General features: G+C 45.5%; 64 protein-coding genes and 1 riboswitch (1 of these 65 running past the window's edge). Of the genes, 8 read left to right on the top strand and 56 right to left on the bottom strand.

Going from position 1 to position 56171, the window contains the following annotated elements:
• The 16 genes from plsY to ACRRU2_RS16140 form a co-directional block, all read right to left on the bottom strand.
• On the bottom strand, positions 1–164 hold the start of the coding sequence (plsY, locus tag ACRRU2_RS16215; protein WP_432503257.1) for a glycerol-3-phosphate 1-O-acyltransferase PlsY. The gene continues 436 nt to the left of window position 1, outside the view; only the first 164 of its 600 coding nucleotides appear in the window; its start codon is at positions 162–164; the stop codon falls past the left edge of the window.
• A 12-nt stretch (positions 165–176) separates the two neighbouring features.
• Positions 177–1499 (bottom strand): ribosome biogenesis GTPase Der, encoded by a 1323-nt coding sequence (gene der, locus ACRRU2_RS16210; protein ID WP_432503255.1) that lies wholly within the window; start codon positions 1497–1499, stop codon positions 177–179.
• Between the two features lie 73 nt (positions 1500–1572).
• Positions 1573–1752 carry a capping complex subunit for YIEGIA gene (locus tag ACRRU2_RS16205; protein ID WP_331698655.1) on the bottom strand — a complete coding sequence of 60 codons (180 nt, stop codon included), beginning with the start codon at positions 1750–1752 and terminating at the stop codon, positions 1573–1575.
• Positions 1745–2662 (bottom strand): YIEGIA family protein, encoded by a 918-nt coding sequence (locus ACRRU2_RS16200; protein WP_432503252.1) that lies wholly within the window; start codon positions 2660–2662, stop codon positions 1745–1747. Before ACRRU2_RS16200 ends, ACRRU2_RS16205 begins: the two co-directional genes overlap by 8 nt.
• Positions 2662–3306 (bottom strand): YphA family membrane protein, encoded by a 645-nt coding sequence (locus ACRRU2_RS16195; RefSeq protein WP_432503250.1) that lies wholly within the window; start codon positions 3304–3306, stop codon positions 2662–2664. Before ACRRU2_RS16195 ends, ACRRU2_RS16200 begins: the two co-directional genes overlap by 1 nt.
• 177 nt (positions 3307–3483) lie before the next feature.
• Positions 3484–4719 carry a 30S ribosomal protein S1 gene (gene rpsA, locus ACRRU2_RS16190; protein WP_432503248.1) on the bottom strand — a complete coding sequence of 412 codons (1236 nt, stop codon included), beginning with the start codon at positions 4717–4719 and terminating at the stop codon, positions 3484–3486.
• A 75-nt stretch (positions 4720–4794) separates the two neighbouring features.
• Positions 4795–5373 (bottom strand): lysophospholipid acyltransferase family protein, encoded by a 579-nt coding sequence (locus ACRRU2_RS16185; RefSeq protein WP_432503246.1) that lies wholly within the window; start codon positions 5371–5373, stop codon positions 4795–4797.
• Positions 5374–5395: 22 nt separating this feature from the next.
• Complete coding sequence (gene cmk, locus ACRRU2_RS16180) at positions 5396–6088, bottom strand: (d)CMP kinase (protein WP_432503244.1); 693 nt, start codon at positions 6086–6088, stop codon at positions 5396–5398.
• A 500-nt stretch (positions 6089–6588) separates the two neighbouring features.
• Entirely contained in the window at positions 6589–7242 is a 654-nt protein-coding gene (locus ACRRU2_RS16175; protein ID WP_331698649.1) for a flagellar brake protein, read from the bottom strand.
• A gap of 81 nt (positions 7243–7323) precedes the next feature.
• The gene (ypeB, locus tag ACRRU2_RS16170) at positions 7324–8691 is read right to left on the bottom strand and encodes a germination protein YpeB (RefSeq protein ID WP_331698648.1); all 1368 of its coding nucleotides are present in this window, start codon (positions 8689–8691) and stop codon (positions 7324–7326) included.
• A gap of 140 nt (positions 8692–8831) precedes the next feature.
• Complete coding sequence (locus ACRRU2_RS16165; protein ID WP_331698647.1) at positions 8832–8987, bottom strand: hypothetical protein; 156 nt, start codon at positions 8985–8987, stop codon at positions 8832–8834.
• Positions 8988–9041: 54 nt separating this feature from the next.
• Positions 9042–9731, bottom strand: a complete 690-nt coding sequence (prsW, locus tag ACRRU2_RS16160; protein WP_432503241.1) for a glutamic-type intramembrane protease PrsW — start codon at positions 9729–9731, stop codon at positions 9042–9044.
• A 132-nt stretch (positions 9732–9863) separates the two neighbouring features.
• Positions 9864–10466, bottom strand: a complete 603-nt coding sequence (locus ACRRU2_RS16155) for a genetic competence negative regulator (protein ID WP_331698645.1) — start codon at positions 10464–10466, stop codon at positions 9864–9866.
• A 220-nt stretch (positions 10467–10686) separates the two neighbouring features.
• Positions 10687–11052 carry a hypothetical protein gene (locus ACRRU2_RS16150; RefSeq protein WP_432503239.1) on the bottom strand — a complete coding sequence of 122 codons (366 nt, stop codon included), beginning with the start codon at positions 11050–11052 and terminating at the stop codon, positions 10687–10689.
• Between the two features lie 99 nt (positions 11053–11151).
• Positions 11152–11388, bottom strand: coding sequence for a hypothetical protein (locus tag ACRRU2_RS16145; RefSeq protein WP_331698643.1), 237 nt, complete (start codon positions 11386–11388; stop codon positions 11152–11154).
• Positions 11385–11978, bottom strand: coding sequence for a CPBP family intramembrane glutamic endopeptidase (locus tag ACRRU2_RS16140; protein WP_331698642.1), 594 nt, complete (start codon positions 11976–11978; stop codon positions 11385–11387). Before ACRRU2_RS16140 ends, ACRRU2_RS16145 begins: the two co-directional genes overlap by 4 nt.
• Before the next feature lie 75 nt (positions 11979–12053).
• On the opposite strand from ACRRU2_RS16140, the gene ACRRU2_RS16135 reads away from it, so the two are divergent.
• Positions 12054–12965, top strand: a complete 912-nt coding sequence (locus ACRRU2_RS16135; RefSeq protein WP_331698641.1) for a hypothetical protein — start codon at positions 12054–12056, stop codon at positions 12963–12965.
• 281 nt (positions 12966–13246) lie between these two features.
• Positions 13247–14836, top strand: coding sequence for a phosphoglycerate dehydrogenase (gene serA / locus ACRRU2_RS16130; RefSeq protein ID WP_432503236.1), 1590 nt, complete (start codon positions 13247–13249; stop codon positions 14834–14836).
• Positions 14837–14964: 128 nt separating this feature from the next.
• Here the strand turns inward: serA and ACRRU2_RS16125 are convergent, their stop codons facing one another.
• The 17 genes from ACRRU2_RS16125 to ribD form a co-directional block, all read right to left on the bottom strand.
• Positions 14965–16431, bottom strand: a complete 1467-nt coding sequence (locus tag ACRRU2_RS16125; RefSeq protein ID WP_432503234.1) for an ATP-binding protein — start codon at positions 16429–16431, stop codon at positions 14965–14967.
• Complete coding sequence (locus tag ACRRU2_RS16120; RefSeq protein ID WP_331698638.1) at positions 16432–17148, bottom strand: response regulator transcription factor; 717 nt, start codon at positions 17146–17148, stop codon at positions 16432–16434. It abuts the gene before it with no gap.
• Between the two features lie 41 nt (positions 17149–17189).
• Positions 17190–18449, bottom strand: a complete 1260-nt coding sequence (gene ccsA / locus ACRRU2_RS16115; RefSeq protein ID WP_331698637.1) for a cytochrome c biogenesis protein CcsA — start codon at positions 18447–18449, stop codon at positions 17190–17192.
• On the bottom strand, positions 18446–20110 hold the full coding sequence (resB, locus tag ACRRU2_RS16110) for a cytochrome c biogenesis protein ResB (RefSeq protein WP_432503231.1): 1665 nt from the start codon (positions 20108–20110) through the stop codon (positions 18446–18448). Before resB ends, ccsA begins: the two co-directional genes overlap by 4 nt.
• Positions 20111–20122: 12 nt before the next feature.
• The gene (gene resA / locus ACRRU2_RS16105) at positions 20123–20650 is read right to left on the bottom strand and encodes a thiol-disulfide oxidoreductase ResA (protein WP_432503229.1); all 528 of its coding nucleotides are present in this window, start codon (positions 20648–20650) and stop codon (positions 20123–20125) included.
• Positions 20651–20734: 84 nt separating this feature from the next.
• Complete coding sequence (locus ACRRU2_RS16100; protein WP_331698634.1) at positions 20735–21478, bottom strand: pseudouridine synthase; 744 nt, start codon at positions 21476–21478, stop codon at positions 20735–20737.
• 54 nt (positions 21479–21532) lie between these two features.
• A complete protein-coding gene (locus tag ACRRU2_RS16095) occupies positions 21533–22069 on the bottom strand; it encodes a spore maturation protein (RefSeq protein ID WP_331698633.1) in 537 nt (178 codons plus the stop codon).
• The gene (locus ACRRU2_RS16090; RefSeq protein ID WP_331698632.1) at positions 22062–22745 is read right to left on the bottom strand and encodes a nucleoside recognition domain-containing protein; all 684 of its coding nucleotides are present in this window, start codon (positions 22743–22745) and stop codon (positions 22062–22064) included. The genes ACRRU2_RS16095 and ACRRU2_RS16090 overlap by 8 nt, the downstream gene beginning before the upstream one ends.
• 46 nt (positions 22746–22791) lie before the next feature.
• Entirely contained in the window at positions 22792–23892 is a 1101-nt protein-coding gene (locus tag ACRRU2_RS16085; RefSeq protein WP_432503226.1) for a D-alanyl-D-alanine carboxypeptidase family protein, read from the bottom strand.
• A gap of 179 nt (positions 23893–24071) precedes the next feature.
• Positions 24072–24503 (bottom strand): GerW family sporulation protein, encoded by a 432-nt coding sequence (ytfJ, locus tag ACRRU2_RS16080; RefSeq protein WP_331698630.1) that lies wholly within the window; start codon positions 24501–24503, stop codon positions 24072–24074.
• Positions 24476–25165, bottom strand: coding sequence for a DUF2953 domain-containing protein (locus ACRRU2_RS16075; RefSeq protein WP_432503223.1), 690 nt, complete (start codon positions 25163–25165; stop codon positions 24476–24478). The genes ytfJ and ACRRU2_RS16075 overlap by 28 nt, the downstream gene beginning before the upstream one ends.
• Positions 25166–25224: 59 nt before the next feature.
• Positions 25225–25824, bottom strand: a complete 600-nt coding sequence (scpB, locus tag ACRRU2_RS16070; RefSeq protein ID WP_331698628.1) for an SMC-Scp complex subunit ScpB — start codon at positions 25822–25824, stop codon at positions 25225–25227.
• A complete protein-coding gene (locus ACRRU2_RS16065; RefSeq protein WP_331698627.1) occupies positions 25793–26575 on the bottom strand; it encodes a segregation and condensation protein A in 783 nt (260 codons plus the stop codon). Before ACRRU2_RS16065 ends, scpB begins: the two co-directional genes overlap by 32 nt.
• A 33-nt stretch (positions 26576–26608) precedes the next feature.
• Positions 26609–27082, bottom strand: coding sequence for a 6,7-dimethyl-8-ribityllumazine synthase (ribH, locus tag ACRRU2_RS16060; protein WP_331698626.1), 474 nt, complete (start codon positions 27080–27082; stop codon positions 26609–26611).
• Between the two features lie 203 nt (positions 27083–27285).
• Positions 27286–28494 carry a bifunctional 3,4-dihydroxy-2-butanone-4-phosphate synthase/GTP cyclohydrolase II gene (locus ACRRU2_RS16055; RefSeq protein WP_331698625.1) on the bottom strand — a complete coding sequence of 403 codons (1209 nt, stop codon included), beginning with the start codon at positions 28492–28494 and terminating at the stop codon, positions 27286–27288.
• Positions 28495–28514: 20 nt separating this feature from the next.
• Entirely contained in the window at positions 28515–29174 is a 660-nt protein-coding gene (ribE, locus tag ACRRU2_RS16050; protein ID WP_432503219.1) for a riboflavin synthase, read from the bottom strand.
• A 6-nt stretch (positions 29175–29180) separates the two neighbouring features.
• Complete coding sequence (ribD, locus tag ACRRU2_RS16045) at positions 29181–30293, bottom strand: bifunctional diaminohydroxyphosphoribosylaminopyrimidine deaminase/5-amino-6-(5-phosphoribosylamino)uracil reductase RibD (protein WP_432503324.1); 1113 nt, start codon at positions 30291–30293, stop codon at positions 29181–29183.
• A gap of 47 nt (positions 30294–30340) precedes the next feature.
• Between ribD and ACRRU2_RS16040 the strand changes: the two genes are divergently transcribed.
• On the top strand, positions 30341–30526 hold the full coding sequence (locus ACRRU2_RS16040) for a hypothetical protein (RefSeq protein ID WP_331698622.1): 186 nt from the start codon (positions 30341–30343) through the stop codon (positions 30524–30526).
• Positions 30527–30573: 47 nt separating this feature from the next.
• Positions 30574–30774, bottom strand: a riboswitch (FMN riboswitch).
• Positions 30775–31154: 380 nt separating this feature from the next.
• On the opposite strand, the gene ACRRU2_RS16035 is transcribed toward ACRRU2_RS16040, so the two are convergent.
• The 16 genes from ACRRU2_RS16035 to ACRRU2_RS15960 form a co-directional block, all read right to left on the bottom strand.
• Positions 31155–31586, bottom strand: coding sequence for a peptidylprolyl isomerase (locus tag ACRRU2_RS16035; RefSeq protein WP_331698621.1), 432 nt, complete (start codon positions 31584–31586; stop codon positions 31155–31157).
• Positions 31587–31638: 52 nt separating this feature from the next.
• Entirely contained in the window at positions 31639–32970 is a 1332-nt protein-coding gene (gene lysA, locus ACRRU2_RS16030; protein WP_432503217.1) for a diaminopimelate decarboxylase, read from the bottom strand.
• Positions 32971–33048: 78 nt separating this feature from the next.
• Complete coding sequence (locus tag ACRRU2_RS16025; protein ID WP_432503215.1) at positions 33049–34770, bottom strand: spore germination protein; 1722 nt, start codon at positions 34768–34770, stop codon at positions 33049–33051.
• 29 nt (positions 34771–34799) lie between these two features.
• Positions 34800–35240, bottom strand: a complete 441-nt coding sequence (locus tag ACRRU2_RS16020) for a stage V sporulation protein AB (RefSeq protein ID WP_331698618.1) — start codon at positions 35238–35240, stop codon at positions 34800–34802.
• Between the two features lies 1 nt (position 35241).
• Complete coding sequence (locus ACRRU2_RS16015) at positions 35242–35880, bottom strand: stage V sporulation protein AA (protein WP_331698617.1); 639 nt, start codon at positions 35878–35880, stop codon at positions 35242–35244.
• A gap of 209 nt (positions 35881–36089) precedes the next feature.
• Positions 36090–36845, bottom strand: a complete 756-nt coding sequence (gene sigF, locus ACRRU2_RS16010; protein ID WP_432503212.1) for an RNA polymerase sporulation sigma factor SigF — start codon at positions 36843–36845, stop codon at positions 36090–36092.
• Positions 36846–36864: 19 nt separating this feature from the next.
• Positions 36865–37311, bottom strand: coding sequence for an anti-sigma F factor (gene spoIIAB, locus ACRRU2_RS16005; RefSeq protein ID WP_331698615.1), 447 nt, complete (start codon positions 37309–37311; stop codon positions 36865–36867).
• Positions 37308–37661 (bottom strand): anti-sigma F factor antagonist, encoded by a 354-nt coding sequence (gene spoIIAA / locus ACRRU2_RS16000; protein WP_331698614.1) that lies wholly within the window; start codon positions 37659–37661, stop codon positions 37308–37310. Before spoIIAA ends, spoIIAB begins: the two co-directional genes overlap by 4 nt.
• Before the next feature lie 146 nt (positions 37662–37807).
• The gene (locus ACRRU2_RS15995; RefSeq protein WP_432503209.1) at positions 37808–39001 is read right to left on the bottom strand and encodes a D-alanyl-D-alanine carboxypeptidase family protein; all 1194 of its coding nucleotides are present in this window, start codon (positions 38999–39001) and stop codon (positions 37808–37810) included.
• A gap of 197 nt (positions 39002–39198) precedes the next feature.
• Positions 39199–39372, bottom strand: a complete 174-nt coding sequence (locus tag ACRRU2_RS15990; protein ID WP_331698612.1) for an aspartyl-phosphate phosphatase Spo0E family protein — start codon at positions 39370–39372, stop codon at positions 39199–39201.
• A 113-nt stretch (positions 39373–39485) separates the two neighbouring features.
• Entirely contained in the window at positions 39486–40310 is an 825-nt protein-coding gene (locus ACRRU2_RS15985) for a purine-nucleoside phosphorylase (protein WP_432503207.1), read from the bottom strand.
• A 35-nt stretch (positions 40311–40345) separates the two neighbouring features.
• Positions 40346–41236: a site-specific tyrosine recombinase XerD gene (gene xerD / locus ACRRU2_RS15980; protein WP_432503205.1), complete on the bottom strand. Its 891-nt coding sequence runs from the start codon at positions 41234–41236 to the stop codon at positions 40346–40348.
• A gap of 44 nt (positions 41237–41280) precedes the next feature.
• Positions 41281–41517 (bottom strand): DUF4227 family protein, encoded by a 237-nt coding sequence (locus tag ACRRU2_RS15975; RefSeq protein ID WP_432503203.1) that lies wholly within the window; start codon positions 41515–41517, stop codon positions 41281–41283.
• A 177-nt stretch (positions 41518–41694) separates the two neighbouring features.
• Positions 41695–42150: a Fur family transcriptional regulator gene (locus ACRRU2_RS15970; RefSeq protein WP_331698608.1), complete on the bottom strand. Its 456-nt coding sequence runs from the start codon at positions 42148–42150 to the stop codon at positions 41695–41697.
• 86 nt (positions 42151–42236) lie between these two features.
• Positions 42237–42845, bottom strand: a complete 609-nt coding sequence (gene spoIIM, locus ACRRU2_RS15965; protein WP_432503201.1) for a stage II sporulation protein M — start codon at positions 42843–42845, stop codon at positions 42237–42239.
• 83 nt (positions 42846–42928) lie between these two features.
• Positions 42929–43510 carry an NUDIX hydrolase gene (locus tag ACRRU2_RS15960; protein ID WP_432503199.1) on the bottom strand — a complete coding sequence of 194 codons (582 nt, stop codon included), beginning with the start codon at positions 43508–43510 and terminating at the stop codon, positions 42929–42931.
• Positions 43511–43611: 101 nt separating this feature from the next.
• Between ACRRU2_RS15960 and mciZ the strand changes: the two genes are divergently transcribed.
• Positions 43612–43773, top strand: coding sequence for a Z-ring formation inhibitor MciZ (gene mciZ, locus ACRRU2_RS15955; RefSeq protein WP_432503197.1), 162 nt, complete (start codon positions 43612–43614; stop codon positions 43771–43773).
• Positions 43774–43782: 9 nt separating this feature from the next.
• Here mciZ and ACRRU2_RS15950 read toward each other — a convergent pair whose 3' ends face one another.
• From ACRRU2_RS15950 to lpdA, 6 genes are all read right to left on the bottom strand, one after another.
• Complete coding sequence (locus ACRRU2_RS15950; RefSeq protein ID WP_331698604.1) at positions 43783–44910, bottom strand: M20/M25/M40 family metallo-hydrolase; 1128 nt, start codon at positions 44908–44910, stop codon at positions 43783–43785.
• 152 nt (positions 44911–45062) lie between these two features.
• Complete coding sequence (gene lipB, locus ACRRU2_RS15945; RefSeq protein WP_331698603.1) at positions 45063–45785, bottom strand: lipoyl(octanoyl) transferase LipB; 723 nt, start codon at positions 45783–45785, stop codon at positions 45063–45065.
• A gap of 16 nt (positions 45786–45801) precedes the next feature.
• Positions 45802–47103: a dihydrolipoamide acetyltransferase family protein gene (locus ACRRU2_RS15940; protein WP_432503194.1), complete on the bottom strand. Its 1302-nt coding sequence runs from the start codon at positions 47101–47103 to the stop codon at positions 45802–45804.
• A 36-nt stretch (positions 47104–47139) separates the two neighbouring features.
• Positions 47140–48123: an alpha-ketoacid dehydrogenase subunit beta gene (locus tag ACRRU2_RS15935; RefSeq protein WP_331698601.1), complete on the bottom strand. Its 984-nt coding sequence runs from the start codon at positions 48121–48123 to the stop codon at positions 47140–47142.
• Complete coding sequence (locus ACRRU2_RS15930) at positions 48123–49157, bottom strand: thiamine pyrophosphate-dependent dehydrogenase E1 component subunit alpha (protein WP_432503192.1); 1035 nt, start codon at positions 49155–49157, stop codon at positions 48123–48125. The genes ACRRU2_RS15935 and ACRRU2_RS15930 overlap by 1 nt, the downstream gene beginning before the upstream one ends.
• A gap of 134 nt (positions 49158–49291) precedes the next feature.
• Positions 49292–50719, bottom strand: a complete 1428-nt coding sequence (gene lpdA / locus ACRRU2_RS15925; RefSeq protein WP_432503190.1) for a dihydrolipoyl dehydrogenase — start codon at positions 50717–50719, stop codon at positions 49292–49294.
• 221 nt (positions 50720–50940) lie between these two features.
• Here lpdA and ACRRU2_RS15920 point away from each other — a divergent pair, with 221 nt between their 5' ends.
• Positions 50941–51243 (top strand): DUF2627 domain-containing protein, encoded by a 303-nt coding sequence (locus ACRRU2_RS15920; RefSeq protein ID WP_432503188.1) that lies wholly within the window; start codon positions 50941–50943, stop codon positions 51241–51243.
• 89 nt (positions 51244–51332) lie between these two features.
• Here the strand turns inward: ACRRU2_RS15920 and mgtE are convergent, their stop codons facing one another.
• Complete coding sequence (mgtE, locus tag ACRRU2_RS15915; RefSeq protein WP_432503186.1) at positions 51333–52667, bottom strand: magnesium transporter; 1335 nt, start codon at positions 52665–52667, stop codon at positions 51333–51335.
• A 281-nt stretch (positions 52668–52948) separates the two neighbouring features.
• Here mgtE and ACRRU2_RS15910 point away from each other — a divergent pair, with 281 nt between their 5' ends.
• From ACRRU2_RS15910 to ACRRU2_RS15900, 3 genes are all read left to right on the top strand, one after another.
• Positions 52949–53545 carry an ECF transporter S component gene (locus ACRRU2_RS15910; RefSeq protein ID WP_432503184.1) on the top strand — a complete coding sequence of 199 codons (597 nt, stop codon included), beginning with the start codon at positions 52949–52951 and terminating at the stop codon, positions 53543–53545.
• 112 nt (positions 53546–53657) lie between these two features.
• Entirely contained in the window at positions 53658–55196 is a 1539-nt protein-coding gene (locus ACRRU2_RS15905) for an ABC transporter ATP-binding protein (protein WP_432503182.1), read from the top strand.
• A complete protein-coding gene (locus ACRRU2_RS15900) occupies positions 55174–55953 on the top strand; it encodes an energy-coupling factor transporter transmembrane component T family protein (RefSeq protein WP_432503179.1) in 780 nt (259 codons plus the stop codon). The genes ACRRU2_RS15905 and ACRRU2_RS15900 overlap by 23 nt, the downstream gene beginning before the upstream one ends.
• The last annotated feature ends 218 nt before the right edge of the window (positions 55954–56171 follow it).

The raw sequence follows: 56171 nt of genomic DNA, 5'->3' as shown, positions 1-56171 counted from the left end.
AAACCGGGTCCTTTGCCAAGTACCCTCAGCGTATTGGTGGCGCCTGCATTGCCGCTTCCATGCTGTCTGATATCTATTCCCTTCACAAATTTTGCTATGACTATACTAAACGAAACAGAGCCAAGCAAATAGCTTAAAACAACCGCAATTACATCGTATAACAAAAGGCCTCTCCCCTAATCCTCTTCGGACTTCCGTCGCGTATAGATGCGAACCGGCGTACCTTCAAAGTTAAATGCTGCGCGAATTTTGTTTTCCAAATATCGCTCATAAGAAAAATGCATTAGCTGCGGATCGTTTACAAAGCAAACAATCGTCGGCGGCTTGGTTGAAACCTGCGTCACATAATTGATGCGCAGTCTTTTTCCTTTGTCTGATGGCGGCGGCGTCATGGCAACTGCATCAGAAACAATATCATTAAGCAAATGCGTCTGAATGCGCATTGCATGCTGTTCCGAAACATAATTCACGACAGGCAGCAGCTTATGTAATCTTGATTTGGTCAGGGCTGATAAAAACACAATCGGCGCATAGGTCATAAACAGAAACTGCTCACGAACATTACGGGTAAATTCCTGCATCGTACGATCATCTTTTTCAACAACGTCCCACTTATTCACTACAAATATAGAAGCTTTTCCAGCTTCATGCGCATAGCCTGCAATATGCTTGTCCTGCTCGATAATGCCTTCTTCTCCGTTAATAAGCACAAGCACGACGTCAGCTCGTTCGATGGCCTTCATTGCGCGCATAACACTGTATTTCTCAGTGGATTCATACACCTTGCCTCGTTTGCGCATACCTGCTGTATCTATAAGCACATAACGTTGTCCTTCATGCTCAAACGGCGTATCTATCGCATCTCTAGTCGTGCCGGCAACGTTGCTCACAATTACGCGATCTTCGCCGAGAAGTGCATTAACAAGAGAGGATTTGCCTACATTTGGACGGCCGATCAACGCAACACGAATAACATCCTCATCATAATCATCATCTTCAATAACCGGCAAAAGCTCTGTAGCCGCATCGAGCAAGTCGCCGATGCCAATGCCGTGCGAGCCGGAAAGTGCGATTGGCTCTCCGAATCCTAAAGAGTAAAATTCATATACATCGTTCATGCGGTTGTCATTATCGACTTTATTCACGCCAAGCACGACAGGCTTTCTGGAACGAAACAGCATCTGTGCAACCTCATCATCGGAATGCGTGATGCCGGCCTTCACATCTACCATAAAAATAATAACGTCCGCTTCCTCGATTGCAAGCTCCGCTTGCACACGAACAGAACGCATGATTTCATCATCGTCGTCAATTTCTATACCGCCTGTATCAATTATGCTGAAAGCTTTGCCATTCCATTCGCCCGTACCATATAAACGATCACGAGTAATGCCAGGCTTATCCTCAACAATTGCCAATCGATCACCTATGATTCGATTAAATACTGTTGATTTACCTACGTTAGGTCTACCAACGATAGCAATAACGGGTCTAGCCATAGTAGTCAGTTCACTCCTTCAATCATTCTCACGTTACTCATCATAGCAAAAAAGAACGCTCTTGGCTAACTTTTCATTTGTGATCGACTAGAATAAATACCCCATTTTTCAAATCATGTGCGCTGGCGTCCAATATTTTTTCCAGCAGAAACGCCATTTCCTGCAGCTGATGTTCGTCAGGCACAATAAAAATCGGCGCCCCGCCATCTACCATTTTATCATTTGTTGATACAATTGCTGTGATTTTAGCCATGCTCCACATTCTCCTTCTGATTGACAGATGCTTCAGTAGGCATTCGCACAGCGGATTCAAGAATCGGCACTTGCTCAATTACCTGTTTTGCCTTTCTCGCATCCTTCTCCTGCGGCAAAATAAATACGCCCAGCGTACCGCTTCCAAGCTCAAGCTTGGCCATAGGAACAAGCGCCGGCTCGCCTGAATCTCTATACACTCCCAAAATAGTTGCAAGGTCGTACAATATAGCCTGCCTCTGTCCTAAGTTGCTAATGGTCACCTTGCCATTCGGATTACGCGGTTTTACAATAAAGCCGATTGCGCGCTCCTTCATTATTTTTTGGTTCGACTTCAGCCCTACATTCATAATGTATACGTCGCCTACAAACAAATCCGGTCCATTAACGCTCACCTTTGCCTCCTCAACCGTCGCGATATGCGAAAGCTGCTTGCCAGATTTAAGCTTACTGACGATGATCAAGGCAATTCCGCCTGCAAGCAGGCCCCACCATATATTTAGCCATAAACCGAATAAACTGGTCACTAACGAGGTCATAATGACCAAATAATTGCGGCCTTCAAAAACCATTGCGATCCCTTCAATGTAGGTAGGCCCTCTGCTTACAAGCTCTTGACTGTCGATTTTGGTCAGTGTTTCTCTCTCCATCTTGCGCACATCTCTGAACTGCTGGGCTGCCAGCGTTAAAAAAGTAATGGCTGTATAATCCTTATTCATAAGCGCAGGTACCGAGACAGAGCCTAACGCAGCAGCTATAATGCCTAGCGAGATATGAATTATTCTTCCATGCGGATATGTAGGATATTGCCTGTAGTCTGTTTGCAGCATAAGGAGTCTTGCGCAAACCCCGATAACGATCGCCAGCAATATAACTATCAAATGATGATTTTGCTGTATATACGAAAGCATCAAGCCGTCCCCCCTCTTCGATTGTTAAACCAAAATGCGCTGATTTTATTTTTAATGCCAGCAGCCGCCGCCAGAACAATTCTTATAACTGCCGCAAACAGCAGCGCAAGGGCTAGCTCATCCCACCAGCTCCAAGCCCCGATCAGCACTTGCTGGCTGGCTCCGGCAAGCATGCAATATATCAAGCTTCCTATAAAGGAACCCCATGCAATCAAGGTAAACTGCCCAACAGAGCTTTTGGAAAACATACAGCTGAGCAACGCCGCCAGAAGCGGAGCATCCCACATCGGCCCGAGCCAATGGTAGATTGGATCAAAGCTGTACATTTTTCGCATCAGTCCCCATGCTGCGCCGATAATAACAGCAGCTGTTATTAAATAGCTGCGAGTGCTCCATTTCTCTGCCTGAAAATAGAGCGAAAGCGCTGCAGCTGCCAACAATACGACGACAGAGGCATGGATTTGCCATTTTGCTGCAGAAATATTCGGCCACCACAAAGGAAGAGGCAAACAAACTGCAATAATTGCTATTACAAGCAAGGACAGCTTTTTATTGAAATCGGGAGCCAGTAACGACTTCCACCCGGTAAAAAGTAAAATCATTATAATAAGTGCGATCCAAATAGATAAAAAGCCGGGATTCATGCTGTCACCACCTCTCGCACCATATTATGCGCTAATAAAAAAAAGGCTATTCCTGAAATGGCAGGAATAGCCTCTTGATTAAAATATATAAGTTATTACCTTATACCTGTTCTTATATTTCACTGGTAAACGCGCTCGTCCAAAGGACGACGTAGCCGTTTATCCTTGATTGTTATATTATTTCAGCTTGCTTAGCTTATCGCCAAACTTCTCAGCCAGGGAATAGCTCATGCTGGAGCTGTTCAAGCTTACATTCGGATTATTAATTTCTTCAACCTTTGGAGCTTTCGGAGCGCGCTCTTGTCTAGGAGCTTGCTCAGTTTGCTCAGGAGCTTCTTCTGTTTCCTTGATGCTTAGGCTTACACGCTTCTCTGCAACGTTAAGATCAAGAATTTTTGCTTTAACTTCTTGACCTTCCTTAAGCACTTCATGCGGAGTCGCAATGTGGCGGTGTGCAATTTGAGAAATATGCACCAAGCCCTCAACGCCAGGAGCAATTTCAACAAACGCGCCAAATGTAACGATACGGCGAACAGTGCCCGTTACGATATCGCCGATTTTGAATTGAGCAGCTGCTGTGTCCCAAGGACCTGGCTGAGCTGCTTTCACGCTCAGGCTGATTTTGCCGGCTGCAGCATCAACTTTTAGCACCTTAACGCGGATTTTTTGACCCTCGCTTACGACATCCTTAGGATGAGCTACATGCTCCCAGGATAGCTCGGATACGTGTACAAGTCCGTCTACGCCGCCGATATCAACGAAAGCGCCGAATGGCGTCAAGCGTTGAACAGTGCCTTCAAGCTCTTGATCTGCTTGCAGTGAAGCTAGAACCTTTTGTTTGTTCTCTTCAAATTCAGCATCAAGCACATCCTTTTGAGAAAGGATCACTTTGTTGTTTTCGCGGTCAAGCTCTTTTACAACAACGCGCAGAGTGCGTCCTTTGTAATCGCTGAAATCTTCAACGAAATGACGCTCAACCATCGATGCAGGAATAAATGCGCGAACGCCAAGATCAACTACCAAGCCGCCTTTGACAACATCAGCAACAACTGCTTCAAACACTTCTTTGCTGTCAAACTGTTGCTGCAGCTGATCCCATGCTTTTTCTCCGTCTACAAGACGCTTGGAAAGAAGCAATACTTCTTTGTTGTCATCGATGCTGACTACCTTCAACTCTACCTCTTGGCCGATTTGAACAGCATCAGCAGCGTTTTCCACTTGCACTGCGGACAGCTCACGAATTGGAATGATACCGTCATATTTATATCCAAGGCTTACATAAGCTTGGTTATCCTCGATTTTGACGATCGTTCCTTTTACGGAATCGCCTTTCTTCAAAGACACAAAATTGTCCATTGCCTCTTGATTTACTTCCTCAGCAACAGTTTCTTGCACATTGATTTCTTCTGACATTGAAATAACCTCCTCGATTCATACCCCTACTTTATTTAAATCCGCTGTTCAAAATTTGAAAACGGCATTTAAAACTTATTTATGCTGCTTGATCAGGTCGCGAATGCGGCTCATCATCACTTCCGTTACAGCTTCGAGCATATCCTCTGCGTTTTCATCTATCGCTTCCTGCAGATTGATTGGCTCTCCATAATAAATATATGTTTTCCTAAACAATTTGTAGCTGCCTACAATTGCTGCCGGAACAATAACCGCATCGCTTCTCATAGCGATCATAGCTGCGCCTTTCTTTGCCATGCCGGCTGAACTGTTACGTGTTCCTTCGGGAAAAATCCCCATCACCTTGCCTGATTTGACCAGGGCGATGGCCGTCTTGATCGCATCCTTGCTTACACCGCCGCGCTTTACGGGAAATGCGCCAAACGAATGGATAAGCTGACCTAACACCGGCACTTTGAACAGTTCTTCCTTCGCCATAAAATGTACCTTGCGCTTTACAAATACGCCTACAGTCGGGGGATCCAAATTACTTATATGATTAGATGCGATAATAACTGGTCCTGCTTCTGGAATATGTTCTATCCCTCTGGCTTCTAGGCGAAATAAAACGCGATACATAAATCGAAGGAGAGCCCGAAAAAATAAGTACGACATAATTTGCTACGCTCCCGCCAAGTTACAATGTAGATACCCTGTTTTTCAAACGTACAATTTCTTCAACTACCTCTTCAATCGACTTGCCTGTGCTATCAAGCAGCAAGGCATCAGCCGCTCGAGTTAGCGGTGAAATAGCGCGTTTCTCATCCAGCGCATCACGCTCGGCAATTTCCTGCTCAAGCTGAGACAAACTGATGGGCTGGCTTTCCTTAATCTCATTATACCGGCGAAGCGCACGCTCCTGCACGGAGGCAGTCAGAAATACCTTCAGCTCGGCATCTGGAAGCACATGTGTGCCAATATCCCTGCCGTCCATGACGACACCCTTGGAGGCGGCCATCTCGCGCTGCAGCTTGCCAAGCATGCTGCGTACGGATTCCTGGGCTGCATAATGCGATACCTGAAGGGTAACCTCTCTGGAACGAATTTGATTCGTTACATCCTCGCCATTTACAAAAACCGCCTGCGCCTTCTCACCTGGCATAAGCACAATGCGAAGCTGTTCTACAAGCTTGGCTAAAGCATCAGTGTCATTAGCCTCGATGCCAGAGCGCTGCGCCATTAAAGTAACTGCGCGATACATAGCTCCTGTATCGATATAAACATAATTCAATTGGCCAGCGACCATTCTTGCAACCGTGCTTTTGCCTGCGCCTGCAGGCCCATCAATCGCAATGTTGATCCGGTCACGGTCACCCTCTTGCTGTGACACTCTCAGTCAACCCCCTTTTAACTCAAGACGGCTGCTTTTTCTTTTATTAAATTATAAGGATTTATAAGTGTTTTATAAACTTCTTCTTATAATTCATCGGTAAACGCGCCTATCCAAAGGACGGCGGAGCAGTTTATCCTTGTACCTTCCAAAGAAAAAGCAGGCTTTGCCTGCGAACGTCAAAATTATACCATAGAATGCGTACGCATGCAAAAACCGGACCCGCCTATGGACTTTCTCTCGTTTGCTTCAGCAGCATTCCTTCGCTGTTCTCCACACTCGTTATTGTTCTGCGAATGTGATCGTTTTGAAGGGCTGCTTGAATGATTAACACGAGGATTAGCAAAATTATTATACAGCTGTGAAGCACTTTACTTATCCGATCTGACTTTGCAACGAGCGCCTTCTTATGAAAGGAGCGTTTTGTTTTATCGATTGACAGACCAATCACCTCTAACCATATCGTTAGAGGTATCGTTCCAATAATTGCCTGCCGTTATTCATCGATTGCGAAATTCAAGCTGGCGCTCGAAGCAATAACGGATAATTTTTTGCCGGTCGCTGTCATTGATCGCAATGAACTTGCTCATTACTTGCTTTCTGCCTGTTTCAAGCACATTAATCCGCACTACCTCTGCAGTAAAGGGAACATGCTCGATGGAGCCGTTTTTGTAATGCAGCAATAGCCAGCTCTCCAGCTGCTGCTCTGCTTCCACATTGGATTTTTTATCGCAAATAAAAGATATTCCGCCGCCGCCGACATCGTATGTCATAAAAACATGACGCTCTTGGTTAGGCAGCTTTACGGCAATTTCCAAATCCGCAGATACTCTAAGGAAATTTCGTCGCTGAATTTTGGTCATTTTGTCAGGGTCTGGCTTCATGATCTTTATAAGACGCAGCTTGTCCTCTACAAATCCCAAAACATGCGAGTCAAAATAATGCTTGACTCCTTCATTGTTTACAAAATAGACAGAAAGCTCGTCCCCCAGAAACAATCTCTTAAACTTTCCCGTTTTTTCGTTGATAGGATACTCTATTAGCAGCGTCCCATCCTCTTCGTCAGCTATTCGGGATTTATACTGCACTGCAGCTTCTTCCTCATCCGAGGAAGCGATGTTGTAAAATAGCATTTGATTAACCTTAGGAAACAAACGGCTCCCCTCCTGTATACGGACATTATATCATGCCGCCAGAAGGGGAGCTATCTGAAATTCAAATTTTAAATCGGTAACCTAATGCTTGGCTTCTGCCGTTTCAACCTGTTCATCCATCGTGCTCATTTGCTCAATCGACTCTTCGATGCCCGATTCGGCGTTAATATAGATACGGTACAAGCCGCCGTTAATTTGGCCAGTAAATTCGTAGCATAGCACTTCCTCGCCCATCTCGCCATCGATAATCGCTAGCCGCTCATGCTTGATGCTCATATTCGGATTAAGTGCCTCTCTTGCTTCAGCTGAGCTAAGCGTTGGGCTGGCAAGCTCGCGCTCCACATGCTTCTGAACATAATCACCCGCTTGCAGGCCGATAGCTTCGCCATTATCCATAGCAACTTTAACTGTTAGTTTATCCGGATAAATCAGCACGCCATTTTGAGATCCCACATAGGTAAAGGTTCCAGTCTGCTCAAAATTGTCGAAGCTTACAGCTTTCATATTTTTATAGCCATACTGCTCCAGGAAAGCGTCAGCAGATGCTTTTGCCTGATCCATTGAAATGGCAGCCTTGCCAAGATTCCTGTTCTTCATATACATCATCAGTTTGCCGCCTTGGCGGGTAAAGTTCATGTGCACGGATTTAGCCGGGTCATTTTTGTTTTGTACTGCGGAATACGAGGCATAGTCAGTCCCGTTGCCGTTCTCGACTACCTCTATCGTTGAAGGATCCGCTTTGAGCAGCTTGGCGGCCTTTTCTTTAATTTGCTCTGCCGATACCGCCTCACCGCCAAGCGCTTTAAATGACCGCTTTTCATACATGCTTGCAACAGAAGGCCCCCAGTTCAACTCGGGATATTCGCCAATTCGCTTGTCTACATCACGCAAGCCGTCCACGATAATATTGCCGCCCTTGGCGCTGTCCTTTGCGATTGCAATTTCAATGTCCATCCAGCGCATATTATTGGAAAGCACTTGCTGCTGCATATGATTTAAATCTTTAGAAATTTCCTTGGACTTTTCATAAAGCGTATTTAAAGTTTTGAACTCATCCTCTGTTAACGGCTGCTTCGTTAAATCGCGCACAGAGGTTTTGTAAGCAAAATTGGAGATTCGTGATAGAAAATCCTCTGCATCCGTAAATGGCAAGTAGCTGAGCGGAAGCTGGCTGATCTCGTTTTGCGCCTGGCTTGACAATCTCCAAGCATTCACCAGTCCCTTGCGATGATAGCCTTGAGAGGTTGAATTGACAGCCAGTGTATTGCCTAACTGCTGATGAAGCTTATCGACATGATAGGTCAAATCATGGAAAGCACGCTGATATTGATTTTCCGCTTTGATCAGAATCGAATTTTTTTCTTGATGCTCCTGATAGCCCCAATAAACTGAGCCAATAAGCAGCACAAGCGCTATCGGAAACATAATCGCACTTAATCGTTTATACATATGCAAAAGCTCCTTTCATATACAAAACCTTCCGTTAGTTTGGTTTGCATAAAGGAGCTTTATACATTTTTTATTAAATGAAATTTGTAAAACAAGGATAACCGGCTCCGCCGTGCTTCATTTAAAAGAAGACGGCGAGTTTAATGATGCTCTTCCACTTCCAAGTCCTCGCTATTGCTGCAGATACACTGCTTAAATCCGGTTTCGATACCTGATTTGGAGCGTCTGCCCCGTAAAATAAATTTTTCGCCGCATACATTGCAGCGTATCGTCACTTTCGTTCTTGCCGCTTCCATAAGTTCCTCCTTACTGACATCAAATTTTCCTAAATGGCAGTATGGACGAATTTTTTATAAATTAACCTCATCCTCGCGAGTAAGTAAGCGATAAGGCGACCTGGCATGCGCCCGATCCATTTTTTTTACACCCCATATCCACAGCATAATCATAAATGGTATGGCAAACCAAAACCAATTAGCTTTAACACTGATTAAAATCATATCGTAAGTGCCGTGCAAAAAAACGGGCAGCAAAAATGAGATAAGCAAATAATATCTTGTTTTGGACGTAAATTTGGCCTTGCCCATATAATAGCCCATCATAATGCCGAATATGGCATGGCCAGAAACGGGAAGCAAGGCTCGTCCGATCATAACTGTAAAGGATGAGCTGGAAAATACAGCGTACATAATATTTTCCATCGTGGCAAAGCCAAGCGAAATAGCTGCTGCATATAAAATGCTGTCATAAGGCTCATCGAATTCTGCATGATGATAAATAAAATGATACAGCACGAACCATTTGAAAAATTCCTCAACGCCGGCCGATTCTACATAGGCAAATAATAAAGAGGCATCGCCGAGCAATAATTGCAGCCCTCTTTGAATAACCATAATAGGAATAACAATCACTAAGCCTAATATAAACATGCGGACTACAATATGAATCGGCTCCGAATCATAGCGGTCGCGCAAATATAAATAAGTAAGCAGCGATATACCGGGAGCAACCGCTGCGCTTAACAGTGCAAACAACAGCATATCGAACCTGCTTTCTGCTAATGGAATTAAGCGAAATTAACTTTAAAATAGTATGCTGCATATTTTCAAAAAAAGAGCAAGCAGCTTAAGAAAGCCCGCAGTTGCTCTTCGACTTTACAAGGGATCTCGATTTTAGAAGGAAAAATGACGATTGATTTGCTCGATGGCGTTTTCTGCAATGATGAGCTTGCCATACTCTTCAAGCACCGCATAGGTGACTGAAGTTGCTTCACCATATTCAGCCAGCAGGGCAATGACTGCATTTTGCTTGGCTGAATCGATTAAAGCCGGCTCCAAAGCAAGAATCCATTTGGAGTTGTAGGAATACAATCTGCCGCTTTCTGTCAGATTGGAAGCATCCAGCTGCTTAGAAACTGAGATCACATCCTCGAAATCACGGAAAGCATACATCATGATATCGCTTTGCTCCAAGGTGACTTCCATTTCGTACAGCTCATCGTCCAAATCATCCTCAGTCTGATCGTGACTGCCTGGCTTGCCTCTAGTCACAATCACAACCATGCCCTGAGCCGGCATTGCAAATACTTCTACTGCAAGCGGTCCGCTCGCTTCGAAACCAAGCTCGTTATATGCTTGTTCCATCATTTCACTGAATAGATCATGCAATTTGGGCGGCTCACGCCACATATCATCCTTCTGGATCCCCCGTTCCAACAAATCGTCAAATGTCAGAAATATCCTTATTCTATCCTGACTCAGGCGTTCAATTTTCATGACAGGATCCTCCTTTGCCACAGCATTCTTAACCATAAAAATTGCATGATATATCTCACTTGATCTTATCATACTATGTAAATACTTTATCATGTATGATCAGCGTTTGCACTATTATTGAAAAAAAAGAATCGCATATGGGCCTTTCCCCTTATTTTCTGGGGAAAATTCAGCCATATACGATCCTTTTTCATGCCATTATTGTGTTAAAAAGGATAATCTAGTGCGTAACTTGCGATGAGGCGTCAACTGCTTTATTTTTAACTCTTTCCGTCATGTGCGAGGCGTCGTCAATAGCAGCCTCCATTTTATCTATTCCTTTTTCGATTGCGCTGCCGTTCGGCTCACGCTCAGAAAACTTTGGGACGTATTTCTTTCCCTCACTTCTCCAATTCATTTTTTTCATGGCGTCAAAAGCTTCCATCGACTTGTGGCTAATGGCAGAAGCTGTATCGCATACTGCATCGTTTACAGCCGCAATCGCGGCCGGCCGCTTGCGGGCCAATACCATAACAGCTGCTGCACCCATAATTGAACCTACCAATAAACTGCTCATCCTCATGCTGTCTGCACCCCATTTCATCATTAACTGCATTTCTTATTGTGTCTCGCAATGAAATTTGAATGCGCAATAATTAAAGGAAAAACAATTAAACCTGTTGGATAATTCGACAAGATGTTACAATTAAGGCTCACTCACACTAAAACGATTGCCATACCAAAAAAGAAAGGCTACCAAGCAAACAAATAAAAAAAATAAAAAATTATAATACCATTTCGTCAATTTGTGCTTACTTGAAGGGAATTTTTTACTGCGCGGCGGAAGCTTGGTCAATCCGTTGCTGCTTGCTTCCGGCGTCGATTGATCTAATTTGGATTGCATTTTTTTAGCGGAGCGGCTGAACTTTTCCTTTCTGCTCATGGCTCCCTCCTGAAACGAATAATTAACCCCATCACAAAATCGATTACAAAATGGGCGATGATGGGCGCCCAAATCGTGCCGCTTTGAATATAGATCCAGCCAAGCCCGTAGCTGATGGAAAAAACAAGACCGGTCGGAATCCAGTGCCGCAAATAGCGGACATGGATAGCGGCAAATACGATGCTTGTCCAATATGGACCAATTGCATGCTGAATGGCTCCGCGGAATAACGTTTCTTCACAAATAGCTACAATGAAGGAAAGAAGCGCGATATGCCATACTGGCCTGGTGCGAAATATCCGCTCGTTAATACCCCCGTCATCAGCAACCTCATCGGGAACAAATCTGGAAATGACTAGATCGACTATGATTACGGCGCCGGCCAATCCGAGCCCCCACCAAAGCGGATGAAGCGAATAGGGATAAGAAAATAAAGATATTATGTTTTGCCGCTGAAATAACAGCCAAATAAAACCGATAATAAAAGTAAGTGCTTGCGTAGTATATAAATTGACAAGCAGCATGCGGTCATCCAATTCATCAATCGATACTTTACGAACTCTAATTTTTTTAAAATCAAACTTTTTCATGCTTACCCGCCTGTCTGCAATTGTATTTAATATTGCTGTTATTAATTTACTTATGTATAAAAGGAGTTATATTTTATGGAAAAACGTTTAACAACCTCAGCTATGTTATTTAGTGTCGGCTTTATATTTATGCTTGTCTGCGCTGTGGGAGCCTTTTTTTATGGCATGCATATCGGCTCCTCCAAGGTAGAAGCCAAATATGCGTCCGAGAATGAAAAAAGCAGCACGGATCCAAGCCATTATCAGCAGCAGGATCTTGTCTCCTTTTATCATACCGTATTTTCACCGTATAGAGAATTTCAGGACGAATGGCTGGACGCAATGAACAAGCTGGCGCAAGGTCAAACGATCGATGAATCAGCACTGTTTAAAGGCCTCTCCAAGCTTGCCGGCAGCAAAGCCAAAGAAGCCAGCTCCTTTGATATGCAGAAGTCACCCCTGCTGGGAAAAGCCCAAAACAGTTACATACGCAGCTTGAAGCTGTTCAAAGATGCTTCCGACAAGGCAGCAAGCCTTGGCAAATCAGCAAAAGCAGGTAATCTAAAGGATCAAATTGAAAAGGAAAAAATATATGTCCAGGCCGTACAAGAAGCCTATGCCGCGCAGCAAGCTTATTTTGAAGCGATGGAGAAATGGGCATCTTCCATTGATCCTAATATTGTGAAAGACTACAAAGCATCCAAACCGCTCAAGCTGTCCGATTGGAGCACATTGCCAATCGCAATTAAAAATCGCTTGAATGCGGAGCAGCTGAAAGAGCAAAAGCTGCTGCTGCCTTTTTATCCGCAGGATCTTTCCAGCCGCATAGATGATTTTATCAAATCTGGACAAGCAGATAAAATGATGCTGGAAACCTACGAGCAGATCGTACAGCTTCTCATTGATACGGAAGCCGTTCGCGCTGGTGATTTTATTAGAAACAAAAACAAATACTATCAAAATGAATTAATGCCGCAGGTGCCTTATTTCTTCCCTGGCGCCAAGTAAGGTGCTATAAAGTGGAAACTTATGTTTTCCTAAATATTTTAAAAAACTTGTCGAAATTTGCTTCTTATGCTTGAATCATAACGAAATTTTCACATTTGAGCAAGTTTAAGCATTGCAATTGTGACCGATCTTACTATAAAATAGTAAAGTCTAACATTTCGATGATGAAACTCTCGACCCGCTGCATCACATCGGTGCCGGGGAGAGGGTTTTTCTGTTCATAATTATTGGGCGTTGTGTACGTTTGTACAAGTACTGCCCGCTTTAGGAGGCTTTATTCGATGTTTAAAGTATTGGTTTCTGATCCGATTAGCGACCATGGTATTCAGCAATTAACAGAAGCAAACGATGTTGTAGTGGACAAAAAAACAGGGCTGAGCGAAGAAGAGCTAATCGCTATTATCGGCGAGTACGATGCACTTCTTGTGCGCAGCCAGACTAAGGTTACTCCGGCTATTATGGAGGCAGGCAAAAAGCTTAAAGTGGTTGGGCGAGCAGGTGTTGGTGTAGATAATATCGACCTCGACGCAGCTACTAAGCGCGGCATTATCGTCATCAATGCGCCGGACGGCAATACGATTACGACATGCGAGCACACCTTCGCAATGATTATGGCGCTTGCCCGCCATATTCCGCAAGCCTATGCCAAAACGATCAGCGGCACTTGGGACCGCAAATCCTTCCTGGGCGTAGAGCTGCGCAACAAAACATTGGGCGTTCTTGGCATGGGACGCATCGGCAGCGAGGTAGCAAAGCGCGCAAAAGCATTCGGCATGACCATTCTAGGCTATGATCCGTTCTTGACAGAAGAACGCGCTGAGAAAATCGGCATTAAACTGGCATCGGTAGATGAGATCGTGCAGCAGGCAGATTTTATGACTGTCCATACACCGCTGACTGCCGAGACACGCCACATGATCAACAAGGCGAAATTTTCTATTATGAAAAAAGGCATGCGCATCGTCAACTGCGCGCGCGGCGGCATCATTGATGAACTGGCGCTCGTTGAAGCGATAGATGAAGGCATTGTAGCGGGCGCGGCATTCGATGTTTTCGAAGCTGAGCCGCCTGCAGCGGATCATCCGTTCCTGTCGCATCCAAAAATTATCGTTACACCGCATCTTGGCGCTTCAACAGTCGAAGCACAAGAAAATGTAGCGATTGACGTTTCTGAGCAGGTGCTTCATATTTTACGCAATGAACCGTTTATGAATGCAGTAAATATGCCGCCAATTCCAGCAAATCTTCAAAGCAAGCTCCAGCCTTACTACGAGCTTGGAGAAAAACTTGGCAGCTTTATAGCTCAGGCAACTGAAGGTGCTGTACAGGAAATTGTCGTCAGCTATGCCGGCGATCTGGCGGAAGTTGATACTCAGCCAATCACTCGCTATATTGCAAGAGGCGTACTCGCTCATCATCTTGGTGCAGATCAGGTTAACATCGTCAACTCCATGCATCTGGCCAAAAACCGCGACGTCAACATTGTGATTCAAAAATCGCACGCTGCAAAAGACTTTACAAATTTGTTGACAGTTACACTGAAAACTAATAAAGAAGAACGCAGCGTTGCAGGCACGCTTCTTACAGGCTACGGCCCAAGAATTGTGCAAATCGACAAATTCCCAGTCGATGTTGCGCCTTACGGCAATCTGCTGCTTATCTCGCACAATGATAAACCGGGCATTATCGGCCATGTGGGAACTTTGCTGGGCAGCAATGAAATTAATATTGCAACGATGCAGGTGGGACGCAAGCTTGTAGGCGGCCTTGCCATCATGGTGCTTGGTGTAGATAAAGTGACGCCAAAAGCAGTTCTTGCGCAGCTTACAAAAATTTCCGAGCTCAATACAGCTAAAGAAATTACTTTATAAATAGCCGATTCACTTCCCTTGATTGTTTCACGAGCAACAAGATTTATCGGCTTCATTCAACAAAAGAAGCGTTCCTTCAGCAGGAACGCTTCTTTTGTTCTAAATTATGCATAGCTGCCAGCTGGCCGCTATTTTGTTTTGGGTTCAACGGGAAGAAGCATCGTAAAGGTTGTGCCCCTTCCTTTAGCACTCTTAACCGTAATCTCCCCTTGATGCAAATCAATAAAGCTCTTCACGATGGCAAGACCGAGGCCTGTCCCGCCGCTGGCACCCCGTTTGCGGGCTTTATCTGCCTTGTAGAAGCGTTCGAACACATAAGGAAGGTCCTCCTGAGGTATCCCTTGTCCTTCGTCTTCTACGATCAGCTGAATGTAGTAGCTTCCGTTCAGACACTGCTGGTCAGCTTTGATCGTAATTGCCTTGCCGCTTGGCGTATGCCTTAGCGCGTTATCAAGCAAATTGGTCAGCACCTGCTCCAGCTTGTCTTCATCCGCTTGCTTAAGAATAAGCGGATACTCTGCCGCTTCAACATGCATGTGCACCTCGTGCTCCTTGGATAGCACTAAAAATTTACGATGAACACGGGCAATTAAATAATGCAAATCAATTTCCTGCATATTCGTCTCAATATGGCCTGCTTCAACTCTGGCAATATCCAGAAAGCCATTTACTAGCCGTCCCATTCTGAGCGATTCATCATGAATGACCTGCACCAGCTCGCGGCGATCCTCAGGATCGACTACGATTTCATCCAGCAGCGCTTCGCTATAGCCTTGCAGCATAGACAGCGGCGTACGTATTTCATGCGAAATATTTGCTACAAAATCGCGTCTCAGCTTATCCAACTTATGCTCTTCCGTAACATTCCGTATGACCGCTACAGCGCCCTGAACTTCTTGATTCGTATGCAGCGGCGCCATTACGACCGACCATACAAAGCTGTGTACATGAACCGTATCGGTCATATCACGGCCTTCACTCATCACATTTTGGAACAAATCACGCAGCGGCATCGGAACACCCAAGTAAGTCGAGTCTGCAACTAAGGATTGCTCCTGTCTGGCAATTTCGAGATCAGACCAGTTATTAATCAACAAATCGGCGCTGGGATTCGTTAATATAATTTGACCCTTAGCATCAAACGTAATAACGGAATCCCCCATACTTCTGAGTATGCTTGCCAAGTGCTTTTTCTCATGATTCAAATCATGAATCAGCTTGTCCAGCTGCTCGGTCATATGGTTGAACATATTCGCAAGCTGGCCAATCTCGTCCGAGGAACGAATATCGACTCTCGTCGTATAATTTCCCTGCGATATAGAGTCAGCAGCATTTTTCAGCTGCAGCAGCGGCTGCTGCAATTTGGTAGATAAGAAAAAAGCAAAAAAGGTGGAAAGCAAAAAGCCAATTATTGCTGTAATTACGAACAATACCTTAATATCATGAGAATTTTCAACGAACCAAATATCAATATATTGAAGCAGGAATACTCCTAGTATGAGCAGAACCACTGCAACCAACAGCATAATTGTAGCCCAAAGCTTACCGACTACGCTATGCCAAAGCAAGCGGGACAAATAGTTCCATAGCTTCATTTATTTCGGCACCTCGAGCTTATAGCCAACGCCCCATACCGTAGTAATCATGGCTGCTGCCTCGACCGATACCTTGTTCAGCTTCTCGCGGAGACGTTTCACATGTGTATCGACTGTGCGCAAATCGCCAAAAAACTCATAGTTCCAAACATCCTTCAGCAGCTCTTCCCGGGAAAACACTTTGTCCGGCGTAACCGCCAAATAATGCAGCAGCTCATATTCCTTCGGAGTTAGGCTGACCTCCTGGCCGCCTGCCGTAACACGGTGCGCATCATGCTCAATAACCAAATGCGGAAATACAATATTATTGCTTGTATTCAGCTCTTTAGTTAAAAATGCCGTAGCGGAGGAGCGGCGCAAAATTGCCTTCACCCGGTAAATAACTTCACGCGGGCTGAACGGTTTTACGACATAATCATCCGCACCAACCTCGAAGCCTTGCACGCGGTTCATTTCCTCTCCCTTTGCCGTAAGCATAATAACAGGCGTCGCTTTCACCTGCCGCAGCTTGGAACAAACTTCAATACCGTCGATACCCGGCAGCATGACATCAAGCAGGATAAGCGCATAGTCTGCGCCTGTGGCCATGCGCAGCGCAGTTTCTCCGTCCTCCGCTTCATCAATAACATAGCCTTCCTTTTCCAAGTACATTTTGAGAAGGCGCCGTATGCGTTCTTCGTCATCTACTACTAAAATACGATTAATGAAATCAGCCATTACTGATGCTCCTTTCCATTAGCATACGTCTATAGCTCCTCTTATACGCCAGCATAAGAGTGCAAACCTGCTATAATTAAGTTTACGCCTACTAGGGTAAATAATACAATAACAAATCCAATTACAGCTAGCCATGAAGATTTAAAGCCTTGCCAGCCGCGCGATAGTCTGAAATGCAAATATGCGCTGTAGAACAGCCATGTAATAAGCGCCCATACCTCTTTTGGATCCCAGCCCCAAAATCTGCCCCAGGCAATGTCTGCCCATATCATTGCAAATATTAATCCGCCTAATGTAAAGATCGGAAAGCCTATTGCAATCGCGCGATAGCTGATTTCATCCAGATCATCCGGATCTATGCCTTCAAGCGCCGGACTGATAGCTGCCCCTAATTTTTTACGGAATACTAATCTTAGCAAGCCATATAATAGAGAACCGGCAATAATCGACCAAACTACTGTATTCAGCTTTCGGCCGGCGTTTACGCCATTCATCCAGTAAGGCGCTTCCATAAGCGGCTTATCCATGCCAAGGAAAGAATCTACGGAAACCGTCTGACTGTTATAAGGCTTTACGATCGGCGGCAATGTATAATGCACATTTTCAGTGATCGTGCTATCTTGTCCACGGCTGTCTATCATTACTTTTTCTTCTAAAAACTCAGCTGAATATCCCATGCCTCTAAAGGCAAACACAACAATAATAAAACCGACAACTAATACGATAGAATAAAGTGTGAATTCGAGCCAATTTTGTGCTTTGCGCGACTTCTTGGATTTATCTTTAAAATCGACAACGCGCAGCAAATACATTAGTCCGGCTGCAAAGCCGATTGCAAAAAATGCCTCGCCGAGCGCTGCAGTCGTAACATGCACCTTCAGCCAAATCGAATTAAGCGCCGGGATAAGCGGCTGTACCTCCTGCGGAAATACAGATGCGTATGCAATAATAATAATTGTCAGCGGCAGGGCAAACATGCCAAGCAGCGGCTTGCGGTATATAAAATAAACAATCGTATAGGCAATCATAATAGCCATGCCAAGAAACGTAATAAATTCATACATATTACTGGTTGGAATCTGGCCGCTGCCTATCCATCTCAAGAAGAAGAAGGCCAGGTGGGCAGCCAGCCCTGCAGAGGATACTATAAATGCGATGCGTCCCCAGCGTTTTTCATGCTGCTCCACATTACGATTGCTCCACCTTTTACCCATAATTGCAATCCCGTAAAACATAAACGCAAAGCAATACAAGAAAAATGCGGCTAAAAACGCATTATTGCTTAGTTCAACCAAACTCATCCTTTGTTCCCTCCATTATCAAGCAGCTTAGGATCTATTTCAGTACCCATTTGCTTCAAAGCGGCTGCAACATCCGCCCTCATGCCATACCAATTTTTATTCGTATACGCTCCAAGTGCCAGCTCGCCGTCATCAACGCGCAGCCAAATTCTGCGATGCTGCCAGTAAGAGCCCATTAAAAGGCCAAGCATGGAGAAAAATGCGCCTATCCATAAATAAGGAACAGCCTTGTCAATTCTTACATTCAAGAAGGTTGTCGCCTCAGAAAAATTAACATTTTCCATGCCATCCACTCTAATTTCCAGCTTTTCAGCCAGCTTGCCATTGATTACATCCTGAGCAAAGCGCACTTTATCCTTTTGCATCGGGAAGTAAATATAAGGCTCGCCCTCCGGATCAAGGCCTGGCCCTTTGATGCTGAATACGAATGCAGGAGCAATCGGATCCCTCGACAGCGTCGTCGGCTTACCGTTGCTATCCAGCGCAAACTCCATATAGTTTGCAACCAAATCCAGCGTATACGGTCCAACCTCATGATGCAGGGCTGCTTCTTTCATAGGAAGATCAAATGATCCGTAAGCCTCTCCCGTCTCCTTATTGAACAGCGTCGGATGAACAGCGTTCAATCTGGGCGTCAGGTCAAAATCAAACTGATAAAGCTTAAGCCCCTTGTATACTAGAGGCTCGTTAACGATAATCTCATGCCGCTTCAATTCTTCCAGTACAGGCTCCTGAAGCGGATCTCCGCAATTGCTGGTGCAAGTGTACAATACAGCGCTTGTCTTAAAGAGCTTGGCGCGATTTTGTCCTTTCAAGCTGTCTGGAAGCTCATCATCCTCATAGAACTCTACCGTAAACTTCTCGCTTTTCAAATAATACGGGGTGCCAGTAATATGAACCGTGTCGCCGTCCGGAACAGTCACATAGCTGTCCATCTGCCAGCCTGGAATGCTTCGCGCCAGTATAGCAAGCAAAAACAGAATAAGCCCGATATGATTAATATACGGCCCCCAACGGCTGAAACGGTTCTTTTCGGCTAAGAGCGCTGTGCCGTCACGATGCACTTTGTAGCCTTTGCGCTTCAATTGCTTGCCGTATGCCTCGACCCATTCCTCCGCATCAGCATCAAGCTTTGCCTTATACACCGTTTTTTGACGTAAAATAAAATCAAGGTGCTTGCGTATTTGCTGCTTGTTCAAGGCTCGATACAGCGGCAGCACGCGATCCAGACTGCAAATAACTAGAGAGGTGCCGATCATGACCAGCAAAGTGATAAACCACCAGCTCTCATATGTATGAGACAAGCCTAGCAAATAGTAAATCTTTCCTGGCAAACCATACGATTCCTCATAATAAACCGCTGGATTAAAATTGTTAATAAAAGAGCTTTCCTGAGGATAGATCGTACCCAGCATCGAGGTAACCAGTGTAATCACAATTAAATAAATAGCAATTTTGACTGATGAAAAGAAATTCCACACGCGATCAATCGGATTTGGATTTTTTTTCTGTGACCGCCTTGCTACCCCGTCATAGCGCATTTCAAGAGGCTCGTTCGATTTTTCCGTCTCGTTAAGCGGCTTACCGCATGATTCGCACAGTACGGTGCCCACTGCATTTTGGTGCCCGCACTCGCACTTTGTGTTTTTGATGTTAAGCAAAACAACTACCTCCTATTGCTCAAGCAGTAGAGTAACTCGCTGCTCGATAGCTGCTTCAGTCATGCCGCCTACTATGATATCCATTATATTGCCGTCAGGCTTCACAAAGAAAGTAGTAGGATATGATCGAAGGCCATACAATCTTTCTGTTTTTCGATTGACATCGCGTAGGATCGGATAAGAAAGATTGAATCTTTTGACAAAGTTGTTCACTGTCAGCGTGTCTTCGCTCAAATTAATAGCTGCAATAACTAGTCCCTTATCCTTCCACTTTTCATATTGTCGCTCAAATTCAGGCATTTCAGTCACACAAGGCTCACAAAAGGTGCCCCAAAAATTAATAACGAGCGCCTTGCCGCTGTAATCGGCCAGCTGAACAGGACTGCCGCTAAGATCTGCTAAGTGAAAATCTGGAGGCGGTGCTCCTATCTTTACCTTTGTCTTATCATTCTCAAACAACGTTGAACCGATGGCATAACCGCCAATTATTAAAACTGCAATTAATATAACAATCTGCATCGGCCTGCGCGACTTCTTCATTATTGCTTTCACCACCAATTCTGCATTCACAACAATCCAGTATCATTATAACGAAAAGTCGACGGCAATTACTGCCGCCGTCGATTACTTTTTATGAACTTTATGTGTCTTGTCAGCTTGACCTAGCAAGTCCTTTACCTCTTGCTCCGTTAAATGGCGGTATTTGCCCCGGCCAAGCTTTTCCAGCGTTAACTCCCCATATTTTACGCGCTTAAGCCGAATGACCTTATGGTTAATCGCATCAAACATGCGGCGCACCTGTCTATTGCGGCCTTCGTAAATTGTAATGGAAATAGTCGCAACATTATTGTCTGTATCAACATCATAATACTCCACTTCAGCCGGAGCTGTCATGCCATCCTCAAGCTCGATCCCGGAAGCAAGCTTTTCCAGCAGCGTGCCATGCGGAACGCCCCGAACGGTAGCCAAATACGTTTTTGGAACCTTATAGCTCGGGTGTGTCAGCTTATTGGCAAATTCCCCATCATTCGTAAGCAGCAGCAAGCCCTCCGTATCATAATCCAGCCTGCCTACCGGATACACTCTTTCTTTAATGCCGGGCAAAAAGTCGGATACTACCTTCCGTCCCTGCGGATCCTGAGCGCTCGTTATAACACCCTTCGATTTATTAAGCATCAAATAAAGCTTCTTTTCGCTACGAATCGGCTTTCCGTTCACTGTAATTGTATCTGTCGCAGGATCTGCCTTCACGCCAAGCTCGGTTACCTTTTCTCCATTGACTTCAACCATTCCTGCTTTTATCATTTCTTCGCATTTGCGTCTGGAGGCTACGCCTGCCTGCGCAAGTATTTTTTGTAAACGTTCCAATTCATTCACCTCATTCTCCATCATAGCGATATGGAGAATAAATCACAAGCTCTACTATCCAAATATGTATAAACAAATAAAAATAGCGGCAAAAAATCCTACAATATCTGAGAATAATCCAACTTTTAGTGCATAGCGCGAACGCCGGATGCCTATTGCTCCAAAATACACCGTCAGCACATATAAGGTGGTATCCGTGCTGCCTTGAATGGTTGAAGCAATTCTGCCAATCATGGAATCAGGACCGTAGGTTTGAATCAAATCAGCCGTAAACGCAAGCGAGCCCGCTCCTGTGAGGGGCCTCAGCAAGCCTAGGGGCAGCACCTCGCTAGGAATGCCTAGCGAATCAAACAGCGGCCTGACGCCAGAAAGAATGAGTTCCATAGCTCCGGATGCCCGAAACATGCTGATTGCTACCATCATGCCTACCAAATGAGGAATAATATTTATCGCTGTGCCAAAGCCGTCCTTTGCGCCCTCTACAAAGGTTTCATAAACGGGAACTTTGCGGCGCATAGCCGCGTACAGCGGAATAAAAACGATCAAACAAGGAATCAGCCAAATCGAAAGCTGAGAAAATAGTTCATACAAGCTTTCCACCCCCACCCGGCGCCGGCATCTGGCTGTCGTCTGACTTTTTCAGAGCCCGCCCTTTAATTCCTTTGATGTCCGGACCGTGCGGCGGGGAGGAAGATGCTTTGCGGCGATACCAGCGATCCGCTAATATGGCCGCAGCCGTTGCTATAAAGGTCGCTGCTAAAGTGGTGCCTATTATTTCGGCGGGGTTGGCCGACTCATAATTCATTCGTATGGCGATTAATGTTGTAGGCACGATCGTTATGCTTGATGTATTCAAAGCCAGCAGCGTACACATTGCCGGCGTTGCCGTCGTTTCATCCTTATTAAGCTTTTGCAGCTCCTGCATCGCTTTAATGCCCATTGGCGTTGCCGCATTGCCAAGGCCAAATATATTTGCACTCAAATTGCTCATAATGTAGCCAAGCGCAGGATGTCCCTTTGGTACATCAGGAAATAAACGCGTAACTATAGGACTCATTAAACGAGCCAGCTTGCTGAGCAATCCAGCGTCCTCCGCAATCCGCATCATGCCGAGCCAAAAAACCATAATACTAATCAAACCAAAGCTGACTGTTACTCCCGACTTTGCGCCATCAAACGCAGCTTGGGTAACAGCCTCCATCTTTCCAGTCGCCGCAGCAACAATAACGCTGCTCGCAATAAAAAATAACCAGATCCAGTTTACCACGCGCTCTCCTCCCCCGTTTGAGCGTAATATTAAGTAATAGTTAAGGCTAATAGCCGGCTATGCCCTTCGCATCATAAATTGGTATAGAGCCGATTGCCTCGTTGTTCAGGTACCACTCCATCTTGCCGCGCATTCCAAAGCGAAATGGCTTCACGTCCTTAAAAGGAATTACCTTTACTTCAATTTGTTCAGCTTCAACTTGCTTAAGCGGATAATAAAAAGTTTGTCCCGCCTGATAAGGATAACCGCGCAGCTGCTTGTTTTTTTGCGCCAGCTTCTCCAGCTTGAAATGCTCGAATCCCCAGTCAAGCATTAATCGGTGGTCATTCCAGTCATCGCCGGCAGCTATCGTTACTGCTACAAGCTGATGCTTATTACGGGTCGCAGAGCTTACGAGACAACGCAATGCTTTTTTCGTGTAGCCTGTTTTCACCCCGTCCGCTCCTTCATACAAAGTAAGCATTTTATTTTTATTTTTCCAGCGATAGTCCCAATCCTCATGCGGGTTTGGGGCTGTTTTCTCCTTGGACTTCACAATTTCAGCAAACGCCTTATTTTTAAGCGCATAAGCCGTTAGCACTGCCAAATCGTTGGCCGTGGAATAGTGCCCGTCCTGGTCCAGACCATGAGGATTTTTAAATGAAGTGTTAGCAAGACCGATATAGCTGGCTTTTTCATTCATCAGATGAACAAAGCCCTCCTCTGAACCGCCAACATGCTCAGCTATTGCGACCGCCGCATCATTGCCGGAACGGAGCATAAGCCCATACAACAAATTGGATAAGCTCATTTCCTCGTTCAGCTGAATATAAATTGATGAGCCTTCCTTGCCGACAGCCGACTTGTTAACCTTGACCATATCCTGCAAATTACCGTGCTCAATTGCAACAATAGCTGTCATAATTTTAGTAAGACTGGCAATTCTCATCGGCTTGTCGCCATTTTCACTATGCAGCAGCCTGCCTGAAGTAACGTCAATCAATGCGGAGGCTTTTGCGCTTGTATCTACTTCATTGAGATCATCAGCGCTTGATTTGGCTGATCGGTCCGCTAGCACCGTATCACTAACCGTCAAAGAGCTGCCTAAACCAATCATGATGCATAACAATAAATGAATAAGCCGCTGTCTGGATGCAAAATAACTCAAAATGTAAGCCGCTCCTTTCAAATGCTTGTAGCTAAAGCTTGTTTATTCCACCAGCATATATAGAAGTATATGCTTGTACATTAGCGAGTATACTCGTCCAATGGCGATGGGAGGGAAAAAGAGCCGTCAGCACCCAGGTTCAGTGCTGACAGCTCTTTTATTTTTCAGCTTATTATTTTCTAATCAATGACGGTCGTCTTGACAACTTCCGTACTGCTGGATGATTTTATCCAAGATTGGAATTTGTCCAGCATTTGCGGTGCATAGTCAATGACACGCTCAATCAGATGGGTCTGATTATCAAGCGGTACAACCTTTACGCCTTGCTCGCCTACAACTAAGAAAGCGATAGGCGTAATCGATACACCACCGCCGCTCCCGCCTCCAAACGGAAGTGCAACAGAAGCGTTATTTGCATCGGAATGCTCATGATACTCATAGCTCATATCGCTTCCGCCTGCTACAAAACCAAACCCCACCTTGCTTATCGGCATAATAATCGAACCGTCCGGAGTTTGTACAGGGTCGCCGACAATTGTATTCACATCGACCATTTGTTTAATATTTTCCATTGCTGTTTGCATCAAGCCTTGAATAGGATGCTCTGCCATGCTTTAACTCCTCCTTTCTCCTTCAGCATACGGACAATAAGTGCAAGTCCTGCAACAATAGCATTGCCGAAGCGAATTTCAGCTATGCATGACCATTGAGTTGAAAAAGAAGGATGTGAATATACAGGCTCCACTTTCATTGTAGGCAATGCTTTGAATCGCATATGCTGCGACAAAAAGCCTACCAGCGTCGTTTTAACCGTCCAAAAACCTCCAGTAATCATCGCAGTCCACATTGCATCTCCTGTTCCAACAGAGGTATGCCATCGCCAATCCTTCAGCTCCAGACGCCGAATCGCCCGCTTCATCCATTGGGTCAAGTCCTTTGTAGCGTGCATAATTCGTTTAGCCGTATCCAAGTAATTGGAAATATCATTTGGGGAAATCGCCTCATCGGACCGGTTTTTATTGGTAGATATCGGCTGCTGAACCGTTGACATTTTTTTCACAAATAATTTTAGCCCTTTAACGCGCATTTCAGGAATAGACAGCTTATAATGAGCTAAACCGTATAATCCGCTTATTTTTATGAAGGCTTCGTCTTTGTTCTCATGTCTGCGATAGCTTCCTTCAATAATAATGGGGGAAAACCAGACAACAATCGCTATAATCAAAAAAAAGAGACTGCCGGCCACAATCCAAGCATATGGGTTCATCAGCATAAGCATGCTTCCTTTCATCCCAAATTACATTGGATATAGTATGACCTAACAGTCTTATCTCATTCTTTCATTTCGTCAATTGTCATTTGCGTGCCTTCAAGACGTTCGAATAATAGCTGAGTTTCTTCTTCCAAGCCTTCCTCCAAATCACCCTTCGGCTCAGGCAATTCCTTCAAGGACGGCAAACCGAAGTAATCAAGAAATGATTTTGTTGTGCCATATAAAATCGGTCTGCCAATCGCTTCCGCACGTCCTACCTCTTCAATTAAATCCTTCGATACTAAAGTATGTATGGCACGTTCACTCTTGACACCGCGAATTTCTTCAATATCAATTCTTGTAATGGGTTGCCGATAGGCAACAATGGAAAGCGTCTCAAGCGCAGCTTGTGACAGCTGGGCACGCGTCGGCGTATAGGCCATCCGCTCGAAATAAGCAGCGTGATCCTTATGCGTAGTTAGCCGGAAAGATGAAGCAACCTCGCTTATTTGTATGCCCCGTTCTTCACGCTCCAAATCACGCTGTAAATCATATACTAAATCGACCGCGAAATCAGCATCAATTTCCATAATATCTGCTAATTGGCGCTTAGTCAGCCCTTCATCGCCAGCCATAAACAGAAGACCCTCAATAATCGACTTCAACTTCTGATATTCCATCCAGCAAAGCTTCTCCTCTCCAGTGAATCACGATATCCTCGAACAGCTCATGCTGAAAACAACGAATATGCTTCATCTTCATAAGCTCTAAAATTGCCAAAAAAGTAACAACGATCTCATGGCGATTCATATTCGTTCTAATGAGCTTGGAAAAACGCACCGTTTCGAATTTTCGCAGCACTTGAACGATATCGTTAATCCGATCCTTTACAGATATTTCATCCCGATGCACGGTCGCAATAATATTGCGTCTGGCCGCTCTGCGCAGCGCCTTCTGGAAAGCCCTGATCAAATCAGAAACGTGGAGGCCTTCCACGGGATTAACTTCCTTATTCTTCAAATAAGGAGTCATATCCTCAGGCTCTCTGGAATACACAAGACTGCGTTCAAGCTCCTTATCGCGCAATTGCTCTGCTATTTGCTTGTATTTGCGGTACTCAATCAGCTTTTGAATAAGCTCGTCTCTAGGATCAAGCTCATAATCCTCCCAATCCGAGTAATCCTCCTCCTCGAATACAGGCGGCTTAGGCAGCAGCTGCTTGCTCTTCATCGCAAGCAGCGTCGCCGCCATTACAAGAAACTCACTAGTTACCTCAAGCTCTAGCTCCTGCATCGCGTGCAAATAATCCATATATTGTATCGTTATCTCACTAATTGAAACCTCGTGGATGTCAATCTCTGCCTTGTCGATCAAATGGAGCAACAAATCTAGAGGACCCTCGAACGTTTCCAGCTTGTATAGCACTGACACGAGTGCAACCTCCTGCTAGAAGCAGCTCAGGTATTAGGATTGCTGAAACTGCTTCGTTAAGTTAGCCATTTCAATAGCGGTAACCGCTGCTTCATAGCCTTTATTTCCTGCTTTTGTGCCTGCACGCTCAATTGCTTGTTCAATTGAATCTACAGTTAACACACCAAATATAGTGGGTACTCCGGTTTTAAGAGCAATTGCTGCAACTCCTTTTGCAGCTTCGTTGCAAACATAATCAAAATGCGGTGTAGAGCCGCGAATAACAGCGCCTAATGTAATAACAGCGTCATACTTGCCGCTTTCAGCCATCTTTTGTGCCATTAGCGGAATTTCAAAAGCGCCAGGAACCCAAGCTACTTCAACTTCACTTTCCTCTGCGCCATGGCGTTTAAAAGCATCAAGCGCGCCGCCAAGCAGCTTGCTTGAAATAAATTCATTGAAACGACCTACAACAACACCGAATTTCAAACCGTCAGAAACTAATTTTCCCTCATAATAACGTACCATCTTCTTAACTTCCTCTCAATGTTTTTTTTGAAATAATAGAAAGTATAAGTTTTTAACTTATCCTGATTCTATATTTCATCGGTAAACGCGCCGCCTTTCAAAAGGACGGCGGAGCCGTTTATCCTTGTATATTTGCATAATTGTTTGTTAAACAGCTAAATTTTCAAGGATTAAACAGCGAAGCTCTTCTGGGAACTAAGCTATTAAAGCATATGACCAAGCTTTGCTTTTTTAGTTTGCAAATAGCCGCGGTTGCTTTCATTAGGCTCCATTTTGATCGGCACGCGCTCAACCACTTCAAGGCCATAGCCTTCAAGCCCTCTAATTTTGCGCGGATTGTTTGTCAGCAGCTTCATCTTCGACACGCCAAGATCCTTTAAAATTTGCGCTCCGATGCCATACTCGCGTAAATCTGCCGCAAAGCCCAGCTTCAAATTTGCTTCAACTGTATCGAGTCCCTGCTCCTGCAAAGCATAGGCTTTAAGCTTGTTAATTAAGCCGATGCCTCTGCCCTCCTGCCGCATATAAAGAAGCACGCCAGTGCCCTCTTCTTCAATTTGCTGCAAGGCAGCAGCAAGCTGCGGACCGCAATCGCAGCGATGCGAATGAAAGATATCGCCGGTAAGACACTCGGAATGAACTCTGACAAGCGTAGGTCTATCAGGATCAATTTCGCCTTTAACTAAGGCTACATGCTCTTTGTCGTCGGCCTGGTTCGTATAGGCAACCATTCGAAAATCGCCAAAATCTGTAGGCAACTTAATATCTACGACGCGGTCAACCAGCTTTTCCTTCTCATTGCGATAACGGATCAGTTCTTCAATCGTAATCAGCTTCAAGCCATGCTTCTTTTTAAATTCAATCAAATCAGGCAAGCGGGCCATATTGCCGTCATCGTTAATGATCTCGCATATCGTAGCGCTTGGCGCTGAACCGCATAAAGTAGCTAAATCAACAGCCGCTTCGGTATGTCCGGCACGGCGCAATACACCGCCGGCTTTCGCTATTAGCGGAAATATATGTCCCGGCCTGCGGAAATCCCCCGCCTTGGTCGTATTATCAATTAACGCCTTGATGGATTGCGAACGCTCATAGGCAGATATGCCAGTCGATGTGCTAATATGGTCAACCGATACGGTAAATGCAGTACCGTGGTAATCTGTATTATGCGCTACCATCGGCGTAAGGTCGAGCTGCTCGGCACGCTCTGGCGTAATAGGCACACATACCAAGCCTCTTGCCTCAGTTATCATGAAATTAATAATTTCAGGAGTAGACTTCTCAGCCAGCGCTACCAGATCTCCTTCATTTTCCCGATCCTCGTCATCTACGACAATAACAGGACGGCCCTGCTTCAAATCCTCGATTGCCGCTTCAATCGTATCAAACATATTTTCATCTTCTTGTCTCATTTCTTTCCCCTCCTATAGGATCAAATAAAGCCATGCTCAGCTAAATAACTTTCAGTAATACTTGAGCCTTTCTCTTTTTTAGCCGGCTTATTATAATGCAGAAGATGATCTACATATTTGCCAATTACATCGCACTCCAGATTGACCTCGGCGCCAGCCTTGCGGTCATTAAGCGCAGTTTCAGCCAAAGTGTGCGGAATAATCGATACTGAAAAAATATCGCCATCCGCTTCTACGACTGTCAAGCTAATACCATCAATTGTAATAGAGCCTTTCGGGATAATATATCGAAATACGTCTGGATCACTCGGACGAATCGTAAAAACAACCGCATTGGCATCTATTACTCTGGATACGACCTTACCGACGCCATCTACATGGCCTTGAACGATATGTCCGCCAAATCTGCTTGAAGCGCTCATTGCGCGCTCCACGTTAATCGAATCACCCGGCTTTAAATGCTGCAATGTCGTTCGACGAAAGGTTTCCGGCATAACATCGGCTATAAAGGAGACTGAATCATAGGATGTTACGGTAAGACAGACGCCGTTGACTGCAATACTGTCGCCCACTTGCACATCTTGCAATATTTTGCTTGCTGAGATCGTCAACAGAAGCGCCTCGCCTTGCGACTTTATATACTTAAGCTTCCCTAATTCCTCTACAAGACCCGTAAACATCGCAAATTACCTCCTCTCAGCTTGATACACGGGATAGCCGACAACACAAATATCATTTCCAGCCATAGACACAGCAACATTGTCCAGTTCAATCGCATCGCTCATGCGCTCTATCCCTTCAAAAGCAAAGCAGCTGGGCGAATGAAAGCCGCCTATAATTTTCGTACCGTAATACATTATAATTTTATTGACAAGCGCTGCGCGAAGCATGGCCCCATTCAGCTTGCCGCCGCCTTCAAGCAAAATAGAGCTGATTTTAAGCTCTCCAAGCTTTTTCATTGCCACGGCCAAATCAACCTTGGGACCTTCGCCGCAGCTAATCACTTGCACGCCTTTTTCTGTCAGTCCAGCTAGTTTTTCCTGATTTGCCCGAGAAGTTGTAAGCACAATAACCGGTGCCAGCTGATCAGACAGCAGCTTCGCCTCAAGCGGTATTCTTAAGCTGGAGTCGACCACAATTCTAACTGGGTGCAGCGCAGGAACAACAGCTCGGGTCGTAAGTGAAGGATCATCCGCAATTACGGTATCAACCCCCACCATAATCGCTTCATGCTGATGTCTGAGCGTATGCACCTCCGCCCTTGCCTTTTCTCCCGTAATCCAGCGGCTGTCGCCCGATTGGCTGGCAATTTTGCCGTCTAGCGTGCTGGCTGTCTTTATCGTAACGAATGGCAAGCCCGTTGTAATATAATGATTGAACTTTTCATTAAGCAGCTGAGCTTCACGCTGCATAACCCCCTCAACAACTTCGATGCCACGCGCTCTAAGCTTGGCAGCCCCGCTTCCTGCAACGAGCGGATTAGGATCAAGCGAGGCAATCACAACCTTGGCTGCGCCTGCGTCAATAATTCTATCGCTGCACGGCGGCGTACTTCCGTAATGGCTGCATGGTTCCAAAGTAACGTATACGGTGGCATTGCGGGCAAGCTCGCCGGCCATTTGGAGCGCATGTACTTCCGCATGGGCCTCCCCTTGCTTCAAATGCGCGCCCATGCCTACAACTCTGCCTTCATTGACGACTACACAGCCGACGACTGGATTCGTTCCGGTTTGTCCTGAAGCTGCTGCTGCAAGCTCAAGCGCAATTCGCATATAATGTTCATCGCTTAGAACATCCATCAATAAAAAAACCCCCATCGGCAGCTTACCGAAAGGGGTGATTGGTTATGAGAAAGTCAACATATGCAGATCAAATAACAAAGAGCGGCCCTGCCGTCCATGTATTAAGGCATACGATTGTCTACTGCAGCTCTTATATAGTGATATCGGCTTTGAGCCGTTCACAAAGAAACCGCAGCAGCGGTGCCCAATTGATCTCTATGAAAGAAAAGCTCTGCTCAAGCTGCATGTGAAAAAATGCACATGTAGTAGAGTGAAATTCTAATCATAGCTGTCGACGCTTCTCCTTCTCCCATCCAGACTATACTGTCGGTCCCGGATTTGCACCAGGTCCACCGTAAAAATGTACTGCATTACTTCTCTCGCAAGAAATAATCATTAATACGGGTCACGGACTGACGGCAAGCTTGCAGCCCATTGGCTCCATGAATACTTGCCGATCACCGCCGGTTGGGAATTGCACCCCACCCCGAAGGAAAGCTGATCTAATAAAATTGTTATTTGCATCTTACCACTAAACGTCGTAAAATTCAACCGTATTGGTTGGATTTAATTTCTTTATTGCTTTTTTAAAGGAACTTATTGATTGATTCATTGTGGATAGTTGCAACAAGCAATAGAAAGGGGTATCACTGCGATCAAGATTGGGATTCCGACCGCTGTTGTAGTCTAATTTTTATGAATAAATAACCCGGTGTAAAGGATAAAATTGGCCTACAAAGGCGGACGCTGCCGCTTCTCCATTTCCAATCTTGCTCTCCGTTTCCCCTTTCTCATTGCTTATCAATAGTTGCCCACAATGAATCGACAGTCTCTTATATTTTAAACAAAGCCCCGCCAGCAAAGGCGGGGCTTCCAATTTTAAACTTCGTAAACTTCTACCTTAGTCATTTTATCTCCGCCTTTTAACGCGTCAACAAACTCCATGCCTTTAGCTACTTTGCCGAAAACAGTATGTCCGCCGTCAAGATGCGGCTGCGGCTGATAGCAAATGTAGAACTGGCTTCCGCCTGTATTACGTCCAGCATGCGCCATTGCAAGCGTACCGCGCTCATGCTTGTTCGGGTTGATTTCGCAGTTGATTTGGTAGCCGGGACCGCCTGTTCCAGTACCGTTAGGACATCCTCCCTGCGCTACAAAGCCAGGAATAACACGGTGGAAAGTAAGACCGTTGTAAAAGCCGTCATTAGCAAGCTTTTCGAAATTTGCTACTGTATTTGGTGCATCTTGATCAAACAGGTCAAGGATAACTTCCTCTCCTGTTGCCAAAGTAATTTTTGCTTGTTTTGCCATGATTTAATCTTCCTCTCTATGTGCTAATAAGACTACGTTACCAATTCTCCCCTTATTTCGCAAGTGAAGTTTTTTGCAATCTTGCGGGGACAACATCGTTGCACGTAATTTGCTGCAGCGATTCTCGCTCTACTACGACATCGGCTTCCCCATCCTTAACAAATACAACTGCAGGACGGCGAATCCGATTATAGTTGCTCGCCATGGCATAATTATAGGCTCCTGTGCTGAATACAGCAAGCACATCGCCCGCATTAACCTTCGGCAGCTCTAAATCCCATATTAGCATATCGCCGCTCTCACAGCATTTGCCCGCGATCGAAACGGTCTCTTCATTGCTATCAGTTGCCCGATTAGCCAAAATCGCATGGTATTTGGACTGATACAATGCAGGACGGGGATTATCTGTCATTCCGCCATCAACAGCGACATATTTGCGAACGCCAGGAATGTCTTTTGTAGAACCTACCGTATATAAGGTTGTTCCGGCATCGCCCACCATACTGCGGCCTGGTTCGATCCAAATTTCCGGGATGTCATATTTTGCCGAATTGAAATTCGTAATCACGGCATCTGCGATTGCAGCAATATATTCCTTGACAGGGAGCGGTGAATCCTCAGCAGTATAACGGATGCCGAAGCCGCCGCCCACATTAAGAACCGTAAAAGCAATATCATGCTGATCTCTCATGCGAATAGCGAACTGGGACAGCTTTTCGACTGCAAGCTTGAAGCCTTCGACCTCGAAAATTTGCGAGCCGATATGGGAATGAACACCCAGAAGAGACAAATGAGAATAGCCGGATGCTCGTATGATCGCATCTTCCGCTGACCCGTTGCCCAGATCAAAGCCAAATTTGGAATCCGCCTGGCCCGTTGAAATATAATCATGCGTATGGGCTTCTACGCCCGGTGTAATGCGAAGCAAAATATTTGCTGTTTTGCCCTGCAGCGCAGCACGCTCATTAAGCAGCTCCAGCTCGTAATAGTTATCAACTACAAAGCAGCCGATATCTGCATGTAAAGCCATATCCAGCTCTGCTATTGTTTTGTTGTTGCCATGAAAATGTATGCGTTGCGCCGGGAAGCCCGCCTGCAGCGCCGTATAAAGCTCGCCGTCAGAAACGACGTCCAGCGACAGCCCTTCCTGTTCTGCGATAACGCACATTGCCATAACGCTAAACGCTTTGCTCGCATATGCAACCTGATATTTCAATCCGGAAGCTTGAAATGCTTCATTAAATTGACGGGCCCGTAACCTGACTAGCGCCTCATCTACTACATATAATGGCGTGCCAAATCGGCTAACGAGGTCAACTGCGTCACAGCCGCCAATTTGAAGATGTCCTTTGTCATTAATTATACTAGTTCCGTGCAAGTCCATTGTTTCCCCTCAACTTTCTACCTACTTACAGTTAGAATTTATACCTAATAGTATAACGCAATATTCTATGCATTTGCATCATGAATTTGCCTCCGGCATCTTATCGCGCTGCTGTGTTCGTAAAATTTTCGGCCTTTTTCGACTAAGCAGCACAGGTTTGCGTACAATTATCGATAATACGGCTTTAAAGTCAAATGGTATGAACGGCCACATGTAAGGGCGATTCAGCGAGCGTGCCCCTACCAGGAACAGCAGGATCACGGTAATTGCTACAATGAATCCTGTCGCACCGAACAGCCCTACGGCAATTAAAAGCACAAGCCGTACGATACGATTGGCTAGCCCAAGCTCATAGCTTGGCGTCGCAAACATGCCGACCGCAGAAACAGACATATACAAAATAACTTCGTTATTGAACAAGCCTGTTTTGACAGCGATATCTCCAATCAAAATAGCCGCTACTAAGGACATGGCAGTCGCCAAGGAGGATGGCGTGTGCACCGAAGCCATTCGCATCAGGTCTATACCGAGCTCAGCAATTAAAAATTGCAAAATTAGAGGGATTTTCCCTTCCTTCTCAGGACCAAGAAACTCCAGCATCGCCGGCTTGAATTCAGGATGAGTAACAAACAAAAGCCAAAGCGGAAGCATGATCAGCGACGCCAAAATGCCAAAAAATCGTACCCATCTTAAATACGTTCCAATAAACGGGGTTTGCCTCGCCTCCTCAGCGTGCTGGATCAAATCCGTATACGTCGTGGGCAAAAGCATCACACTCGGCGAAGTATCAACAAAAACCGCCATCGAGCCTTCAAGCAAATGCTCGGATACTGTATCCGGCCTTTCTGAATATCGTACGAGAGGGAAAGGATTCCAACCGCGATTGACCGTCGCTTCCTCCAGCTGCTTATCGGCTAGCGGCAATCCATCAAGACAGACGCCTTTTACTTTGCTTTTATAAGCTTCAAGCATTTCTTTATCTACAATATCGTCAAGATAAGCTATGCAAACATCCGTCTGCGTTCGTTCACCAACACGAATAAGCTCATAGCGAAGCTGTGGATCGCGAATTCTTCTGCGTACAAGTGTAATATTGATCATTAAAGATTCATTAAAGCCGTCGCGGCTGCCGCGCACTACCTTTTCAAGGGAAGGCTCCTCCAGACTCCGGCAAGGGAATTCTTTTGCATCGACAATAATTGCCGCCTGCTCGCCTTCAATAAACAATGCCGCAGCGCCAGACAGCACAGCTGTAAGCATGCTGTTCCAGCTTTCTTCCTTGGAAGCCTGGTTAGAAGGTATGTAGCGCTTCAAAAAGTCATAATAGGTGCGTTCTCCAAGCTCCTCTTTATCCACATAGGTAAGACGATTCAGCACATCTGTCAGCAGCTCGCTGTTGACAAGGCCATTCATATAAAACAAAATAATCGGCTTATCTCCGATCGTCATTTCCCGCACGACGATATCAAAGCTTATTTCGTAGCCAACCTCATCCTTCAATCTTGTTTTGATTTGATCAAGACTGGTTGATATTTCATCGTTTTTGCCGTTTTTGTCGTCTTTATTTATACTGCTGTCATTTTTACTTTTTTTATCGGGCTTCACCTGGTCGTTTTGATCCGTTTTTTTGCTGCTTTGCTTCTCTTTTTGTAAGGTGTTTTCCCGTTTTTGCTTGCTTGCAATTACCGGCTTGGGAGGCAGTGTATCACCATTTCTGAGGATCTGAATCATTTGTTTGCCGCTGCTTTGATTATCTGCATTTTGGCCTTGTTCCTTATTGTTATTCTTTTCATTAGTCATTGGTATGGGCCCCTTCCTAATTTCTGTTTTTATTGCTGATAAACTAGCCAGTCAAATAAGGAGCCGGTTATTTTGCCCAGCACCATCGCCATCACAAGCGCGATAATATAGCGCGACAACCGCAGGCGCTTTGCAAAAATCGGAATCACATTCATGACCTCAGTGAGCGCGGCGGCCAGCATCCCTACAAAAATGCCATCGAGAAACCCTGCGCCGGCCTGCAGCATCCGGGATGGCAGCCCCATTTTAAAGTTAAGAAAATCCGCCAGTGTCCAATACAGGGTGCCGCTAATAATGGCTGTCTCAAACCAGATAGACATGCGAAAAGCGTTGGAAAGCTGAGCCAGGCGAGGAATCATATCAAATACGATTAAAAGAGCGACCAGTCCGCTGCCTACTGCTATGCCGCCGGATATTCCGAGCATGATGGTAAATACTTTAAGCCCAACATCTGTCAGCCAGCCCGCCATTTCAATCCTCCTGCTCCGCATGGCTCGACTTTTTGCGCATCTCATCAGCGATAACATAATCGTTCATATTTTCCTGATACATAAACAGCTCGACCTCCAGCGGATTAGGCTCTTCATTAAATCGTTTGCGGAACAAGTGATTAAAAAATAAGACCATTCCCGCTCCTATGCCTATCGAATACGGAATTTGAAACCAAAGCGGACGCTCGCTTTTTTGTCCAGTAATCAGCTCTACGATTCGTATTTGCGCATCCTTCATCCCAACATCTGTATGAAAATTCATAATCGCCAGCCCTGAGCCAAAGAACAGCAGCACCCAGCTGACTAGCAGCACGGCCACTCGCGGCTGGGCACGTTTCTCGGCTACCATCAGTAGCACCTGCGGGTCTCCGTATGACTCAATAGACAGCAGCGGCTCGATTTGACGAATAGCTTGAACAATTTGCAGCAAATCAACGACTACGCGATTGCCGTCCTCCTGCCTGTGCTTATATAATTCAGCATCCATCAGCCTTTGCTCAAGCGCCTTGTTATCTGTAACGAGCCTCGCGATTTGACCGAGTGTAACGGTTTCCTCAGGCTTGATGTACATTTTCCGTTTTAATCTCAAATAAAGAGTAGGTGTTGGATTTGAATTCATCTTAACGATATCCTTTCCAAGCCTTGCAATCTTTTATGTAATCTTTAGTATGAGAATTGAAGCATTTCTCTAATCAGCCAATTCAATCCAGCTATCAAGGATAAACGGCTCCGCCGTCCTTTAGACAGGCGCGTTTACCGATGAAATATAGGAACATGTATAAAGTGAAAACTTATACTTTCCTACATATTGAAAAAGACCAAATCGCTCTAAAGAGCAATTTGGTCTTTGATTGACTGCAATATTTTTTTCTCCAGCCTCGACACCTGCACCTGCGAAATGCCAAGCCTGCTAGCAACCTCTGACTGAGTTTTGTCTCTGAAGTATCTTAAATAAACGATTAGCCTCTCCCGCTCGCCTAGTCCTTCAATCGCTTCGTTGAGAGCTAATTTGTCAAACCAGCGTTCCTGGGAATCATCAGCGATTTGATCCATCAGTGTAATTGGATCGCCATCATTCTCAAATACCGTTTCGTGAATGGAAGTAGGAGGCTTGTTAGCCTCTTGTGCAAATACGACTTCCTCCGGCGTCAGCTCAAGCGCTTCCGCAACCTCGTTGATCGTTGGAAGGCGGCCTAAGGTTTTGGAAAGCTCATCCTTCATCTTTCGAACCTTATTGGCTGTCTCCTTCAATGATCGGCTAACCTTCAGCGTGCCGTCGTCTCTTAAAAACCGCTGGATTTCCCCAATAATCATAGGCACTGCATAAGTGGAAAATTTGACGTCATAGGACAAATCAAACTTGTCAACAGACTTCAGCAGTCCAATACAGCCTATTTGGAACAAATCCTCGGGCTCATAGCCGCGGTTAATAAATCGCTGAACAACAGACCATACGAGTCGGATATTGCACTGAACCAACGTGTCCCGGGCTACTGAATCGCCAGCCTGACTCAGGGCAATCAGCCGCTTCACCTCAGAATCATCCAAATACGGCTGAGAGGATTGTTTTACATCGACATTCATGAGGTTCAACCCCTATGCACTAGTTGTAAAGCGCTTTTTTTGATTCAATTCTTTTCATCATTGAAATCGTCGTACCGCCATTTGGTTTGCTAACAATTTCACAGTTGTCCATGAAGTTTTCCATAATCGTAAAGCCCATGCCTGAGCGCTCCAAATCAGGCTTCGACGTATATAGAGGCTGCTTTGCCAGCTCCAAATCCTCAATGCCAATTCCATCATCGGATACAACTATCGTTACAACATCATTTTCAATGACAGCCTCCAGCCTGACAAACTTGGTCGGATCGCTTTCATAGCCATGAATAATCGCATTGGTTACCGCCTCAGAAACTGCCGTTTTAAGATCATTCAGCTCATCCATCGTCGGATCAAGCTGTGATACAAAGGCAGCAACGGTTATACGGGCCAGAGCTTCATTTTGCGATAGAGCGCTGAATGTGAAAGTCATTTCATTTCTGCCTTTCATGACACCACCTCCAGGCTTGAAATTGCATTTCGTTCGTTGTCATGCACTGTCAAAATTTTAAACAATCCGGAAAGCTCGAACAGCCGATGAACATTCGGATTAACATCACAGACAACCATCTTGCCGCCCTTGCCTCTTACTTGCTTGTATCTGCCAAGAATAACGCCAATGCCGGAGCTGTCCATAAACTGCAAATCTTTGAGGCTTAAGATGATATGCTCTACGCTTCCGCGCAGCAATGCTTCCTCCATCTTATAGCGAACAGCATCGGCGGTATGATGATCCATCTCGCCTTTCAATCGCACGATCAGCACATTGCGATACTGTTCCAGTTCTGCTTGTAGGCTCATTAAGCTGTTCATCTCCTTCAGGTTATTATATTGCGCGATTGACTAGCATTTCTCCATAGCGCTCTATGATTCCTGCATGGCGACAAAACTAGAAGCAAACATCTACAAGCTGACATTATCCGCTAATAAATTCGACTTCATTTATGCTACGTAAACAGTCCGGATACAGAACGCTTCAGCAAATGCCACCAATTCGCCTTTGAAATAGACTGTGGCGCAGTGATGTCAAACTCCTTCACCAGCTGTTCATTTTGATAAACCTTCAGCTTTCCAAGCTGTTCTCCTTGCTTAATAGGCGCCTTCAACGGCTCATTCCAATGCAGCTCCTGACGAATATTTTCAACAGGCGTTCCCTTTTTAAGCAACATGGTGAGCGGCTTGTCAGCCGTAAGCGTCAGCTGCGACTCCTTGCCCTTCTCCACGGCAAGCTGGCCGATCGTATAGCCCTTATTAACCAATGTGTGATTCATATATTGAGAGAACGTATAGTCAAGCATTTGCGATACTTCAGCATTTCTTTGCTTGGTCGTCGGCTCTCCCATTACGACGGCAATCACGCGCAAGTTGTCGCGTTTGGCAGTTGCAGTGAGACAATATTTCGCCTCGCTTGTGTAGCCCGTTTTCAAGCCATCAGCGCCGCTGTAAAACCTTACAAGCTTATTAGTGTTGACAAGCCAAAAAGGCTTTTCCGAGGTTTTGCGCAAATAATCCTGATACAGCCCTGTATATGCGAGCACTTCAGGATGCTTCAGCAGCTCTCGCGACATGATCGCTATATCAAGCGCAGTTGAATAATGATTGTTTGCCGGCAAACCGCTTGCATTAACAAAATGGGTATTATTCATGCCTAATTCTTTAGCTCTTTTATTCATCATGTCGACGAATTGCTGCTCGGTGCCAGCCAGCTTCTCCGCCATTGCTACAGACGCGTCATTTCCGGATGCAAGAGCGATACCCTTCAGCATCTCCTCAACCGTCATTTCCTCGCCTTGCTCTAAAAATATTTGCGATCCGCCCATGGAGGCAGCTCTCTCACTAGTGCGCACTTTATCAGTCATTTTAATTTTGCCATCCTGCAATGACTCCATAATGAGCAAAAGCGTCATAACCTTCGTAATGCTCGCCGGCGGCAGCTTCTCATTACTATTTTTATCGTAAATGATCGTACCGCTCTCCGCATCCATCAAAATTGCCGACATTGCTGAAGGGGCCAGATCAGGTGTTGCCGATTGCTGCTCAGCTGCCTGCTCCGCACTTTCCTCCATCGCAAAAGCGCCGCTTGGCACAAGCAGCAAGCATGCAATAAAAAGTGTAAATAGCTTCATAGATTTTAACTTCATATTGAGTAGCTCCTCCTTATTAATTACACTATCGTTCTCATTGTTGACATCAACTATGAAAATTATTCCATTCGAAGGCTCATTTGGGCGGGGGAAATAGAAACGCCCGCAAAAGTATAAATACTTTTGCAGGCGTTTCTTGTTGTTACATGGCTGCATCTGCTATGCTCAACAATTGATTTCGCAATTGATACTATTCAATGAATAACTTTGACTAATTCTCGTTGATGTGATTGAACAATATTAATCATTTCATCAAGCGATTGGCTAAGCTGTATAACATCATGATGTAATAAATTCTGCTCTTGCATCGCAGTTTCAACCATTTCATGTCGTAAAAGCTCTAGCTGTAGTAAAAATTGCTTGTCCATTTCTAACAACACTCCATCTTTCTTTGATGATCATGGACATTATACGACGAACAAGCATTCAAATACTGTCAGTTTACGTCGAGCAACATATTACAATTGTGTTACAGTTTTGTCTAAATTTTAGCGATTAAGGTAGAAACTAAGGCTAAAAATTGCGATTTTACACGCTCAGTCGTCTCCATAACCTCAATATGTGACAAAGGCTGATCTAAAATCCCGGCAGCCATGTTGCTAATGCAAGAAATACCAACAACTTCTATACCACAGTGCCTTGCTGCAATAACTTCGGCAACAGTCGACATTCCGACAGCATCTGCTCCGAGTGTTCTAAGCATTCTAATTTCTGCAGGTGTTTCATAGCTCGGCCCAAGCAGCCCGGCATACACGCCTTCCTGCAAGGCCAGTTGCTGCTCCTGTGCGATTTCATGCGCAATTTTGCGAAGACGCTTGCTGTATGCTTCCGACATATCCGGAAAACGAGGACCGAGCTCATCATTGTTTGGACCAATCAGCGGATTTTTTCCAGTCATATTAATATGGTCAGCGATCAACATCAAATTGCCTGAAGCGAATGCTGTGTTAATACCTCCAGCTGCATTCGTAACAACAAGCTTCTGTACGCCAAGCTCTTTCATTACACGAACAGGAAAAGCCGTCAGAGCGGGCTCATAGCCCTCATACATATGGAATCTGCCTCTCATCAATACAACCGTCTTGCCCGATAATGTGCCGATAACAAGCTCGCCTGCATGGCCTTCTACGGTTGAGACAGGAAAATGAGGGATATCTTTATAATTTATCGTTATTGCTTGTTCGATATAGTCACCAAGCACGCCCAGGCCCGAGCCCATAATAAGCCCGATCTCCGGTTTGCTGTCAGCCTTGTCCAGTATGTATTGCGCTGCTTCTTTAATATGAGTAATCGTCAAATTGTTCATTGTAATCCTCCGTATTCCTAAAATAATGCCGCCAATCATGCTCTCGGATGTGCTTGCTGGTACGCATCCATAAGCCGAGGCGAAGCACTTTGAATATACTTCAAAGTTGTTGCAATTTCAACATGTCCGAGCATTTCCTGCACGGTTCGTATATCTGCTCCGTTCTCCAGCAAATGCGCAGCTACAGAATGGCGCAGCATCTGCGGAGTTATTTCCTCGTCAATCCCCGCTTCTCCTGCATGCTTTTTTAATATTTTCCAAAAGCCCTGCCTCGTCAATCTAGTTCCCAAATGATTCAAAAATAACGCTGAGCTGTCTGTTCTTGAGGTGACCAGCTCTTCCCTGCCTTCCTCCAAATAGCTGGCAAGCGCCTGTTTGGCGGCTTGGCCGATCGGCACGATACGCTCTTTATAAGAACTGCTTGTACATTGAATATAGCCCAGCTCAACATGAACATGCTCAATATTCAAGCTGATCAGCTCAGTTACTCGAATGCCAGTTGCATAGAGCAGCTCCAGCATCGCTTTATCCCGTTTTCCTACAGCATTCAATATGCCCGGAGCATCCAGCAAAGCACCTATCTGCTTCTGGCTCATAATAACGGGCGAGCGTCTCTCACTTTTCGGTGACTCAATCTGATCAGCAGGATTTTTTGGAATGATCTGACTGGTTGTCAAATATTGAAAAAAGGCGCGCAGCGTTACAATTTTTCTTGCTATAGTTGCAGGCTTGCGTCCTTCCTCCTTAAGTGCATGCACATATTTTGAAATATGATATTTCTGCACGTCGCTCCAAGAAGCCAGCTCGAGCCCTTTCATATATTTCTGCAAAAAAGAAAGATCGCGCTTGTACGAAGCCAAAGAATTATCGGATAGCCGGCGATCCTTCTTTAAATAGTTCATATACTGTTCGCATTCCAGTTCCATACTTATTTCCTCTCCGCACTATTTTGCCGCAGCGCTTCTTCGGCTTATTCGCCATACCAGTAAAACCAACGCAGCCGATCCAACGTTTTATTGCCTTCAGGCGAGGCAGGATCCGTTACAAATACTTTAACTGCCGCTCCGCGGGGCTCTTTATGGGGATGTATCGGGGAGACGACCCCAATCAGCCAGCGGTAGCCTCCAACAGCTACTATTAATAGAATAACAAATAATACGATAAACAGCACTCGATTAAGCCATTGCCGAAATGAAAAAACGATCATGTCCAGCCCCTTTCCGCACGCAACAGATTGTCCAGCAATCTTTTTGTACACCTTATGAGAAAGAGCGCTTGCTTATGCCTGAAGCTGAGCATATTTATCAGATAATGATTTTCAGTTATTTGCTAGAGAAATTAAAAAAGCTTTGCTGGCCAGCAATCACTGGAGCAAAGCCGTTTATTATTGTTCCGAATCTTCTTTCTCGCGGCATCTTTTGCAAACGCCTTGGAAATCAAGCCGGTGATCGATGACGTTAAAACCATATTCTAGCGCCAGCTTCTCTTCGAGCGGCAGCAGCCAGTCCTCTTTGATCTCATCCATCGAGCCGCATTGCACGCATATTAAATGATGATGATGATGCTTGCTGCTATCGTTGCGCAGATCATATCTAGCTACGCCATCGCCAAAATTAAGTTTTTCTACCACATGCATCTCGCTAAGGAGCTCCAATGTGCGGTATACAGTAGCCAGTCCAATTTCCGGCGCTTTATCCTTTACTAGCATAAAAACATCTTCAGCGCTAAGATGATCCTCTTCATTCTCCAGCAGTACACGCAAAGTTGCTTCTCGCTGTGGAGTAAGCTTATAGCCCTGCGACTGTAATTGTTGTTTAATTTTTTCAATGCGGGCTTCCATAGTTCCCCTCCTACAACAGCGAAAACGTTTCCTATTATTATAAAGTCTAATCAGCAGCCAAGTCAAACGTTTTGATAGCTGTTTACTTAAGTGGAGGAAACAAGAATAGTAGAAGCCCAGTTAATCAGAGGCGGAGATAAGTACGCTTCAAGTAAAGCGGCTGCCAAAAACATAACGAGCATCACTACAGAAACTGTAGTGAATTCTATTAATTTAGGAGACTCCTTTATTTGCTGCTTCAAAACTCTCAGCTGTACAAATTGAATAGCATAGCTCATTGCCCCTGCAGTCATAATGACCATCGCCGGTATAATAATTATATTTTGCGGTCCAAAGGCTGCCGCCGAAAAAACAATCCCTTTCCAGCCAAACTGGGCGATAAAAGTGCCCATTGAAAAACCTAGAATTGAACCCTTTACAAAAATTAGAATAAGAACGCCAGGCAGCCCTATAACCGTTACACCAAGCAGCCAAAGCAGCAGCAGCCACTTAATATGCGTTGAAAAGTAAGACCAAACGCTCAGCTTGCCTGCCATTTCCGGGCTTGCCTGCATAAAGTTCAAATACTGCTGCACATCCTGCTCCAGCACCTGCTGCTGGTCATGGGTAAGAGCGCTTGCCAGCAAAAGGCCAAATACCGCCCCAGCTATAATCAGCACACCTGCAAATACATATAAATTCATTTTAGTTTTCATCAGAAGCGGCCCTCCATTTCTTTCATAAGGCTGTACCCTTAGTCTATGAAAGGCCTCATCTCACTATGACGAAATACTAGAATTTATGATAACAGCTTTCCTGTAGCCGCATAGAGCTTCCAAGCAAGCACGGCGATCAGCGTCTTGGCATCGCATATGCGCCCTTCTGCAATATAAGCGTCCGCTTGCTCCATCGTGATAGCAGATACATGCAAAAATTCATCCTCATCGAGCCTTTGCTCGCCGGGAACAGCTTGATCAGTGAAATAGATGTAAATAACCTCGTCTGCAAAGCCAGGCGACGTAGCAAAAGCATTGTATAGAACTAGATTTTCTGCACGATAGCCAGTCTCTTCCTCCAGCTCTCTGGCCGCCGCAGTCATCGGATCCTCATTCGGATCAAGCTTGCCCGCAGGTATTTCAATTTGGAATCTTTCAAGCGGCTTGCGATATTGCTCCACGACCAGCAGCTTGCCGTCAACCAGCGCTATGACTGCTGCTGCTCCCGGATGCCTGACAATTTCTCTCGCGGCTTCCTTGCCGTTCGGCAGCGCTACGGTATCTACTTGCAGTGAAATTACCTTACCGGCAAAAATAGGCTTTGAGGTAACCGTTTTTTCTGTCCAATCGCCTGATAAAAGTTCTTTATTTTGATTGTCGCTCATATTTGATTCACTCCTATACGATAGCCGCTCTCTCGCTTCTAACTTGTCCAGCTGATGCATACATATGAGACAAGCATAGTAACTCAAGGGGGAATTCAATAATGAAGGTATATCTGATAGCTGATCAGCTGCGAATAGTAGGAAAGGCTTGGGAAGTGAGACATCAGCTGCGCAAGCTTACGCAGCAATTTGGTAGAGCGCCGCTTGCACAGCTGTGTAATGCCTCAGTCCCAAGCCCTTTTCTTCATAGCACACAAAGATAAGTTACAACGTTACAATGCAGCCTGACGGATAATTTCAACGACAAGCTCCGTTGTTTTCACTAAATCATCTGCTTTAATTTGTTCCTTGGTTGTATGAATATGCTCGTAGCCAACAGCCAGATTGACAGTTGGGATGCCGTAACCATTAAACACATTAGCATCGCTTCCGCCGCCAGAGTGGAATAATCGAGGCGTTTGTCCAATGGCGACAATCGCCTTTTTGGCCAGCTCAACAACTTCATCGCCATCGGTATATCGATAAGCTGGATATATCACTTCACTCTCCACTTCACCGCGAGCGCCAAATTCCTTTGCAGTGCTTTCTACAGCAGCGCGCATTTTATTAACCTGCTCATCAAGCTTGTGCTGCACGATGCTTCTTGCTTCAGCATCCAGTTTGACATAATCGCAAACAATATTGGTTGCTCCTCCGCCTTCAAAACGTCCGATATTCGCCGTTGTCTCTGCATCTATTCTACCGAGCGGCATACGTGATATGGCTTTGGCTGCCACTTGAATAGCGCTGATGCCATCCTCAGGATTCACGCCTGCATGAGCAGATTTTCCATAAATATGAATCGTAACGCGCGCTTGAGTAGGGGCTGCAACTGCAATATCCCCAATACTCCCGTTGGAATCCAGTGCAAAGCCAAGCTTTGCTTCCAGAAGCGACGCATCCATCGCTCTAGCTCCCAGCAGGCCGGATTCCTCGCCGACTGTAATGACAAACTGAATTTTCCCATGGGCAATATTATTTTCTTTCACTACGCGAATGGCTTCCAGCATAGCGGCAATGCCTGCTTTATCATCACTGCCAAGAATAGTGGTGCCGTCGCTGCGAATATAGCCATCCTCGTCAAGTTGAGGCTTGATGCCCTTGCCTGGCGTAACAGTATCCATATGGCATGTAAAAAGCAGTACAGGTGCCTGTGCAGCAGGCACGCTAGCTTCCAGCGTAATAAATAAATTGTTAGCCTGATGACCTGTTTTGCTAGCAGCATCATCCTCAGTTATACTTAATCCAAGCTCACTGAACTTGTCCTTTAGCACTTTGCTGATTTCAGCCTCATAGCCTGTTTCGCTATCCACTTGGACTAACTCCATAAATTCATCAATTAATCGTTTTTTTTCAATCATTACGGGTTCCTCCATTCGTTACGATCGTTTACAATAGTATTATTATACGAAATGTCAGCATTCTGGAAAGGAGTCAAAATACAATGCGTCAACAAAAAATTATTAAAATCGTTGCTATTATCGTCGCTGCAGCTTTGCTTGTCACTACTCTGCTAGCGGGAGTTGGCTCTTTCATACTCGGATAGCATTAGCTCGCTATTAAACCTGCTGCAAAAATAAGGCAGTATTTGCGCTGCTGCTTGTTCAACGGTTAGCGACATGCCTGTTAAATCATTGAAGGATGTTACACCGTATTGCTGAATGCCGCAAGGTACAATACCGCTAAAGCCTTCATCAGCAATACCCGATTTAATATTGAGTGCAAATCCATGGCTCGTAATAAAGCCTCTGCGCGTACGAGCCTTATTGAATTTCACCCCAATAGCAGCGATCTTCTCATCCCCAACCCAAACGCCGGTATACTCCGGCTTTCTGGACGCTTCTATACCATACTCGGCAAGCCAGTCTATAATTACGGCTTCTATCGTTCGCAAATAACCGTGCAGATCAAGGCCAACGGCGTCCAGGTACAGCAAGGGATAGCCCACAAGCTGGCCCGGTCCATGATACGTAATATCTCCACCTCGGTCAATTTCAAACACGGAGATTCCTTTTTCCTCTAGCTGTGCAGCCTCAAGCAGCAAATGCTCCGGATGGCGGTCTGAACCTATCGTATAGGTTGGCGGATGCTGAAGAAGGAGCAGCGTTTCTGCTCGCTCCTCCTTGTCAATTTGCTTGACGTATGCTTTTTGCAGCTCCCATGCCGCAGCATAGTCAGTCAAACCCATATAGCGGGCATCCAATCTTCTGCTTGGCAAATGTATAGCCTCACTCATGACGGTTCCCCTTTTCTTAATACAGTGTGCTCTCTAAATTATAGCTCTCCAAATTATCCTTCACGCGCTGTAAAAATCTGCCGCAAATTACGCCATCCAAAATACGATGATCGAGCGACAAGCATAAATTCGCCATATAGCGCACTGCTATCATATCGTTAATGACGACAGGACGCTTAACGATTGATTCAAAGGTTAAAATAGCAGCTTGCGGATAGTTAATAATCGGGTAAGATAAAATCGAACCGAACGAGCCTGTATTGTTAACCGTAAAGGTGCCGCCTTGCATATCGTCCAGCTTGAGTTTGCCTTCTCTCGTTTTGCGCGCCAGCTCTTCGATTTCCCTTGCCAGTCCGGCCACATTTTTTTGATCCGCATTTTTAATAACCGGCGTAAGCACAGAATCCTCCGTCCCGACAGCCAACGATATGTTAATGTCCCGCTTAACGATAATTTTATCCTCTGCCCAGCTGGAATTCATGATTGGATAATCCTTAATGGCATTGACAACGGCCTTCATCAAAAACGCAAGGTAGGTTAAATTCACCCCTTCACGCTTTCTGAATTCATCCTTAAGCTTATTGCGCAGCAGCACCAGATTGGTAACGTCAACTTCTATCATTGTCCAGCCATGCGGTATTTGCGTGGAGCTATGCACCATATTACGGGCGATAGCGCTTCGGATTGGGGTAACGTCGATAAATGATTCGCCGTGCCCTGGAACGCTTGACTTTTCAACCTCGATTTTAGGAAGACGCGGCGTTTCAGACAGATGAATGCCGGTCGATCTCACCTCGGCAACAGGCTTCTCAACAAGCAGCGTCTCCGCCTTCAGATGCGCGCCGGACTCCACGTAGGCGAGTACATCCTTGCGTGTAATACGGCCTCCCAGGCCAGTCCCCGACAGTTTGGTCAAGTCAACACCATGCTCAGCTGCAAGCTGTTGAACAGCTGGCGAGAAACGATTACGCATAGGTGCAGCAGCATCTGTCGCAGCTTGGCTGCCTTTTTCGACGGAAGGATTGATTGGCGCTTCAGATTCACCAGGCACAACATTGTCCCCGATAATTTCCTCATCTGTCTCGAGCAATGCTATTGACGTACCAACAGGAACTGTCTCGCCATTGCCGATCAATATTTTTTTGAGCGTGCCTGAATAAGTAGCGGGCAGCTCTGCCGTAACTTTATCCGTTAGAAGCTCGCAAATCGGCTCATATTTTTCCACCGAATCACCCGGCTGCTTCAACCATCTGTCAATCGTAGCTGATACAAGCGATTCAGCCAGCTGAGGCACTACGATTTCGACTATTTTTTTCATTTCAACATCTCCCAACTGCCAATATCTTAACCGTAATTAGTATAAGGCCAATTGTCTCATAGATTCTTTCACTTTATCTTTATTCAGCATAAAGAACTTTTCACCCGGTGGATTAATTGGCATTGCCGGCACATCAGGACCGCAAAGCCGCATAATTGGCGCGTCCAGCTCATACAGGAGCTCCTCTGCAATAATAGCGGCTACCTCCGCTCCAACGCCGCCGGTCTTATTATCCTCGTGCACAATAAGTACTTTTCCGGTTTTGCGAACAGCCTGCACGATCGCATCCTTGTCAAGAGGCTGCAGCGTACGCAAATCCAATATATGAGCTTCAATGCCCTCTTCTGCCAGCTCAGCAGCAGCTTGCTCGATAAACATCAAAGGCAAGCTGTAACCAATAACTGTTATATCGTCGCCCTCGCGCAGCAAATTCGCTTCGCCGATCGGAACCGTATAATCCGATTCTGGCACCTCTCCTTTGACAAGCTTGTAGCATTTTTTATTTTCAAAATAAAGCACAGGATCTGGATCTCTTACCGCAGCCTTCAAGAGCCCTTTTGCATCATATGGCGTATACGGAGCGACTATTTTGAGTCCCGGCGTGCCAAAGAAAACCGACTCCGGGCACTGGGAATGATACAACCCGCCAAATACTCCGCCTCCGATTGGAGCGCGTATAACTACCGGACAGGTCCAATCATTATTAGAGCGGTAACGGATTTTGGCAGCCTCGCTAATAATTTGATTAGCGGCAGGGAACATAAAGTCCGAGTACTGCATTTCGGCAATCGGCTTCATGCCGTACATAGCAGCGCCTATCGCTACACCTGCGATTGCAGATTCAGAAAGCGGCGTGTCCAGTACGCGTTCTTCCCCAAATTGCGCCTGCAGGCCTTGCGTCGTCGTGAATACGCCGCCCTTGACGCCAACGTCTTCGCCAAGCACGAATACATTCTCGTCCTTTTCCATTTCTTCCTTCATCGCGAGACGAATCGCATCTATATAGTGCATATTAGCCATTATTGTCGGCCTCCTTGTTCAGAGTCGTCAGCATATACATGCAAAAGAGAAGATTCAGGTGTTGGGAATGGCGCCTTCTCCGCATATTCGTTGGCCTCATCAAGCTGCATCCGAATTTCTTTCTGTAAAGCTTCGTCCAGCTCTTCATTCCATAAGCCGCAATCTATTAAATATTGTTTGTATTTTGGAATTCCGTCTTTCGCTCGGTATTCCTCAACTTCTTCCTTCGTTCTATAGGCCAAGTCATTGTCTGAGGTAGAATGCGGCGATAGACGGTACATCATCGCTTCAATCAAGGTAGGTCCTTCTCCCGCTATCGCACGGCTTCTCGCTTCCTTTACGACCCGGAAAACCTCAAGCGCATCATTGCCGTCAACCTGAAAGCCCGGAAACCCGTAGCCAATAGCCCGATCAGCAACATTAGCAGCAAGCTGCTTGCGGACCGGTACCGAAATCGCATATTGGTTGTTTTCACACATTATAATAACAGGAAGCTTCTGCACACCGGCAAAATTGCAGCCCTCATGAAAATCGCCCTGATTGCTGGATCCCTCGCCGAACGTAACAAAGCTGACTAGCGGCTTTTTCTTCATCTTCGCCGCTAATGCGATGCCCACAGCATGAGGCACCTGTGTCGTAACAGGGCTTGATCCGGTTACGATACGCAGCTTTTTATGTCCGAAATGCCCTGGCATCTGACGGCCGCCGCTATTTGGATCTTCCTCTTTGGCATATACCGATAAAAACAGCTCGCGAAGCGTCATCCCTACCGAAATGACGAAGCCATAATCGCGATAATACGGCAGGAAGTAATCCTGCTCCTTATCCAGCGCAAACGCAGCGGCAACCTGCGCTACCTCCTGCCCAATGCCTGATACATGAAAATTAACTTTTCCTGCACGTTGAAGCAGCAGCACTCGCTCGTCAAACCGGCGCGCCGTTATCATTATTTTATACATTTCTACAGCTTGCTCATCGCTCAAGCCTAATTCAATATGTTTAGCCTGTTGTCCAGTCGCATATAATTGAGTCATCAAGGGTGCCTCCTTGTCTAATTAAGATTACTTTCACAATGCTAATAAGATACTATAACCTGGTACTAAGACCACATCTTATATTATAACTGCTCCAGCCAAGAAAGAACAACCTGACAACTGTCATATATATTTTAGTAAGATATCGATTGTCCATCAACTGCAAGCATCGCTTCGCCTATAGCTTCGGATAAAGAAGGATGAGCATGAACGAGCTGGCCGATCTCCCAGGGCGATGCGTTCAGCCAGCCTGCCAAAGCTGCCTCGCCGATTAATTCAGTCGCATGCGGACCTATAATATGAACGCCAATAATATCGTTAGTGGACTTATCCGCCACCACCTTTACAAATCCGTTCGTCTCGCCCAAAACGATCGCTTTGCCAATTGCTTGAAACGGAATTTTGCCAATTTTCACTTCATAGCCTTGCTCGCGCGCCTCGCTTTCAGTCAATCCGAAGGAGGCAACCTCTGGAGCGGAATAGATGCAGCGCGGAATTTGCCTTGCTTCTACGAGAACAGGCTGCCGTTCACTCAGATGCTCCGCCGCAACGACGCCTTCTTTGGCTGCTGCATGTGCCAGCTGCACACCGCCAATCACGTCGCCGATTGCATATATATGCGGCTCGCTAGTTTGGCCGAAGCGATTGACTTCAATTCCAGACGAACTATATTTAATATCCGTATTTTCCAGGCCTATTGCTTCCAAATTAGGTACACGGCCCACAGAAAGCAGCAGCTTGGAGGCGCTGAGTGTCACTTTCCCTTCCGGGGTATCTCCGGCTATTTCAATTCCATCCTCTTGTACGTGATAGCTGTCTGCTGTAAGCGAAATATTGGTCAGCACTCGCACGCCTCTTTTGGCGAGCTGCTTGGCAAGCTCGCTGGAAACGTCCTGATCCTCGCCAGGCAGCAGTCTCGCTCCCGCTTCCGCAATCGTTATCTGCACGCCAAAATCCTGAAGCAAGGAAGCCCACTCCACGCCAATAACGCCCCCACCTACTATCAGCATAGAAGCAGGAAGCTTGTCCATGACAAGCGCATCATCGCTTGTTAGTATATGCTCACCATCAGGCTCAAGTCCCGGCAGTACGCGTGGACGGGAGCCAGTGGCGATAATCAGATTGGTGGATACGACTGAATCCATTTCGCCATCAGCAAATTCAACCGCGACAGAGCCGCTGCGAGGCGAGAAAATCGACGGCCCGATAATACGTCCCTTGCCTTCAATAATCTGGATGCCATTTTTTTTCATCAGGCTGCGAAGACCGTTATGTAACTGCGTTACCGTTTGCTCTTTGCGCTGCTGGACTAAATCGAACTGCAGCGAGACTGCTTGCTGATCCACAGTGATGCCATATTGATTCGCCTCTAACAGCGTTCTGTATACTTCAGCGCTGCGCAGCAGTGATTTACTCGGAATGCAGCCTTTGTGCAGACAGGTTCCGCCAAGCTTGTCCATCTCTATTACAGCTACGCTTTTACCAAGCTGGGCAGCGCGTATTGCAGCAGTATATCCTCCAGGCCCTCCGCCTAAAACAGCGACATCAACTTGTATCGTCATAAAAACCCCTCCATTGTTACTACTATGCTATATAAAGGCATCCTATTCGATCATTCAAAATCGAAAATCGGATATATTTTCACATCCTATTTTTAGCGCAGTTCTATTGTAACTGTTTTTTCAATTGTTTTCACTGCCAACTTCTAAAATAGACAGGCAACTAATAAAAAGGTATGATAAGTAGAGCTGAAATGAACGAAAAACAAGGAGAATCACCCCGTATGAGATTAATTGTTGCTCGCTTTATTGCCATTTTATTTTTAGTCATTCCTGGTGTCATAGCCTGTCTTGGCTTTTTAAATGTGAAAAATGCTCTTTTTCATTATTTCGCTGATTTTGGCAATGATGCTGTTACGCCCAGCTTTGAATGGTGGTTATTTATTTCCGGCGTAATTATGTTTTTTGCCGGCGCCGGCTTTATTGGCGGCTGGATTTTCTTCAGGGACCGCAAACGCAATTATGTTGCCCCGCGCTTCAAGCAAAAACGCCCTCGTCCTCCGAAGCCGCAACCAAAAAGTGAATAGGTTCTATAACAATAAGAGCTGAGCAATCCGGCCTGTACGCTGGATTGGCAGCTCTTTTTTTCTTTGTTCAATATAACTTCGTCAGTAAATCAAAGACTTAAAACAATTCGTGCTACTGTGAAATAAATAATCAAGCCTGTACCATCAACCAGTGTTGTTATGAAAGGGCCTGAAACTACGGCCGGGTCAGCTTTAAGCTTATGCAATATTAGCGGCAATACCGCCGCAACCAAGGAAGCCCATAACACAATCGCTAATGCGGTGATGCCCACAACGAGTCCAACATCATACTCTACGCCTAATATCCATGCTCTCGCATAGGCAATAATAGCTATGGAGATACCTGTCATAATACCAGCAGCCATTTCCTTGCGAATTACTTTGTACAAATCTCTAAAACGAACCTCGCCCATCGCAAGCGCACGCACCAGCGTGGATACCGTTTGCGTTCCTGTATTGCCGCCTGTTCCAATTAAAAGTGGTATAAAAAAGGCAAGTGTTATAACCTCTGACAGCGTATCTTCGTAATGTCGAAGCACATTGCCGGTGTAGGCTTCAGCAACAAACAATATCAATAACCATACTATTCTTTTTTTATAAAGCTGAAAAACTGACGTTTTAAAATAACTGTTCTCAAGCGGCTGGCTGCCGCCGAGCTTCTGGATATCCTCCGTAGCTTCCTCTTGCATAACATCGATCAAATCGTCAACCGTAATAACGCCGATCAGACGATTTTGCGTATCAACAACAGGCAGTGCTACCCAGTCATAGCGCGACAGCACATCAGCCGCTTCCTCCTGCTCCATCATAGCGGGCACGGATACCGCTTCGACAATAATTTCCCATAGCTGAACATGCGGTTCAGCCAGTATAATACTTTTCAGCGAAGCTACGCCCAGCAGCTCGCCCTTAGCGCCAATTACATAAATATACGCTGTAATTTCTGCATCTCGCCCTACCTTGCGAATATGCTTTAGCGTCTGCTCCACGGTCCACATGCTTCGTGCTGCAATATAATCTACCGTTGCAAGACTGCCGGCGGTTTCCTCAGGGAAGCTCATCAGCATTTGCAGCTTTTCTCTATAATCATCGGGCAGCAAATTCAGCATTCGCGCAGCCTGATTGCGATGTATGGCTAGCATCATATCGACCACAACATCGCCTGACATCTCATTAAGCACAAGCGCTGTCGTTTTTTCTTGCAAATGAATCAATATTTGATACTGCAGAAGCGGCTCTACATGCTCCAGCACTTCCGCTGCCAGCAGCACGGGAATACGCTCCATAAAAGTAAGCTGCTGTGTCCGGCTCATCTGCTCAACGCACTCCGCCAAATCAATTGGCCGATAAGATTCCAAATAGTCGTAAAAGACCAATTTATCTTTTTTCTCCATCATCTGTATAAGCTGTTTAAGTTCAATCATATCTGTACCTCCATTCCTGCTGCAGCATAAAAAATCACTCTGCATCTAGTATTGCAAATCAAGCCGTTCTATTGTAACATGATTGCTAATTACATAATTGACACGGGTGCTTGAGTCATTCAGGCTGAGATTGCTGCTAGTATGCGCAGCTGACCGTTAATCTGATCTGGATAATGCCAGCGTAGAGAACATGTTTTTGGGGACCCTTCTACCGTCTGCGCTGCCAGCCGGTTTTTTTATGTAAAAATTTTATTATCATGCATGATTGAAGGAGTGTTTTCATGTCTAGTTCAGCTCAACGCAGCAGCAGTCTCAAATTTTCGCACATACTCGTTACCGTAATGGTAGCTTTAGTTTTTGGGGTTATTTTCAAGCTATGGGATAGCGTGTACGGCATCGTAAAACCATTATTCCCACAAGCGGGACAATTAACTTACGGCATGTGGTTTATGGCTGGTCCTTTCGCTTATTTATTGCTTCGCAAGCCAGGCGTTGCATTAATCGCCAGTCTGGCTGCAGCAAGCATATCGGCGCTGCTAAGCTCAGAATGGGGATTGCAAACGATCGTTTACGGTTTCTTTCAAGGCTTGGCGGCCGAGCTAATATTTACAGCCGTCCGTTACAAAAAGGCAGGCTTGGCAGTAGCCGGCATCGCGGGCATTATGTCCGCTGCCGCTTCCTTTCTCATTGACCTCGTTTATGGCTACGCTAACTATGAAACCTGGGTGCTTATTTTAAAATATGGGCTTAGAGTCAGCAGCGCCTTTTTATTCGCCGGGGTATTCGCCTATTTCTTAGTACGCGCGCTTGAAGCAACAGGCGTCACTTCTTCCCTTCGTCCAGCTTCCGAGGAAGACTATCAATCTTTAAGCCGCTAAGATGAATGTTGAGGTGCTGTTATTGAAGCATACAAATATTATGTCAGAACATAAGTTATCTTTAGCAGCGGAAATTTGCAATTTAACGCTAAAGTTTCCAGGAGAGCAGTCCTTGATTTTCAAGGACCTCTCTTTTGTTGTTCCAAAGGGACAAAAGGTGCTGCTCCTAGGACCAAGCGGCTGCGGAAAATCAACGCTGCTGCAGGTATTAAGCGGTATAATTCCTAATTCTATTGAATTGCCGCTCAAGTACGACCGTTTTACTCCGCCCGCCTCATGGGGCTTCGTCTTTCAGGACCCTGATACGCAATTTTGCATGCCCTATGTTGATGAAGAGCTTGGCTTTGTTCTGGAAAACCTTAACGTGCCAAGAGAATTGATGGATCAAAAAATACTGGCTGCTCTCGATTCTGTAGGATTGAAGCTGGCTCATCCGCATACCGAAATTCAGTTGTTGTCACAAGGAATGAAGCAGCGTCTGGCCTTGGCATCCATCCTGCTGCTTGAGCCCGATACTTTGTTTCTTGACGAGCCATCAGCGCTGCTGGACCCGGAAGGTGCTGAGTTAATATGGGAAACAGTAAAAAAGCACGCAGAACAAAAAACCGTGGTCATAGTGGAGCATCAAATTTCCTATATTGCCGACTGGGTAGACCGGATCGTGTTATTTGATGGAAATGGAGCGATTATCGCAGATGACAGCCCTTCCGTTATATTTAACAACTATAAATCTCAGTTCATTGAGCATGGCATCTGGTATCCAGATGTATGGCATGATTATATGAGGACAGACAACTATGCAAGGATCGTAAAGGCGCGCAGCAGGCTGCTTGTCGAGCATCCTGCCAAATTACCCAATCCAGCGAATAATGACGGTTTAGAACTGCTTCACTTTAGTGCCTCTTACACGAAAGGCTATTCCGGCAATCAATCAAATGATATCCCGCCTTCCATTTTCGTAGAGCAAGCGGCTGCCTTAACTGGAGAATGGATCGCAATATGCGGCGAAAACGGCGCAGGCAAAAGCACGCTTTTGCTTTCCCTCATGCAGCTAATTGAAACAAAAGGCTATTATACCATATATGGCGAGCTTGTTGAGCACAGAGACCGAACAAATAGGTTTTTAAGACGGAAAACACCCCGTTCCTCTTTGCTCAAGATGCTGTCCTTTGTATTTCAAAATCCGGAAATGCAGTTTGTTACCAATCGGATCGATGAAGAAATATCACTTGCCTTGAAATTAGAGCAGCTTGAGCCAAATAATATAGAGGACAGAACGAAGGAATTGCTGCAATTATTTCAGCTGGATGCGCAGCGGCATCGGCACCCCTATCAGTTGTCGATTGGGCAGAAACGGCGTCTAAGCGTTGCAGCAGCGCTGTCCCACAAGCCTTCCATCCTGCTGCTGGATGAACCAACATTTGGGCAGGATGCACGCAGCACCTTTGCTATCCTTGAGCTGCTCGAACAGCTGCGTACAGACGGGACAATCATTATAATGATTACACATGACCTGTACATTATGAATCATTTTGCAACCGAAATATGGCAGATCGCGCAAGGCAAACTAACCGTTAAAAAGCCTCCAACAGATGAGATTTCAGGCAAGAAGGGAGAGCTTGCGCTTGATGAAGCTATTCCAACCAGCTAAAGAAACATGGCTGTACCGCATAAATCCTGCTGGAAAATTTCTTATATTTATGAGTCTACTGCTTATCGCACTTATAAATAATCAGTTTGACTTCGCTTTCTACCAAATGGTGTTTTACATGGTGCTGTTGCTCGCATATAGCGGATACAGCGGAAAAAAGCTGCTGCTTTTCACTTCGCCATTTATACTTACCTTTCTGTCCTCCGCTTCAACTATGATACTATTTGGCAAGGGCTCAGAGATTTGGTGGTCGTGGGGGCTGATTAAAATATCCAATGAAAGCTTTCATCATGGACTATTAATCGGCTTCAAAACATTGTCGTTTGGGGCTCTTGGCATGCTCTTTGCGCTCACCACGAAACCGCTGCTGCTATTCTACGCCCTTATGCAGCAATTTCGTATGCCAGCCAAATATGCTTACAGCTTTATTGCAGCCATTCGTATACTGCCGCTGCTGTGGGAAGAAATCGGAGCCAGGCGCAATGCGCTAGAAATAAGAGGCATACAATTCAGTCCCGGCGTGCGAGGATGGTATGAACGGCTGCAGCAATATGCCGTCCCCTTGCTGGCGCAAAGCATACGGCGCGCACAGCGCGTAGCAATTGCAATGGAAGCCAAACGGTTCCAGATGGGTTCGGCACGCACTTATTACTATCAGACTCGCTTTGCTGTTATGGATCTCATATGCCTGCTCTTTTTTATAGGAGTCCTTGCTGGAGCCTACGCAGTATCTGTTATTCTGCCGATAAAAAGCTAATTCTCATTTAGAATGTGCCGAAAATGGAAGAGGAATACTTCACCACTTGGTCACACGTTCCGCTATTTGCATAAAAAACGCTATTTTATTAATTTGACGGTCACACATTCCGCTATTCGGCACTAAATCGGGCTAACTGTGCTATTTATTGCTCAATAACGGAACGTCTGTCCTTTTGCCGCCTCAAAATTGCGATTTCCACTGCAATAACGGAACGA

It is taken from the genome of Paenibacillus sp. GXUN7292 (assembly GCF_050864975.1).
GTDB lineage: Bacteria > Bacillota > Bacilli > Paenibacillales > Paenibacillaceae > Pristimantibacillus.
This window is presented reverse-complemented; position numbering and strand designations above follow the sequence as displayed.

What these genes read in the sequence shown, in the direction of transcription:
- ribH (WP_331698626.1), bottom strand. Translation starts at nt 27,082, where the DNA reads ATGGTACGTTATTATGAGGGAAAATTAGTTTCTGACGGTTTGAAATTC.
- prsW (WP_432503241.1), bottom strand. Translation starts at nt 9,731, where the DNA reads ATGCTGTTGTTTGCACTGTTAAGCGCAGCGGTTGCTCCCGGTATATCG.
- ACRRU2_RS16165 (WP_331698647.1), bottom strand. Translation starts at nt 8,987, where the DNA reads ATGGAAGCGGCAAGAACGAAAGTGACGATACGCTGCAATGTATGCGGC.
- mgtE (WP_432503186.1), bottom strand. Translation starts at nt 52,667, where the DNA reads ATGATTGAACTTAAACAGCTTATACAGATGATGGAGAAAAAAGATAAA.
- ribD (WP_432503324.1), bottom strand. Translation starts at nt 30,293, where the DNA reads ATGGATGTTCTAAGCGATGAACATTATATGCGAATTGCGCTTGAGCTT.
- ACRRU2_RS16195 (WP_432503250.1), bottom strand. Translation starts at nt 3,306, where the DNA reads ATGAATCCCGGCTTTTTATCTATTTGGATCGCACTTATTATAATGATT.
- spoIIAB (WP_331698615.1), bottom strand. Translation starts at nt 37,311, where the DNA reads ATGAAAGGCAGAAATGAAATGACTTTCACATTCAGCGCTCTATCGCAA.
- ACRRU2_RS15920 (WP_432503188.1), top strand. Translation starts at nt 50,941, where the DNA reads ATGAGATTAATTGTTGCTCGCTTTATTGCCATTTTATTTTTAGTCATT.
- ACRRU2_RS16185 (WP_432503246.1), bottom strand. Translation starts at nt 5,373, where the DNA reads ATGTCGTACTTATTTTTTCGGGCTCTCCTTCGATTTATGTATCGCGTT.
- scpB (WP_331698628.1), bottom strand. Translation starts at nt 25,824, where the DNA reads ATGGAATATCAGAAGTTGAAGTCGATTATTGAGGGTCTTCTGTTTATG.
- der (WP_432503255.1), bottom strand. Translation starts at nt 1,499, where the DNA reads ATGGCTAGACCCGTTATTGCTATCGTTGGTAGACCTAACGTAGGTAAA.
- ACRRU2_RS16155 (WP_331698645.1), bottom strand. Translation starts at nt 10,466, where the DNA reads ATGAAAATTGAACGCCTGAGTCAGGATAGAATAAGGATATTTCTGACA.
- ACRRU2_RS16200 (WP_432503252.1), bottom strand. Translation starts at nt 2,662, where the DNA reads ATGCTTTCGTATATACAGCAAAATCATCATTTGATAGTTATATTGCTG.
- xerD (WP_432503205.1), bottom strand. Translation starts at nt 41,236, where the DNA reads ATGGAACTGGAATGCGAACAGTATATGAACTATTTAAAGAAGGATCGC.
- ACRRU2_RS15960 (WP_432503199.1), bottom strand. Translation starts at nt 43,510, where the DNA reads ATGAGCGACAATCAAAATAAAGAACTTTTATCAGGCGATTGGACAGAA.
- ACRRU2_RS16135 (WP_331698641.1), top strand. Translation starts at nt 12,054, where the DNA reads ATGGAAAAACGTTTAACAACCTCAGCTATGTTATTTAGTGTCGGCTTT.
- ACRRU2_RS16025 (WP_432503215.1), bottom strand. Translation starts at nt 34,770, where the DNA reads ATGACTAATGAAAAGAATAACAATAAGGAACAAGGCCAAAATGCAGAT.
- ACRRU2_RS16120 (WP_331698638.1), bottom strand. Translation starts at nt 17,148, where the DNA reads ATGGCTGATTTCATTAATCGTATTTTAGTAGTAGATGACGAAGAACGC.
- ACRRU2_RS16015 (WP_331698617.1), bottom strand. Translation starts at nt 35,880, where the DNA reads ATGAATTCAAATCCAACACCTACTCTTTATTTGAGATTAAAACGGAAA.
- ACRRU2_RS16040 (WP_331698622.1), top strand. Translation starts at nt 30,341, where the DNA reads ATGAGAAAGTCAACATATGCAGATCAAATAACAAAGAGCGGCCCTGCC.
- ACRRU2_RS16125 (WP_432503234.1), bottom strand. Translation starts at nt 16,431, where the DNA reads ATGAAGCTATGGAACTATTTGTCCCGCTTGCTTTGGCATAGCGTAGTC.
- ACRRU2_RS15910 (WP_432503184.1), top strand. Translation starts at nt 52,949, where the DNA reads ATGTCTAGTTCAGCTCAACGCAGCAGCAGTCTCAAATTTTCGCACATA.
- resA (WP_432503229.1), bottom strand. Translation starts at nt 20,650, where the DNA reads ATGAAGAAGTCGCGCAGGCCGATGCAGATTGTTATATTAATTGCAGTT.
- sigF (WP_432503212.1), bottom strand. Translation starts at nt 36,845, where the DNA reads ATGAATGTCGATGTAAAACAATCCTCTCAGCCGTATTTGGATGATTCT.
- spoIIAA (WP_331698614.1), bottom strand. Translation starts at nt 37,661, where the DNA reads ATGAGCCTACAAGCAGAACTGGAACAGTATCGCAATGTGCTGATCGTG.
- ACRRU2_RS15900 (WP_432503179.1), top strand. Translation starts at nt 55,174, where the DNA reads ATGAAGCTATTCCAACCAGCTAAAGAAACATGGCTGTACCGCATAAAT.
- ACRRU2_RS15995 (WP_432503209.1), bottom strand. Translation starts at nt 39,001, where the DNA reads ATGAAGTTAAAATCTATGAAGCTATTTACACTTTTTATTGCATGCTTG.
- ACRRU2_RS16075 (WP_432503223.1), bottom strand. Translation starts at nt 25,165, where the DNA reads ATGCTGATGAACCCATATGCTTGGATTGTGGCCGGCAGTCTCTTTTTT.
- ACRRU2_RS16140 (WP_331698642.1), bottom strand. Translation starts at nt 11,978, where the DNA reads ATGAAAAAGTTTGATTTTAAAAAAATTAGAGTTCGTAAAGTATCGATT.
- ACRRU2_RS16205 (WP_331698655.1), bottom strand. Translation starts at nt 1,752, where the DNA reads ATGGCTAAAATCACAGCAATTGTATCAACAAATGATAAAATGGTAGAT.
- ACRRU2_RS16035 (WP_331698621.1), bottom strand. Translation starts at nt 31,586, where the DNA reads ATGGCAAAACAAGCAAAAATTACTTTGGCAACAGGAGAGGAAGTTATC.
- ACRRU2_RS15975 (WP_432503203.1), bottom strand. Translation starts at nt 41,517, where the DNA reads ATGATCGTTTTTTCATTTCGGCAATGGCTTAATCGAGTGCTGTTTATC.
- rpsA (WP_432503248.1), bottom strand. Translation starts at nt 4,719, where the DNA reads ATGTCAGAAGAAATCAATGTGCAAGAAACTGTTGCTGAGGAAGTAAAT.
- mciZ (WP_432503197.1), top strand. Translation starts at nt 43,612, where the DNA reads ATGAAGGTATATCTGATAGCTGATCAGCTGCGAATAGTAGGAAAGGCT.
- lipB (WP_331698603.1), bottom strand. Translation starts at nt 45,785, where the DNA reads ATGAGTGAGGCTATACATTTGCCAAGCAGAAGATTGGATGCCCGCTAT.
- lpdA (WP_432503190.1), bottom strand. Translation starts at nt 50,719, where the DNA reads ATGACGATACAAGTTGATGTCGCTGTTTTAGGCGGAGGGCCTGGAGGA.
- ACRRU2_RS15950 (WP_331698604.1), bottom strand. Translation starts at nt 44,910, where the DNA reads ATGATTGAAAAAAAACGATTAATTGATGAATTTATGGAGTTAGTCCAA.
- ACRRU2_RS15970 (WP_331698608.1), bottom strand. Translation starts at nt 42,150, where the DNA reads ATGGAAGCCCGCATTGAAAAAATTAAACAACAATTACAGTCGCAGGGC.
- ribE (WP_432503219.1), bottom strand. Translation starts at nt 29,174, where the DNA reads ATGTTTACGGGTCTTGTAGAGGAATTAGGGAAGCTTAAGTATATAAAG.
- ACRRU2_RS16145 (WP_331698643.1), bottom strand. Translation starts at nt 11,388, where the DNA reads ATGAGCAGAAAGGAAAAGTTCAGCCGCTCCGCTAAAAAAATGCAATCC.
- ACRRU2_RS16150 (WP_432503239.1), bottom strand. Translation starts at nt 11,052, where the DNA reads ATGATGAAATGGGGTGCAGACAGCATGAGGATGAGCAGTTTATTGGTA.
- ypeB (WP_331698648.1), bottom strand. Translation starts at nt 8,691, where the DNA reads ATGTATAAACGATTAAGTGCGATTATGTTTCCGATAGCGCTTGTGCTG.
- ccsA (WP_331698637.1), bottom strand. Translation starts at nt 18,449, where the DNA reads ATGAGTTTGGTTGAACTAAGCAATAATGCGTTTTTAGCCGCATTTTTC.
- ACRRU2_RS15985 (WP_432503207.1), bottom strand. Translation starts at nt 40,310, where the DNA reads ATGAACAATTTGACGATTACTCATATTAAAGAAGCAGCGCAATACATA.
- ACRRU2_RS16020 (WP_331698618.1), bottom strand. Translation starts at nt 35,240, where the DNA reads ATGGCGGGCTGGCTGACAGATGTTGGGCTTAAAGTATTTACCATCATG.
- ytfJ (WP_331698630.1), bottom strand. Translation starts at nt 24,503, where the DNA reads ATGGCAGAGCATCCTATTCAAGGCTTGATGCAAACAGCAATGGAAAAT.
- ACRRU2_RS15930 (WP_432503192.1), bottom strand. Translation starts at nt 49,157, where the DNA reads ATGACTCAATTATATGCGACTGGACAACAGGCTAAACATATTGAATTA.
- ACRRU2_RS15990 (WP_331698612.1), bottom strand. Translation starts at nt 39,372, where the DNA reads ATGGACAAGCAATTTTTACTACAGCTAGAGCTTTTACGACATGAAATG.
- ACRRU2_RS15935 (WP_331698601.1), bottom strand. Translation starts at nt 48,123, where the DNA reads ATGGCTAATATGCACTATATAGATGCGATTCGTCTCGCGATGAAGGAA.
- spoIIM (WP_432503201.1), bottom strand. Translation starts at nt 42,845, where the DNA reads ATGAAAACTAAAATGAATTTATATGTATTTGCAGGTGTGCTGATTATA.
- lysA (WP_432503217.1), bottom strand. Translation starts at nt 32,970, where the DNA reads ATGGACTTGCACGGAACTAGTATAATTAATGACAAAGGACATCTTCAA.
- serA (WP_432503236.1), top strand. Translation starts at nt 13,247, where the DNA reads ATGTTTAAAGTATTGGTTTCTGATCCGATTAGCGACCATGGTATTCAG.
- ACRRU2_RS16055 (WP_331698625.1), bottom strand. Translation starts at nt 28,494, where the DNA reads ATGAGACAAGAAGATGAAAATATGTTTGATACGATTGAAGCGGCAATC.
- ACRRU2_RS15940 (WP_432503194.1), bottom strand. Translation starts at nt 47,103, where the DNA reads ATGAAAAAAATAGTCGAAATCGTAGTGCCTCAGCTGGCTGAATCGCTT.